Source organism: Salinisphaera sp. S4-8 (genome assembly GCF_040361235.1).
GTDB lineage: Bacteria > Pseudomonadota > Gammaproteobacteria > Nevskiales > Salinisphaeraceae > Salinisphaera.
On the sequence record NZ_APNF01000004.1, the window covers coordinates 115,344 to 171,695 of the forward strand.

A 56,352-nucleotide genomic window follows, 5' to 3' on the forward strand; every position below is an offset into this window, starting at 1 on the left:
GTGTGGGTTTCGCCACGGCCCCCGTGAACGCAGCCAACCCACGTGCCGACAACAGCGACGGTCAGGTCATTCGCTGGGTCGAGCCGTCGCCGGGCGAAACCACGTTCAAATGGGATATCTTCGTGTTCGGTAAGGTGCCGACCAGCGAGGACAAGAACCTGTCGAGTCTGTCGGAGCAGAATTTCTTCTCCAGCTGCGATGGCCTCTGGTACGACGACCGTGGTGACGGGAACGGTATTCTCTGGATCGAAACCGACAGCGGAACCGAGTACACCAATGACCAGGTGCTGGCCGTGGTGCCGCAAGGCCTGGACAAGGGCAACAACGACTCGGTCATCCACGAAGGCAATCAGGCCCAGCTCAAGCGCTTTGCGGTGGGCCCGAACGGCTGTGAAGTCACCGGCATCTTTGCCACGCCCGACAAAACCGCGCTGTTCATCAACATCCAGCATCCGGGCAACTGGCCGGCCGATGACGGCAGCAACACGCCAGATGCCACGGTCGCGCCGAGCGGCACCGTGCGCCCGCGTGCCTCGACGGTGGTGATTCAGAAGGCCGATGGCGGTCAGATCGCGGTCTGACCTGTAATCCGGCACGGGCCGAGAAAGAGCCGCCTTCGGGCGGCTCTTTTTTTGTCTGCTCCACGTGAAACCGTTACGTGGCCTCGGCCAGACAGGCAGAAAACGCATCGGCGAGCGGGTTCTGAATACCGCGACGGCGTAGCAGATGAATCTCCGACGCGCCCGCATTGCCGGCCAACGGCCGAAAGCAGGCGGTATCCCGCGCGGCATGTCTGAGCGGCGCCGGAACCAGGGCAACGCCCATGCCTTTTTCCACCATCGTCACCACGGTCTGCCACAGCCGTGCTTCATGGCGAATCTGCGGGCTGAAGCCCGCCGCCACGCATAGCGCAACGATCCGGTCGTGATAGTGCGGCGAAACTGCGCGTGGGAACAGGATGAACGGTTCTTCGGCCAGGCGGGCCAGCTCGATGGCGCCTGTGCCGGCAAGCCGGTGGCTAATTGGAAGACAGCATAGAAAGGATTCGCGCAGCAGCAGCAGGCTGCGGATCTCGTCGCCGTGACGAATCCCGTGGGAACAGCCCATATCGATGCGCTGGCCCAGCAGGGCGGCGATCTGTTCTTCGCTGTTGAGCTCCTTGAGCACGATATCGATATCGGCATGATCGCGGCCGAAGCGTTCGATCGCCTCGGGCAAGCCGCGAAACAGCATCGAATTGACGAAGCCCACGCGCAGCCGGCCGCTCAGGCGCCGTGCCGAGCGACGTACGAGCTGCTCGGCGTCGGCGGCATGGGCAAGCAGGTTTTCGGCCTCGGTCAACAGCAGCGTGCCGGCATCGGTCAGGGCCACGCGTTTGCTGTTGCGCTCGAGCAGCGTCACGCCCAGCTGTTGCTCGAATTTCTTGATATCGAAACTCAACGCCGGCTGTGAGATATGCAGGCGGCGGGCGGCGCGTCCGAAATGCAGTTCCCGGGCCACGGCCACGAAATAACGCAGTTGTTTGAGGTCCATGATGGCGTTTCCAGCGATAAGCTATGTTTATCGAACAGGAGATCAATTGTATTGGACGTCTATCGAAAGCGCGCCCTAGTCTGCATTCAAGCTCATACGAGAATGCGCCATGTCGACTCCTGCAACCGCGTCGCAAGCGGCGGTTTTGCAAAGCAACATCCCCGATGCGAGGGGGCTGAGCCTGTTCGAGCGCGATCCGGATCTAGCCCGTTTGTTGCGGGTATATCTGGGCGATGCGGACTACGAGAAACTCGAACCGCAGCTCGTCGATCTGGGCGCTCGCGCGGCGGGTGAACTCGACGATCTCGCCATGGCCGCCGACCGCAATCCGCCGGTGCTCGTGCATCGCAACCGGCGCGGCGAAAACGCGCAGTCCATTGAAAAGCACCCGAGCTATACCGCGCTCGAAGGCGTGGCCTATGGCGAGCTGGGGCTGGCCGCGCTCAGTCATACCGATGGCAAGCGCCCGTCGCTGATCAAGTATGCGTTGACCTATCTGTTCGTACAGGCCGAGTTCGGGCTGTGCTGCCCGGTGAGCATGACCGATTCGCTCACCCGCACGCTGCGCAAGTTTGGTGATGCGGCGCTGGTGGATAAGTACCTGCCCTATCTGACCGCCCGCGATATGGACACGCTCTATCAGGGCGCGATGTTCATGACCGAACAGGCCGCAGGTTCGGATATTGCCCGTATTACCACCCGGGCCACCCGCGCAACGGGCGGCGCAGACGGCGAATGGCGTCTACGCGGCGACAAGTGGTTCTGTTCGAACGCCGATGCGGATCTGGCCATGGTGCTCGCCCGGGCCGACGACGGGCCCGGTGGCATGGCCGGTATCGGACTGTTCCTGTTACCGAAAACCCGCGACGACGGCACGCGCAACGGCTATCGCATCGTGCGCCTGAAGGACAAGCTGGGCACGCGCTCGATGGCCAGCGGCGAGATCGTGCTCGAAGACGCCACGGCCTACTTGATTGGCGATATCGGCCGCGGTTTCCAGCAGATCGCGGACATGATGAACATGTCGCGCCTGTCCAACGGCGTACGTGCCGCGGGGCTGATGCGCCGCGCGCTCTCGGAAGCGCTGCACGTCGCCCGCCATCGCGAAGCGTTCGGCAAACGGCTGATCGATATGCCGCTCATGCAGCGCCAGCTGCTCAAGATCATGCTGCCGGCCGAACAGGCGCGCTCCATGTTCATGCATATCAGCCGCTGCCTGGATAAAGCCGATCACGGTGACGAAAACGCAGCCAAGCTGGTGCGCATCCTCACGCCGTTGATCAAGTTTCGCGCCACCCGCGATTCGCGCAAGGCGATCGGCGATGCCATGGAGGTGCGCGGTGGCGTCGGTTATATCGAGGAATGGCCCGAGGCCAAGTTGCTGCGCGATGCGCATCTGGGCTCAATCTGGGAAGGCACGAGCAATATCGTCGCCCTCGATGTGATGCGGGCGATCCGCCGCCAGCACACCCTTGATCCCTTGATCGCCTATCTGCATGCCCGGGTGGCGGACGACGGCATGCCAGCGGCCGCATGGTCGCTGTTCAGCTCGTTCATCGATCGTGTGGCGGCTCTGGCGGCGCGAACCGTCGAACACAACGACGACGACATCGTGCGCCAGGTCGCCAGTGCGCTCTACCACCTCTGCAGTGCGGTGTTCATGGCCTGGGAGGCCGCACAACAAACCCACGACGCGCGCCGGCTTGCGCTGGCGTTTCTGGTGGTGCGCTACAAGTTGCAGCCGGCCGACCCGCTTGCGCCGCAGCCGGCCGGCGACGATGCCGACATACAGCGTGCGCTGCTCGACGAAGCGCCGCTGTCCCTCGAGCAGGCGCTTGCGCTATGCCCGTGAACGACAACGCGCATCCGCGCGCCACGCACGGGCACTGAGCATACCGCCCGGCCGGCGGCGATAAGAACCATCAAGAACAATCAAAAACAGCCCGGAGGAGACAATCGATGAAAACCAAGGCGTTACTGCGTTCGTTGATCGCGGGTGCGGGCCTGGCCGCCTGTACCCTGTTTGGTGTGTCGGGTGCGATGGCCGATGCGGAAGTCAACGGCGCGCCGGCACTACCGTCGACGATGACCTGGTCGTCCTACGATATCGGTTCTGCCGGCTATGCCGAGGCCTCGGCGATTGCGGATGCCTTCGGCAAGGACTACGGCACGCGGATTCGTATTCAGCCGTCCGGTTCGGCGGTAGGCCGGCTCGAACCGTTGTTGCGCGGCCGGGCCCAGGTCGGTTTTCTCGCCACGGAAACGTTTTTCGCCGCCGAGGGCGTCGCCGATTTCGCCGCGCGGCGCTGGGGCCCGCAGGATCTGCGCGTAATCGCCGGCCGCCCGTCCTCGTTCGGCGTGTTCACCGCGCGCGATGCTGGTATCGAAACCCTGCAACAGCTCAAGGGCCAGCGCGTGGCCTATACCGCCGGTAACCCGTCGACCAATCTCAAATGCGATGCGTTTCTGGCCTTTGCCGGGCTGACCCGCGACGATGTCAACGCGATTATGTTCCCGACCTATAGCGCAACGATGAGCGCGCTCGCCCAGGGCAAGGCGGATGCAGCCTGTACCACGCCGACCACGAGCCAGACCTACGAACTGGCCGAATCGCCGCGCGGTATCCGCTGGCTGGAACTGTCACCGGATAACAAGGCCGGCTGGGCACGGCTGCAGAAGGTTGCGCCGTTTTTTCAGCCCTATCAGGAAACCATCGGCGGCGGCATCAGCAAGGATCACCCGGTGGATATTCTGGCCTATCGCTATCCGATGATGGTGGTGCCCGCGGATGCCGACGAGAATTTCGTCTACAACTATCTCAAGGCGCTGGATCAGGCCTTTCCCGAATACCAAAACGCCACCGCGGCGATGAAACGCTGGGCGCTGGATCGCGCCGGCACGCCGCCGATCGATGTGCCGTTTCATTCGGGCGCGATCGCGTATCTCAAGGAAAAAGGCATCTGGACCGACGAGATGCAGCAATGGAACGACCAGCGTCTGACGCGCCTGAATGCGCTGCGCGCGGCCTGGAAAGAAACCGTGGCCGAGTCCCAGGGTGAAAGCGATGCGGCGTTTGAAAAGCGCTGGCAGGCCCGGCGCAAAGAGGGCATCGAGGGCTTGTAGTTTCGGCGCGGGCCGGCCTCAGTACAGATGACAACGCGCGCTATGGCCGGCCCCGAACGCACGGGCTTGCGGCGACTCTCGCTTGCAGCGATCCATGACATGCGCACAACGCGGATGGAATCGACAACCCGCCGGCGGGTTCGCCGGTGACGGCAGATCGCCCGCCAGATGGATGCGTTCGCCGTGATGGCGGTTGTCGACGCGCGGCATGGCCGACAGCAGGGCTTGTGTGTACGGGTGCTTGGGCGCTGAGAGCAACTCGGCGGCCGGGCCGCGCTCGACGATTTCGCCCAGATACATGACCGCGATGTCGTCGGCCAGATAGCTCACCACCGCCATATCGTGGGTGATGAAAAGATAGGCCAGATTGCGCTCGGCCTGCAGGCGTTTGAGCAGGTTGAGCACCTGCGCCTGAACCGATACATCCAGCGCGCTGGTCGGCTCGTCGCAGATCAGCAGGTCCGGTTCGAGCGCCAGCGCCCGGGCGATACAGATACGCTGGCGCTGGCCGCCTGAAAACTCGTGCGGGTAGCGATCCAGGGCTGCGGCCGGCAGACCGACGTCGGCCAGCAGCTCGGTGGCAATACGGCGGCGCTCGGCGCTGTTCTGGCCGATCTTCTGCGCAACGAGCCCTTCGGCGATGATCTCGCCGACCAGCATGCGCGGGTTCATGGCCGAAAACGGATCCTGAAAGATCATCTGCAGGTGCCGGCGCGCAGCGCGCAGCCGCCTGCCGGACAGGGCCGCCAGATCGTCGCCGCCGAAGCGTAGCGTGCCGGCGGTCGGTTCGATCAGCCGGGCGAGTGCACGCCCGAGAGTGGTCTTGCCACAGCCGGATTCCCCGACCAGTGCCAGCGTGCGCCCGCATTTGATATCCAGCGATATGCCGTCGACCGCGCGTACGTGTCCCACGGTGCGTTTGAACACCCCCTTGGTGATCGGAAAATGCACGGCCACATCGCGGGCTTCGAGCAGCGTTTCCGGTTCTGTTTCGCCCTTGGCCTTGTCGGCCGTGGTATCGGCTGCTGCAAGCGCGGCCGGTAAGGGTTCACCGCGATAGTTCGAGTCGTAGAGATGGCAGCGAACCCGCGCGCCGGCATCGGTCTGCCAGGCGGGCGCGCTGGTACGGCAGGCCGCCCAGGCATATTCACAGCGATCGGCAAACCGACAGGCCGGAAGATCGGATGTGAGCGGCGGCACGGTGCCGGGGATGGCGGCGAGCTGGCACCCGCGCTGGGTGGCGCCGGGCAGCGAGGCGAACAGCTTGCGCGTATAAGGATGGCGCGGTGCCTTGAACAGCGTCTCGCGGTCGGCGAGTTCCACGATATGCCCGGCATACATCACTGCCACACGATCGGCCACTTCGTTGACCACGGCCAGATCGTGGGTGATCAGCAACAGCGCCATGCCGCGCTCGCGCTGCAGGCGGGCCAGCAGCGCGAGAATCTGGGCCTGAATGGTCACATCCAGCGCGGTCGTGGGTTCGTCGGCGATCAGCACATCCGGCTCGCCGGCCAGGGCAATGGCGATCACCACGCGCTGCTTGAGCCCGCCCGATAACTGATGCGGATAGGCATCCCAGCGCGCGGTTGGGTCGGGCATGCCGACCTCTTCGAGCAGCGCCAGGCCGCGCTCGCGCCGGGCATTGCCGCGCAGCCCGGCATGGGTCGCCAGTGCTTCGCCGACCTGCTGGCCGACGGTCAGCACGGGATTGAGCGCGCTCATCGGCTCCTGGAACACCATGCCGATACGCGCGCCGCGGCGTTCGCGCATGGCCGCCTCGGACAGGCCGAGCAGATCCTCCCCGCCCAGACGTACCGTGCCGTCCAGCACGCGGGTATTGGTTTGGGGTGTCAGCCCCATCAGCGACAGCGCCGTCATCGATTTGCCGCAGCCGGATTCGCCCAGCAGGGCCAGGGTTTCGCCCGGTGCGATGGCAAAGCTCACGGCATCGACCGCGCGCAGCACGCCAGCGGGCGTATCCAGATGCGTACGCAGCGCCTCGACTTCGAGCAGGGGGGGATTGGATGTCATGCGCTGAGTAAATCACCGGCGGGAGAAAAACGAAACCACCGACGCCTCGAGCGTCGGGCAAAAAAAACGACCGACAGGCAAAACGCCCTGTCGGTCGCGGTTTCTTCGGCTGCGGGGTCGCGAAGCCACCGGGCGGATACTGCGCCGCCCGGCGCCTTCGCCACGCCCTAGAGCTGGCCTTTCTGCACGCGCGAGCCTTCGCGCGCCTTGCCCAGCGAGGGTTCCTGGCCCTGCGGCTCCGGCTCGTTGCGAACCGAGTATTCGCTCTTGCCGTCCAGCGACGGGCCGTGGCCCCAACGGCCTTCCGGCGCCTGCTTGTCGAGCAGCGTATTCAGGTAATAGTAGGAATGTTCCTTCGCCTCGTGATCATCCGGCGTGGTGTTGGGGATCGGCAGCTGGGCTTCCATGCCACCCAGTTCCTCTATCACCGCCAGCCACTGCTGCTGATGATAGGTATCGCGGGCGATCAGGAACGCCAGGAAGTCCTTCATGCCGTGGTCGTCGGTCCAGTTGTACAGGCGCGAGGCCAGTACACGCCCGCCGGCTTCGGCTGCCACGTTGCACATCATGTCTGCACCGATATTGCCGGTGGCATAGACATGGCTCATGTCGAAGGGCACGCCGTTGGCGTTGACCGGCATGGCCGACAATCCCGAGGAGAGCAGATGACGCGGATTCATGCCGCCGAGAATGGCGTTGATGACCGGGTCCTTGGCGGATTCTTCCTGGTAGGACAGCGGCGCGCCTTCGAGATTGAGTGCGACCGCGTGGCCGAGCATCTCGATATGCGATAACTCTTCGGTGGCCGTAGACATGAGCAGGTCGCGAATACGGTCGTCACCGCGGGCGCCCATCGCCTGAAAGAAATACTGCATGGCCACGCGGATCTCGCCCTCGATGCCGCCGATCGCCTGCTGGAGCATCATGGCGAACTGCGGATCGGGGGTATCGACCTTGACCGGGTACTGGAGCTTGGAGGAGTGACGGAACATAAATAGTCCTTGTTAAATAGTAAGAAAGGAACGGAAATCGCGCGGTGCGCGAGCGACAGGCGCGATCAGGCGCGCTCTTTCATCCATTCCTTGTGGCGGGCTTCGTCGGCCATGCCGGCCCGCAGTTTCTCGGCGAGTTCGCCGTCTACGTCATCGCGTTCGGATGCGCTGCGATAGGCCGATTCGGTCTCGACTTCGTTGGTGGCCATGGCCGTGAGAATGGCGGAATCGCCCGCCAGGGCGGCCACCTTGACCTTGCCTTCGGTGAGCAGATGCTTGGGGCCGCTACCGGCGGGCACCTCGGCGCCCAGGCCCGTGATATGCGGCGTCAGATCGGCGATATGCCGTTCGTGGTCCTTGCGGAATGCGCGCAGCATCTCCTGTGCCTTGGTGTCTTCGAGGCGTTCGATCGCGGCGTCGTAGGCGTCGATCGCGTCGTAGTCGAGCCGCACCAGATTCTGGAGCAGGTCGGTGAGTTCGGATTCGTTGCCAACCAGAGTGACCATATATAAAGGCCTGATTTGAAGCTGAGCCCAGACCATGCGCCTTTTGAATCAGGCCGGTATATGCGCATCAATACCCTCAGCAGTTGTACCTATGTACTCTTGTGAGGGGGCGCTGGGCGGTGTTCGAGGCGGCCTTAGTAGTCGCTGCGCATCACCCGTTGAAGGTCGCGCTTGAGACGCCGCCTGTGGCGCCACCCTTTCAATAACGTCGTGTCTACTGACGTTGGGCCCACGTGTTCGCCAGCGGAATCGAGGCTAAAGTCACGCACCGCGCCGATGAGTTTTTCGTCCGGGCCGTAGTTCAGGATCGCGGTAACGGTTAAGCGCTGCAGGTTAATCGTGGACACGGGCGCTTTGCGGCTGGCGGTCAGGCCGGCGTCGAAGGCGCTGGATTCGAGCAAATCGCTGAACCGGCCAAGGCTGATATGGGCATTGCCCTGCACCGGGCCCAGCACGCCTGTGCGGGTATAGCCACCGCCGGCTTCCTCATCGCTGGCCGGCTGGTAGGCGTTGACCGTACCCCGCGCATGGCCGTCGGCGGTCTGCATATCGATGAATACGGAGCGCAGATAGGCCGACTCGAGGCCCATATTGGCCAGATAGCAGCGCGACTGCAGGCCGCGCCCGCCGGCCTGCTTCAAGAACAGTCGCGGCAACTGACTGCGATACAGGCCCTTGGCCATCAGCTGGCCGTAAACGGTCCAGACGATAAGCGTGGCAGCCGTTATGCACAACGTAAGCACCTGGGCGTTGGCGCTGATGAAATCCCACATGTTGGCGGCTCGACGCGATTTTGAACGGCCACCCTACAGGTCATGGGCCCGCCCCGGCGCTGCCCAGACAGTGAAGGCATCTCCCTATAGATGAAAAAGTGATTTGTATTTCAATTAATATTCTTTTTTGTCGGGTATTCGGGCCGGATAGAGTTCGCGTCCTGATCTCATCTTCCGGCGTTTCGGGTGCAAAAACTTATATTGTTCGGTATTGCGGGTTTCGTTGCGCAACTGGTCGACGGCTCGCTTGGCATGGGCTATGGGCTGACCTCGTCTACCATGCTGATCGCGCTCGGCATCAGCCCGGCGGTGGCCTCGGCGTCGATTCATTTCGCCGAGATCGCGACCACGGCCGCCTCCGGGACGGCCCATTATCGGTTCGGCAATGTCGACGTGGCCCTGCTCAAGCGTATGGTCGTACCGGGCGCCCTCGGTGCCTTCGTCGGAGCGCTGTTTCTGGGCTCGATCTCGGGCGATCTGATCAAGCCGTTCGTATCGGCCTTCTTGCTGCTGCTGGGCGTGTACGTCACCGCTTCGGTCCTGCTGGGCCTGCGTAAAACGCGGGAGAAGAAGCTGCTGTCGCACTGGAAAACGGTGCCGCTATCGATCGTGGCGGGATTTTTCGACAGTGTGGGCGGCGGTGGCTGGGGGCCGATCGCCACGCCCACGCTCATGGCCCATGCCGGCATGGAACCGCGGCGCGTGGTGGGCACGGTCGATGCCAGCGAGTTCGCCGTGACGCTCGCCGGCTCGCTGGGGTTTCTGCTCGTGCTCGGCCTGCATGGCATCAACTGGTCGTGGGTGGCGATCTTTGCCGTCAGCGGGCTCATCGCGGCGCCGATCGCCGCCGCACTCGTGCGCTATCTGCCCGCCCAGGTGCTGGCCGCGATCGTGGGCGGCGCGATCATTCTGACCAACGCCCGTACCGTGCTGGCCTCGCTCGGCGTCGATACGGCGGTGGTGAACTCGCTGCTGCTGGGTGGGCTCGTGCTGTGGGCCGCGCTCGTGGCCTATGTCGTACGCCAGCATCGCCGCAGCGCGACGCTTGCCGAGGCAACCGCCTGAGCGCCGGCCGCAGTCAATAGGTGGTAGCTATCGGGCGCCGCCGGCTGGCTCAGCCGGTGCCCGGCGTTTGACAGCCCGCCCGCCTTCGGCGCCGCGCAGGCGCGGGTCGAAGGCATCGCGTACGACGTCCGCGAACAGATTGGCGGCCAGTACCAGCACCAGCATGAATACGAAGGCCCCGCCCAGGCGCCACCACACGATCGGGTCGCGCGCCATTTCCAGGCGCGCGGCGTTGATCATGTTGCCCCAGCTGTTCATGGTCGGGTCCACACCCACGCCGATATAGCTGAGCACGGCTTCGGCTAGCACGAGCGCCGAGAAATCCAGCACCACCTGGATCAGCACGATATGCATGACGTTGGGCAGCATGTGCTTGCCTAGAATGCGCATGGGGGAGGTGCCCAGCCCACGTGCGGCGCTCACGTAATCCAGTTCCGAGAGCTTGCGAACCTCGGCACGCAGCAGCCGGCACAGTCCCGTCCAGCTGGTGATGCCCAGAATCAGGCACAGGAACAATAGCCGCAGGTCGGCGCGTGCCGTGGTCGAGCCGAAGGCCTCGGCATGGTTCTCCATATAGACCTGCATCATCAGTACCGCGGCGGCGATGAGCAGTACGCCCGGTATCGATGACAGGGTGGTGTAGAGATACTGGATGACGTCGTCCACCCAGCCACGGAAATAGCCGGCGAGCGTGCCCAGCAGCAGGGCAAAGGGCAGCATTACCAGCGTGGTGAGCGTGCCGATCGCAAGACCCGTGCGAATACTCTTGATTGCCTGATAGAGCACGTCCTGGCCCACCTTGTCGGTGCCCAGCACGTGGTATTCGCCCGCCAGGCAAGCGGTCACGCCCACGAGTACGGCAAGCACCGCCATGGCGATCAATGCCGCCCGCCAGGCCAGCGGCGTGTTATCGGTCGCGATGTCGCGCGCCACCGTGGCCGGCGAGAGGCGTTGATGGGCGGCGATCAGTCCGATCAACGGCACGCACAGCGCCAGCCATACGGCCAGGCCCCAGCCCGCACCCCGGGCCGCGCGGCGGGCGATATCCTCACCGCGGGTCAGGCCGCTGTCGTTGAGCGATGTGCCCGCATGGGCCAGATGCGGATAGACCTGGGCCTTGCTGCCATCGGCGGCGGTCACCACCTGCTGCACGTAGGAGTGCAGGGCGAACGGCGCCGAATAGGTGTATTCGGTGTGTTCGATCAACGGCGCGGCGATCGTATCCAGCACGCTCACGACCTCGCCCGAAACGCGGGTTTCGCCGGCCTCGTTGGTCATCGTCGGCCGGTAGTGGATGCTGTCGAGCACGCCGATGGCCGTGTAGGCCAGCAGTATTACCAGCGTGACCATCCCAACCGGCCGGGCAAACACCCGCAGCCACGGCACCCGCAACGGCTTGCTGCGCGCAGCGCACACCACGAACACCGCGATCGCAATCAGCAGCAGGTAGATCAGCGCGTCGGTGTAGAGCAGGACGTACAAGTTCTTCAGCTATGCCGGTAAGGAAATGTCGTCGGTGAGGCGATCAGGCCGCGTCGAACTCGATTGGCTCGACTGTATCCAGATCGATCGTACGCCGGGCCTGCCAAAGTTCGTATTGATCCTGCATCGCCATCCAGCTTTCGGGCGAACGACCTAGTGCTTTCGACAGCCGCAGCGCCATTTCGGAACTGATGCCGCTCGTGCCCTTGAGTACGCGATTGAGTGTGGACGGCGATACGCCGAGCTTGCCGGCCAGCGTCCGCCCGGTGATGCCGAATGGCTGCATGTAGACATCACGGATGAACTCACCGGGATGCGGGGGATTGTGCATGGTCATCAGTGATAATCCTCGTAATTCAGCACGTACGCGTGGCCCTCTCGAAATTCGAAGGTGAGGCGCCAATTGCCGCTCACCCATATCGACCATCGATCAACGCTGTCTCCACTGAGCGAATGCAGCTTGAAGCCGGGTATATCCATGTCGTTGACCGTTTGCGCGGTATCGAGCGCGGCGAGCTGCATCCGTAACCGCTTTGCATGATCGGGCTGTATGCCCGCCTTTGAACCGGTTTCGTAATATCGCTTGAGGCCTTTATGCCGGAACGATTTGATCACGGGCTGATATTAGCGCGTTGCGCAACACGCAACAAGAATCGAAATTTCCCCACAATCCGGCACTCATAACCGTATCCGCGGATCAAACAGCGTATAGCTGATATCGGTGAGCAGCAGGCCGACGATATAGAGCACGGAGCCGAGGAAGACCATCGCCCGCACGATAGCGAAGTCCTGGTTGTTGATGGCTTCGATGGTATAGCTGCCCAGTCCCGGGATGCCGAAAAAGGACTCCATGATCAGGCTGCCCATGAACAGTAGCGGCAGCAGCACGACCACGCCGGTGAGAATCGGGATCATGCCGTTCTTGAGCACATGCACGAACAGAATGCGCAGGTCCGACAAACCCTTGGCGCGGGCGGTACGGACATAATCCTTGCCGTATTCCTCCATGAAGATGGTGCGATACCAGCGGGTGCCCGAGCCGATGCCGCCCACCACGCCGATGATCACCGGCAGCACCAGGAACTTGCCCATGTCCCAGCCCGCGTCAAAACCGGAAATGGGCACCAGATTCATGAGCTTGCCGGCCACGTACTGGCCCGCGATGATGTAGAACAGCGGCGAGATCGACATCAGCACCACGCACAGCACCACGCCGCCCCAGTCGATGGCGGTCGAGCGAAAGAACACCAGCAGCAGCCCGAAGGTGATGTTCACCAGCATGCCCACGATGAGCGTGGGTACGGCCAGCGCCAGGCTCGGACCCATGCGTTCGAGAATGTCTGAGGAAATCGAGCGACCGGAATCAGAATGCCCGAAGTCGAAGGCGATTACTTTTACTGATTTCTGAAAGAACAGCGTCTCGGTCAGGCTGTCGAGACCGTCGGCTTGCTCGTTATAGATATAGGGCAAGTCGTAGCCGTGGGTGGCTTTCCATGTCTGGATCGCCTCAGGCGTAACCCGCTTGAAGCCGAGCTGCATGCGGGCGATATCGTCCGGTGTGTTGACCACGAAGAACAATAAGAACGTGATCAGGTTCACGCCGATGAGCACCGGGATCGCGTAGAGCGCACGGCGAATGATGTAGGCCAGCATCAGCGCATGCTCCGTCGAACAGTGCCGTTTTCGCGCCGGCGATAAATCCAGACGCCGGGTAGCAGCAGTGCGACCAACAGCGCGATGCCTGCAGCGATGGGCCAAAGCACTGGGTCGTTCCATTCACGGCGCTTTTCGCCACGCAGCGCGCCGTCCAGGCGCAGGTATTTCAACGAGCTCTGGATCATGCCGTTGGGCTTGGTGTTGTGCAGCCACTGGTGGTAGAGCGCGTACTGTCGCGGGAAATACCCCCATTGCCAGGGGGCGTCGCGGCGCAGGATCGTGAGCATGCGCTCGATGATCGCCTGGCGCTCAGGGCTGTTCTCCATCACCCGCATCTGGCGAAACAGCCGGTCGTATTCGTCGTTTGAATAGTTGGCATAGTTCGAGCCGGCGTGCTCGGCGGTGCCGTTGGGCCCGTAGAGCTGCGACAGGAAATTCTCCGGGTCCGGATAGTCGGCCATCCAGCCGCTGCCGAAATAGATCTGGACATTGCCTTCGGCGATTTTCTTTTGAAAACGCGGCCAGGTCGTGGCACGCACGACCAGCTGAATACCGAGCTTGTCGAACTGCTGGCGCATCCAGTCCATTTGCGTCTTGAACTCGGGGCCGGTGGCCGGCGTATCGATATTCACCAGCAGCGATTGGCCGGTGTTCGGATCGATACCGTTCGGATAGCCGGCCTCGGCGAGCAGCTTACGCGCAGCGTCGATCGGCTTGCGAACCGCTTCGCCGTCAACCCAGTCGTAAACCACCGGGTTCATCCCGGCCTTGCCGTCCTCATATCCGAACAGCCCGGGCGGAATCGGGCCCTGGGCGACAATGCCGCGGCCGTTGAGAAACAACGGGATATAGCTTTCCATATCGATAGCGATCGAGATCGCCTGGCGCAGCTTGCGCCCGGATTCATCCAGACCGCCGACCACGTCGTCGTTGAGGTTGAAGCCCAGATAGAAGATGCCGGGCAGAACCGTGGTGGCCAGATCCATACCGTGCGCGGCCATGGTCTGGGTCAGGCTTGGATTGCCCTCGGCATCAATATTGATCGCCTGGCCGAAGGCATCGTCGCTGATGCCGGAGACGTCGTAATAGCCCTGCAGGAACTTGTTCCAGTAGGGGATGGATTCCTGTTCGCGGGAATAGACCGCGCGTTTGATGAACGGCAACGGCTTGCCAGCATCGGCCAGCAGGCCGGCAGCGCGGTCGCCGGCCTCGCCTTCGCTGGGATAGCGCTGGCCGTGAAAATTCGGATTGGCCGCGAGCACCATGCGCTGGTTCGGATTATTTTCGGTAAGCATGTAGGCACCGGTGCCCACCGGAAACGTATCCAGCGTGATGTTGCGGGATTTGAGCGCCGGCTGATCGTAAAAGCGCGTCACTTCCGGTGGCACCGGCGCGAAGAAGGCCAGTGCCAGCCAGTAGCGCAGCTGCGGATAGACGCCTTCAACGCGGATTTCGTAGCGGTGATCGTCGATCACGCGGGCGCCCTCGAAATCAAAGGCGGTGAGGTCGAGCGACTGGCCGGGCGCCAGTTCGCTGCGTGCGGCCTCCAGGCGTTCGCGCAGTTCGCCCAGGCCCACGATATGCGCGCTCATGAGCCCGAAGATCGGCGAATTCACCTCGGGGCTGGCGAGACGCTTGATTTCATGGACATAGTCGCCGGCACGTAGTTCGCGCGTACCCTGATGTTCGAAATCGGCCGGACGGGTAATGCCCACCATGTCGGACAGGGTCAGATTGTCGTAGCGTGGATTGCCGTCTGCGTTTTTCGCAAACGCCGGATGCGGCTGGTAGCGAATGCCGGGCCGGATATCGACGGTATACACACTCGTGGCCACGTCTTCTGCCGGCGTGTCGTCGGGCAGCTTATTGCCGTCGGCGTCGAGATACTGTGGTTCGGGGACCTCGGTCGCGGTCGCCGGAATGAGTGTATAGGGCCGTTTCAGATAGTGATATTGCAACGGCGGCTCGTAGATCGCGCCGGTAAAACTGGCCTCGTCGGTGGCATAGGAGCGCGCCGGATCCAGATGACGCGGCGGCTCGCGAAACGAGCTGTAGTAGATATCGCTGTCGCTATCGGCGTCCGGATAGGGATTGTTCCACGGCCCGTTGCAAGCGCTGGTTGCCAGCACCAACAGCGCGCATGCGGCCAGCCGCAGGCCGTTCAGGCGATGCATTCGATCAGGGTTCGCGGTAGGCGCATCCTGCCAATGTAGACGATCGGGAAAGCCGCCCCAAGTCGTTTCGTCGGCGTGCGCGCCACCTTCGTCGTATGGAGCGCGTGCGGTGCGCGCTGGCACATTGGATGGAATAACAAAACGTCGATCGAGGAGTGTTGCATGTCCTACCAGGCCGAGTTCGAACAGGCCCTGCGCGATCCGGAAGGGTTCTGGGGCGAGGCGGCCGGCGCGATTCGCTGGACGCGCGCGCCGGAGCAGATTCTGGACGATAGCCGCGCGCCGTTCTATCGCTGGTACCCGGACGGCGAACTCAATACGGCGGACAATTGCCTCGACCGGCATGTGGAGGCCGGGCGTGGCGACGTGACCGCGCTGATCCACGACAGCCCGGTCACGAATTCGCAGCAGCGCTACAGCTATGTCCAGCTGCGCGACGCGGTCGCTAAGTTCGCCGGCGTGATTCGCAACCAGGGCGTGGAAAAAGGCGATCGCGTGATCATCTATATGCCGATGATCCCCGAAGCGGTCATCGCCATGCTCGCCTGTGCGCGTATCGGCGCGGTGCATTCGGTGGTGTTCGGCGGCTTTGCCGGCGCCGAGTTAGCCAAACGGATCGACGACGCCACGCCCAAGCTCGTGCTGTCGGCCTCCTGCGGCATCGAGCCCACGCGTATCGTCGAATACAAACCGCTGCTCGACCGCGGTCTGGAACTGGCCGAGCACCGTGTCGAGCGTTGCGTGATCTTTCAGCGCGAAACGCAGCGCTGTGCGCTCACGCCCGGCCGCGATATCGACTGGACCGACGCCCTGGCCGACGCCGAGCCGGTGGACTGTGTGCCGGTGGCTGCCACCGATCCGTTGTATATCCTGTATACCTCCGGTACCACGGGCAAGCCAAAGGGTGTGGTGCGTGACAACGGCGGTCATGCCGTGGCCATGCACTATTCCATGCGTGCGGTTTACGGGCTGAGCCAGGACGATGTGTTCTGGACCGCCTCGGATGTCGGCTGGGTCGTGGGCCATTCCTATATCGTCTATGCACCGCTGCTGCTGGGCTGCACTTCGGTGATGTACGAAGGCAAGCCGGTGGGCACCCCCGATGCCGGGGCGTTCTTCCGGGTGATCGCCGAACATGAGGTCGACGTGTTCTTCACCGCGCCGACGGCGTTTCGGGCGATCAAGAAAGTCGACCCGAACGGCGAGCTGGCCGCGCAGTACGACGTGTCCAGCCTGCGCGCGCTGTTTCTGGCCGGCGAACATACCGACCCGGATACGGCTGCCTGGGCCGGCGACAAACTGGATGTACCCGTGATCGATCACTGGTGGCAGACCGAAACCGCCTGGCCGATGAGCGCCAACCCGCTGGGTCTCGAACGCCTTGACGTGCCGCCCGGCTCGGCAGGCCGGCCCGTGCCCGGCTACGACATCCACGTGCTCGCGCCCGACGGCGAAGAAGTACCCAACGGCGAAATGGGCGATATCTGCGTGAAGTTGCCGCTGCCACCGGGCTGTTTCCCCACGCTGTGGCAGAACGACGAACGCTACAAATCGTCGTATCTCGAGACGTTCGACGGCTACTACCGTTCCGGCGATGCGGGCTATTTCGATGCCGATGGCAATCTGTGGGTAATGAGCCGGGTGGACGACATCATCAACGTCGCCGGGCATCGCCTGTCCACCGGCGTGATCGAGGAAGTCATCGCTGCCCATGCAGATGTGGCCGAAGCCGCCGTCGTGGGCGCGGCCGATGCCGACAAGGGCCAGCTGCCGGTCGCCATGGTCGTACTAAAATCCAGCGCCACCCGTGCGGGTGACGAGATCGTGGCCGAACTGGTCGCGATCGTGCGCGATCAGATCGGCCCCGTGGCGGCCTTTCGGCATGTGGCGATCGTCGATCGCCTGCCCAAGACCCGGTCCGGCAAGGTTGTAAGGGCCACGCTGCGAGAGATCGCCGACGGCAAGGACTGGACCACGCCGGCCACCATCGACGACCCGGCGATTCTCACCGAAATCGAGGCCCAGCTCGGCCAGATCGGCTACGCCCGCCGCCGCAGCGGCTGACCGCGTGCTTCGCAGGTGCCGGGCGCGGCCAACTGCGCTACGGTAGCGCCTCATACGGCATGCGATGCGGGAGGGGCGCGCGATGCGGGTTACGGCGACTGTCGTTTTTGCCACGATGTGGCTGCTCACAGCGTGGACGATCGCGAGCGCCCAGGCGCAGGACAGCGACTATGCCGCCGGCGCCGCCGCTTTCGCGCGCGGCGATTACGCTAAGGCGCATGCGATCTGGCAGCCGCTGGCCGCAGCCGGCGATGTCGCCGCGCAATATGGCGAGGGCTTGTTGGCCGCCAACGGCTGGGGCACGCCGCGCGATATGCTGCGAGCCCAGCATTTCTATACCCGCGCCGCGGAGCGCGGCCACCCCGGCGCCCAGTACAATCTCGCGGTCATGAGAGATACGGGCAACGGCGTGCCGCGTGATGCTGCCCAGGCCGCCTTCTGGTACACGGAGAGCGCCCGCCAGGGGCTGGCCGTGGCCGCCTATAATCTGGCCTTGATGACCCTGGCAGGCGACGGCCTGCGCCGCGATCCGGCGCGCGCCGTCGCCTGGCTCGAGCGCGCCCGGGCCAGCGATCGCGCAGCGTTGATCGCGGCCCTGCCGGTGGCTTCGGTTGGTGTGGGCTCGGCGCATATCCGGCGTACGCCGGGCCGCGACGGCGAAATCGTGGCCAGCGCCGAGCGCGGCGAGCAGCTGCGGGTGCTTACACAGCGCGGGGGCTGGGCCGAAGTCTGGCAGCTGGGCCACGAGGGCGCGCCCGATACCGTCGGCTGGATTGCGCAGCGGTTGCTGGTCGATCCGCCCGATCCGAGCGCCCGGCCACTGCGTCTGGATCGCTACGAATTCGGACCATTGACCGATCTGGATGCACGCCGCGTGCGCCGTGCCGGTGAGGTGCAAACATCTACGGTGGCTCGGCGTGGCGCCAACAGCGCGTCGGGCTCGCCGGACCGTTTATTACGCAATACGGGCTGGCTGGCCGGTCTGGATAGTATCGATTTCGGCACGCCGCCCGCAGCCGATTCGGCACGGGTGGCGGCCGCGTTGCTCAATGTACGCCGTGCGCCCGCACTCGATGCGCCAGTCGTCGCCCAGTTGCCGCGCGATACGCGGGTTAAAATCATCGAGCGGGCGGCGGGTTGGCGTCGTATCGCGCTGGCCGACGGTGACAACGGTTGGGTGGCGGCATTCCTGTTGGAGGAAACGCCGATGGGCGTCGATATCGATGGGAGCGCGCGCACGGCCCGTATCGGCGCATCGAATGCGAACCTACGTGCACAGCCGTCGAATCATGCGCCGGTGCTCGGCCAGCTGCATCGCGGCGAATCGATACAGATCGTCGACGAGCGTGGCGGCTGGCGGGAAGTTCGCTTTTCGGGCACGCCGGGCCGTGGCTGGGTGGCCGCGTTTCTGATTGCCGGCGAAATTACCCCGCCGGAAAAATCAGCACAGCGGGCCGCGGTGAGAGTGGGCGAAAGCGGCGGTTAACGGCATAGGATGTATGGAAGCTTTGATTGAAAAACGCAGCGCATGGCACCGCCCATGGCTACCGGTGTTCGTGGCACTCGCGATGATGCTGAGTCTGCCGGCCTTCGGCGATGACTTCTCGGACGCCATCACGGCTTACCAGAGAGGTAACTACGACGTTGCCCACGATCTCTGGGCGCCCCTGGCCGAAGACGGCGATGCCCGCGCCCAGTTCAATCTGGCCCTGCTTTATGCCAATGGTCTGGGCCGTGCCCGTGATCGCGAAACGGCCCGCCGCTGGTTTCAGGCGGCCGCCGAGCAGGGCAATGTTCAGGCCCAGTACAACCTGGCGCGCATGCTGCAGGCCGGGGACGGCGTGCCCCGCGATATTGCCGCGGCCCGGCGCTGGTACGAAAAAGCCGCGCGCCAGGATTTCGCCCCGGCCCAGAACAATCTCGCCCTGATGTATCTGGAAGGTCAGGGTATGCCCCGCGATCGGGCGAGCGCGGTGCGCTGGTTGAGCCGTGCGGCCGACGCCAGCCCCGAGGCACGTAACAACCTCAACGGGCTGGCCGTGCGTCTGCCGGAGGTTCGGGTGATGGCGAGTCTGGTCAATCTGCGTGCCGGGCCCTCCATGCAGTCGCAGATTCTCGATCAGGTCAGCCGTCAGGACAGCGGTGTGCTGCTCGACCAGCGTGCTGGCTGGTCGCGGGTCTGGTTCGTCGACTACGACAGCATCGGCTGGATCGCCGACCGGCTGATTACCATCAACCGCAAGGACGCGGCCGATGAGGGCGACGAACGCGTCGCCGCCGACGAGGGGCCGACGGAATCGGCGCCCGAGACGAACGGCGGCGATGATGTCGGCGCGACCACCGAGGCCGCGCAATCGCCGCGTAATCCAAAGCGTATTGCCGATACCGAGGGCGACACCAATACGGACGGACAGACCGAGGCGCAGCCGGCGACACCGGCCGGGCCCTGGTATACGGTCGCCAGCGGCTCGGCCGAACTGCGGGATGAACCGCGCACCGATGCGTCGGTGCGCGACCGGTTGGCCTATGGCACGTCGGTGAAGCTGCTTGAGCAACGCCCGGGCTGGCGACGGGTCGAGCGCGCCGATGGCGACGCGGCCGGCTGGGTCGGCGCGTTCGTGCTCACGCCGGACGACGCCGCCAATGCGCGTCACGCCGTCGAAACCGAGGCTCGTGCGCAAGCCGAAGCCCAGGCGCGGGCCGAAGCCAATAAGCAGGCCGAGGCCTCGGCCCCGCGCAGCAGGCCGGACGTTGTGGGGACCGGCGGCGGCTGAATGCCCTCGTGCCTATGCCCTCACGAGTGCGTTATACCGTTTGAATACTGCAGTATCAGAGGAGAATCGATGAGCGAAGGACCGGAGTTGGAGGATTCACCGTTGAGCGGCCCGCTGACTAGCGGGGGGCGACAAGTTGAAATTCAAATTTATCGGTTGAAAGGCGACCAAGCGTGGACGCTTGAAGTCGTCGATGAGTACAACAACTCGACGGTCTGGGACCAAACATTCGCGTCAGATTCGGCCGCGCTCGCAGACGCGAAAAAGGCAATACTGGAGAACAGCATCGGCGCGTTTATTGGCCCGGAAGACGGAAAGCCAAGCAGTGACTGGCGTTAAATCGACGACGTATAACAGTTCGCTGTAGCCGACCGCCCAAAGCGCGGCCGCGCTTTGGGTTTCCTCCGCAGCCTGCAGCTGAGCTTCGGCGATGGGCGCTATCAGGCCGATGAATCCTCGGGTATCGGCATGCGCATGATGTAGTCGTCCATCACGAAGCCGTGGCCGATGGATTTCACATCCTCGCGCTCGATATCGAAACCGGCATGTTGATACATGGCCACCGAGGCCGCGTTGTGCCGGTTCACGCGTAGATAGAGCATCGTGGCGTCGAGCTCGGCCGCGGTATGGGCTGCCCAGTCGATCAGGCGCCGGCCGATCCCCTGGCCGCGATAGGCCGCCAGAATATAGAGCTTGTCGAGCCAGGCGCACCGGCGCGTCTGCGCATCGGGGGACACGCCGGCAAAACCAACCGCTGTGTCGTCGATCCAGGCGAGCACGAAACGCGTGCCGGCGTTCTGCTGACGCTCAAGGGTGGCCATGTCGTACTGGGTGGCGAGCATGTACTCGATCTGGGCGCGGCTGATGATGCCGGGGTAGTGCTCATACCAGATACGATTCGCCAGTTCGGCCACGCGGTGGTGATCGATTGCACGGGTGGCTGGCTGTAACAGGCACTGGGTCATGGTGCGTCGCCGTCTTGGCTCGAGGCCAAGCGCTCGCGGATCGCGCCCGCGTAATGGGGATCGGCCAGCAGGGCACGCCCGCGTCGGCTTTCGCGCAACCGGGTTTCCAGCCAGCGCAGTCGCCGGTTCAGTCGTTGCGACTGGCCGCTGTCGGCATCGGCAGTGCGCAGCAGATCGTGGATATCACGAATCTCGCGTTTTGCTTCGATCTCCGGCGGGACGAAGCCGGCGTTCTTGAGCAGCCGGTAGCCGGCACGCAGTTCGGGCGGCACATCGCGGGCCGTATCGCGCGGCAATGGTTTGCCGGCGCCTGCAAGGCGGTCGAACTCGCCGCGTTCGGCGGCGGCTTTGATATGGGCGTCGGCAAGACGATCGAGCAAACTCATGGCGATTCTTTCATGTCTGTAAAAGTTCGGCAGTGAGGCGTGAAAACCGACGTGCCCGTGAACTGGTCCACGTTCAAAGGCGGCAAGTGGTCCGCGAATGAACGCCAATACACGCGAATGAAAGACCGTTTGCGTAACAGGCGCCGCGTCACGCCAGCCGGTTTCTTTGCGCTTGATTATGGGCAAAGTTCAGCATACGGCTTGAGGTGCTGATCCGTCACCCTTGCGCCGATCTTTCGTTTCGCCGTATTCGCGTGTCTTCGTGTCCATTTGCGCAGAACCTGTCTGCTTGAGACAAGCCCACTAGTTGGCACACACAAGCAAGAAGCCATTTATCCGCAGATTGCGCAGATTACGCCGATTTGTTGATTCGGCCGTGGTGGGCGATCGACCGCATGGGTGTTTTGACTGGGGTGGCACTAGCGGTAAGCAAAGGTCCGCAGATCGACGCAGATCGACACAGATCACCGAGATCGGAGATAGGGCATCGCCGTCGTTCGCTGTCGTCTGCGGATTGCCTTTCGCATGCAGCGCGAACAGCAGAGCCACGGCCTTCGAGCGATTTGTCTTTCGCCTTATTCGCGTTCATTTGCGGACAACCTGCCTGCTCGAGCCAAGCCCACTGTGTGGCATACATAAGCAAGAAGCCATTTATCCGCAGATTGCGCAGATTACGCCGATTTGTTGATTCGGCCGGGGTGGGCGATCGACCGCATGGGTGTTTTGAATTGGGTGGCAAGAGCGGCAAGCAAAGGTCCGCAGATCGACGCAGGTCACACAGATCAAACACAGGGCATCGCGGTCATTCGCTGTCGTTTCGCGCAGCTGCCGCGCTTGTTCATCTGCGCAACCTGCGGTTCCTTTTGAACAACGAAGCCATTGCTCAGCTGATTACGGAGTCGCGATCGTCTGGCACAGTTGCCGAGCGTCGGCGCCCCGCGTGTACGGGCCGGCTTTCGTCAGTTTCGTAAAATGCGGGTTTTCGTGGTGGCGTGCGTGCCACCGACGAACAACAGGACGTGACGGCAAGGATATTTTGATGACGGAATTTCTCGCGCCGGCGCTGGACGGCGCCGACTTCAGCGATCGCGTCGAGGCCAATGGTCTGGAGCTGGCCTACGAGCAGTTCGGCCGCGACGAGGATCCTGTGCTGCTACTCATCATGGGTCTGGGCACACAGCTGACCGGCTGGCCGGATGCCTTCTGTCGTGCATTGGCCGATACCGGTTTGCGCGTGATTCGTTTCGACAACCGCGATATCGGTCTGTCCAGCCAGCTTGGCAGCCGCGGCCCGCGTTATGACGGCGCGCGCAGCGCTTTCATCAAGTCGCTGCTGGGGCGGCGTATTCGCACCGCCTACACGCTCGACGACATGGCCGCCGATACGGTGGCGCTGATGGACGCGTTAGGTATCGAGCAGGCACATCTGGTGGGCGCGTCGATGGGCGGCATGATCGCGCAGCTGGTGGCCGGTCACTATCCGCAACGGGTGCTGACCCTGACCTCGATCATGTCGACATCGGGCGCGCGCCGGCTGCCGCGCGGGCGCTTGAAAGTGCTCTTGCGCCTGGCCAAGGCGCCGAAGAACAAAGACCCGGACACCGTCGCCCGGCACATGGCCAAAACGATGCGCATGATCGGCAGCCCCGACTACGGCCGTACCCTGGAAGACTGGACCAGCGAAATCCGGCGCAACGTCAAGCGCAGTTATCGGCCGGCGGGCACGCGGCGACAGATGCTGGCGGTCATGGCCGCGCCCTCGCGCGTGGAGATGCTCGGCCAGATCACCCAGCCCGCGCTGGTCATCCACGGCAAGGCCGACCCGTTATTGCCGGTCAAGAACGGCCGCGATACGGCACGGCATCTGCCCAATGTGCGCTACGAAGAAGTCGAGGGCATGGGCCACGATCTGCCGCCGCGGCTGCTGCCGTTGTTCGTGGAATGGATCGCCGAGCTGGTGCACGGCGATAGCGACGCGGGCACGGTCGATTCGTTGCACGCGGACTAGCCGAAATCGAAGCCGTGCTGGTCGCCGGCGGCGGGCGGCGGCCGAAACTGGCTGCTGTCCAGGGCGATCCGCCGCCGCGCGCCGATGCCGGCGCGTCGACAGGCCAGTTCGAAGCGCCGGGCGATGAGCTGGGCATAGACGCCGGTGCCGCGCATACGCGTGCCCCAGTTCGAATCGTAATCGCGCCCGCCGTGCATTTGCTGAATCAGGCTCATGACATGCGCGGCGCGTTGCGGGTAATGCGTATCCAGCCACTCACGAAACAGATCGGCAATGCCGTGTGGCAGCCGTAACAGCACATAGCCGGCGGTTTGCGCGCCGGCGGCCGCGCCCTGTTCGATCAGCGCTTCGAGTTCGTGATCGGTAATCGCCGGAATCACCGGCGCGACCAGCATGCCCACCGGCACGCCTGCCTCGCTGAGCGCGCGTATCGCGCGCAGGCGTTGCTGCGGCCCCGCCGCGCGCGGTTCCAGACTGCGTTTGATGGCGGGGGCCAGACTGGTCAGGCTCATCATCACACTCACCAGATTGCGCTCGGCGAGCGCCGCGAGCAGGTCCAGATCGCGCTCGATCAGACGGCCCTTGGTGATGATCGATAACGGCTGCTTGTAGCGCAGTGCCACGTCCAGCAGTGCGCGGGTCACCCCCAGCTGTTTTTCGTCCGGCTGGTAGGGGTCGGTATTGGCGCCGAGGGTGATCGGTTCGCAGTGATAGTTCGGGTCGCGCAGCTCGGCCTCGAAGCGCTCGGCCGCGTCGGCCTTGTAGTAGATCTCGGTTTCGAAATCCAAGCCCGCCGAATGGTCGAGGTATTCGTGCGTGGGCCGCGCAAAGCAATAGATACAGCCATGGCTGCAGCCCTTGTAGGGGTTGATGGAGGCATCAAACGGCACGTCCGGCGAGCTGTTGCGGCTGATCACCCGCCGCGCCGGGTCGGTGTGCAGGCGCGTGGCCGGGCGTTCGATGTCTTCGAAATCCAGGGTTTGCCAGCCGTCGTCGAAATCCACGGCATGCGCGCTGGCAAAGCGTGACACGGGGTTGGTCAACGCACCCCGGCTTTTGTGATGGATGGGACGATGCGGCATGTATAAACTGTATGCATGAACAGTTTATTCGGCAAGGGGCGTTTTGGTGATGTATGCCACGGTGTCGTCTATGTTTGAGCAAGCGGTTTGTGTGCCAATGAACGCGAAGACATGCGAATAAGCTGAAAGACAGATCGCGCGCCCGGGTGGGCTGCGCAACTTTGGACATAATCAAAAGCGGCGTTGGCGCGGCGTATCGCTAGGGCGCGATCACTTCGCCGGCCCAGTCGAACAGCTGGCCGCTGTCCTCGGGGGTAAGACGCGCAAGCACCGCCAGTAGATGCTGTGCGGCCCCCGTCGCTGTCTGCAACTGTTTTTCGGGCACGTTGCGTTGAAAGGGCGCGGACAGGCCGGTATCCACCGTGCCGGGATGCAGACCCACGCAGATTAACTGTTTGGAGCGCCGGCCAAGCTCGATGGCCGCAGTGCGGGTGAACTGGTTCTGGGCGGCCTTGCTCGCGCGATAGGCATACCAGCCGCCGCGCCGGTTATCCGATATCGAGCCGACCCGGGCGGACAGGCTGGCGATGACCGCGCGATCACCATGCGTGAGCAGGTCGTGAAAATGCTTGATCATGAGCAACGGTCCGGCGGCGTTGACCGTAAACGCGCGCATGAGATGGGCCGGGTCGATATCGGCGAGACGTTTTTCCGGCCACAGGCCGTGGTCGTCGTGCAGCAGCCCGGCACAGATCATCAGCAGATCGAGCCGATCGCTTATCTGGCCAACCTGCTCGCGCGCGGCTGCGATGTTGTCTTCATCGCCTATATCGAGCGCAACGATCTGCACACGGTCCTCGCCTTCACGTTCGGCCAGCGCATGCAGCCGATCGGCGTTGGCTGGCGTACGCACGGTGGCGATCACCTGGGCGTGTTCATCGTCTTCGAGCAGCCGTTCGACCAGCGCCAGGCCGAGACCGCGTCCGCCGCCCTGGATCAGATAGTGCTTTCGTTGCATTTTCCCTCCATTTTCTTTTGTATCGGCCGCTAACCTGTATAGGGTGCGGTTTACGCCCCAGGCATCGAAACAGTTGATGCGCGCAGGGCTTGTTGCGGTCTTCGCCGGAATCGGGCGGCCAGGCGCTTGCGTTTTTTGTCCGTATTTATGCGGATGGGCCCATTCGTTTGGTTTGGATCAATGCCGGGCTGTGTACGCTGTGACAGCGGGCTTCGTTAACGTGGCGGTGTAAGCGCGCCGCGGGGAAAGGATGAAATCGTCGACGACGGATATGGATAGTCCGAATGCCGGGGCCGGTCAGGGATCGGACACCGCGGACGGCGCCCCGACGCGGCGGATTCAGCGCCAGATCGACCGCGGTTTCGTACGCCTGTACTTTGCGCGGCCGCTAGAACACGATTTTCACGATTACCTTCGGCATTCCAGCCGGCTGAGCCGTGCCAGTCTGATTTTTCTATCCCTGATCGGCGTATTTAGCTGTGCGCTGATTGATGTGCCCTGGCTCGGTCTGCCCTACGAGCTGGTCGGCGTGACTCGGTTCATCCAGTTCAGCGTCATGATTCCGATGACGCTGGTGTGTCTGTACCTGTGTCTGCGCCGGCCGACCTCTACGGTAATGGAACTGGGCATGGCCCTGCTATTCGTGGTGATTTCCGCGAGTTTTCTGGGCTTGCGCGTCGTCTATGCCCGGGCCGGATTCGAGCTGCCGCTGGAGCTGATTGGCGTCGCGGCGGTGGCCATGCTGTGTCTGTCGCGAATCCGCTTCTGGTTACAGCTGGCGTTGCTGGCGTTCGTCATGACCAAGGTGTTCATGGTCGAGGCGTGGTTCGTGCCCATCGACGGCGCCTACGATATCTACACGACGGCCCTGCTGGTGGTCGTGGCAGTGATTGCGGGTTATTCCTCGGAATACACGATCCGCGCGACCTGGCTCAATGCCAGCTTGCTGCGCTATACGTCCCGCCTGGATCGGCTGACCGGCCTGCTCAATCGCCATGCGCTGGAAACCGCGCTCAGCCATGCTCACGACTACGCGCGGCGCGAGCATAAATCCTATGCCGTGGCGATGATCGATATCGATGCCTTTGGCGCCTACAACAACTATTACGGTCACCAGCACGGAGATGTGGCGCTCCAGCAGGTGGCCGATGCCCTGGCCAACCATGCCCGTCGTCCGCTGGATTTCTGTGGCCGTTACGGCGGCGAGGAGTTTCTGCTTTTATGGATGGACTGCGGCTGTGAACAGGCCCGGACCCTGGCCGAATCGGTGCGCGAAGTCGTCGAGCATGCGCAGATTCCCCACGCCCATTCGCCGGTGGCCGAGTGGGTTACGGTCAGCGTTGGCCTGTGTCATGTCGACGCCGAATTCGCCGAAGCGCCGACCGATGCCGTGCTGCGCGAGGCCGATCGCATGCTGTACGAAGCCAAGGCCAACGGCCGCAACCAGGTGGGCTATACGCGCTTTACGGATGACGCGCTGCCGGTCTAGTGAGCCGGTCTAGTGAATAAGCCAGCTCAGCACGATTACCCCGAACACGGTCCATAGCACCGTGGCGACCACGGCACGGCGCATGAGCGCGCGTACGGCGGCATAGAGCATGGCCAGTCCGATGACCAGGATCAGCAGGCTGAAGATCGAGGCATTGATGCCCAGCGCGCCGGTCAGCCCGCGTACGAAGCTGTCGATCGCGCCGTAGAGGTTGTCGAACAGCCAGGCCAGCGCATCGACGATGAAACGAATGGCGGCGCCGAGCTTTTCGCCGATCCAGTGAAAGATATTGTCGCTATCCATGCGCATGGCGCCGGTTGATTCAAAAGCGGTTGCAGTCGGCCAGTGTACCGGTAATACGCATCAATCACGCAGCATGGGGCCAGCGTGCACGCCGGCACACGCCGGCGTGCACCTGTAGGGGCCGGGCGGCCGCGCGGTCAGTCGTCGGTTTTCTTCTGGACTTCCTGGCCGGCTTTTTCGATATCTTCGCCCGCACCGTGCAGCGTATTGGTACAGGCCGCGAGCAAACCCATCGAGAACACGGTCAGGGCCAGCAGGCCAGCGAGTGTGGATCGAGTCATACGGTACTCCGGGTTGATAGGTCGACGCGACGATGCGCCTGTATCGCCGTACGTCGACTGAACAGCGAATATAGGCGATTGGCGGCGGTAAGAACCAGGCCCTAACGCGGCGGCAACACACGATCGTGCAGAACACGCCGCAGCACGAAGCTCGAATGCACGCCGGATACACCCTCGATCCGGGTGATGTGTTCCAGCAACAGGCGCTGGTAGTCGTCCATATCGGTCACCGCGATGCGTAGCTGGTAGTCGGCTTCCTGGCCGGTGATCAACAGGCATTCCTGCACCTGCGGCAGAGCCGCGACCCGGGCCTCGAAATGTTCGAAGCGTTCCGGTGTGTGCTTGTCCATGGAAATCAGCAGCAGCGCGGTCAGCCCGTAGCCAAGCGCGCGGTCGTTCACACGGGCGTGATAGCCGGTAATGATGCCGGCCTGTTCGAGCGCGCGTACCCGACGCAGACAAGGCGAGGGCGACAGATTCACCGCCTCGGCCAGGTCCTGATTGCTCATCCGGCCATCGGCCTGGAGTAATTCGACGATCTGGCGATCGAAGCGATCCAGTTCCACGTATTCACTGCGATTTTTCACGATGCGCAACTCAATGACCGTTTGAGAAAGATTGATAGCAGAAAATTGCGTATCGCGCGAGGATTCACCGTTTTTGGCAATCGTGTGTCGTAGCGTAGGCGTTAAACTAACAACCCGGCAGTTGCGCGAGCGCGGCTGCCCAGACCATGCGATCAGCCGAGGACAGATCATGAGCCGTTTCGACCACCGCAAATATCGCGCAGCGCCCCGCGTGTCGGCCTTCAACCGCACCTGGCCGGATCGCGATCTCGAAAAAGCCCCCATCTGGGTGAGCGAAGACCTGCGTGATGGCAATCAGGCGCTGCTCGAGCCGATGACGGTCGAACAAAAGCAAAGGCTGTGGAAGCTGCTGGTGGATGTCGGCATCAAGGAGATCATGGTCGGCTTTCCGTCGGCCAGTCAGCCCGACTACGACTTCGTGCGCTGGTTGATCGACGAAGATCAGATTCCCGACGACGTGACCATCGCCGCGCTCACGCAGTCGCGCGATCATCTGATCGACCGCACCTTCGAAGCGCTGGAAGGCGTGGACAAGGCGATCATCCATCTCTACAACTCCACCTCCACAGTGCAGCGCGAGCGCGTGTTCGAGATGGACGAGGACGGCATTATCGATATCGCCGTCAAGGGCACCCAGCGGGTCAAGGAAAACGCCCAGAAACGCCCCGGCGTGCACTGGCGCCTGGAATACTCGCCGGAAAGCTTTTCCTCCACCGAGGTCGAGTTCTCGGTACGCATTTGTGAAGCGGTCATGGACATCTGGCAGCCTACGCCCGACGACAAGATCATCTTCAACCTGCCCAATACGGTGGAGCTGGCCGGTCCGCATCATCATGCCGACCAGATCGAGTATTTCTGCCAGAACATCAAGAACCGCGACAGCGTGATCGTGTCCGTGCATACGCATAACGATCGCGGCGGCGCGGTGGCCGCGGCAGAACTGGCCATGCTGGCCGGCGCCGAACGCGTGGAAGGTACGCTGCTGGGCAACGGCGAGCGTACCGGCAATATGGATATCGTGATTCTGGCCATGAACCTCTATGGCCAGGGCATTGACCCCGAGCTGGACCTGAGCGATCCCGACGAGATCATCCGCGTGGTGCACGAATGCACGGGCATTCCCTTGCACCCGCGCCACCCCTGGGTGGGCGAGCTGGTCTATACCGCCTTCTCCGGCAGTCATCAAGACGCCATCCGCAAATCGCTGCGCAAGCAGGGCGAGGACGAACACTGGCAAGTGGCCTATCTGCCGATCGATCCGCGCGATATCGGCCGCGATTATCAGGCCGTGATCCGGGTCAACAGCCAGTCCGGCAAGGGCGGCATGGCGTTTTTGCTGGAGCGCGATTTCGGCGTCAACCTGCCGCGCTGGATGATGCTCTCGCTCGCCCCGCATGTGCAGGCCGAAAGCGAGCGCGTCTCCGGTGAGCTGTCCAGCGGGCGCATTCGCGAACTGCTGTTCGAGCATTTCTCTCGCCAGGCCCCGTTGGCGCTGGTGGACTACGGCCTGCGTCGTGGCGAGGATGGCCAGACCCTGAACGTCACGCTCTCCGACGGGCGCCAGCGTATCGAGCTACAGGGCCACGGTAACGGCCCGCTGTCGGCCTTCATCGATGCCTGGCATCGCCATACCGGCGAAGAGATCGCGGTGGCGGATTATTCCGAGCATGCGCTGTCGGCCGGCAGCGATGCCGATGCCATCGCCTTCGTACAGCTGCGCAAGGATACGCTGCGGATTCCCGCGGTCGCCGAAGACAGCGATACGGTGAGTGCCGCGCTCAAGGCGATTATTGCCGCGCTCAACCTCTCGCGTGAGGAAGACCAGACCGGTCAGCGTGGCGGGTTGACGGCGCTAGCCAGCTAGGGCCAGCCAGGGCCGCGTCTTAAGAGGGCGCGCTTGAAAGCCGCCACGGGCCGATCGCCTGTGGCGGCTTTTTTGTGTCTATAGATAACGCATCCATGGTTGTGGCGAACGCCGTTTGAGCCGGCCGAACCAGGCACAGGCCAGCCCCAGCGGCGGCGCGAGCAGCAGGGCGATCAGCCACACATGGCCCATGTTCGCCACGCTGAACAAACTGCCCTGGTTGGCACCAAAGTAGGCCAGCGCGCCCAGGTTGAGCAGGTGCAACACGTACAGATGCAGCAGGTAGAAAAACAGCGGCGCGCCGCCAAAGACGGCCAGCATGCGAGCCGCGCCGGCGGGCACGCGCTCCAGCACGGCCAGTAACAGCGTGCCGATGCCGAGGGTGAACAGAACGAAATCCGCGGAGGGCGGGTATTTGGTCAGGTTAAAGAACGACATCGCCGTGCGCAGCCCGGTATCGCCGGCCTGCCAGGGTACGGGTTCGCCGTAGCCGTTAAGAACGCGTAGCACGACGAACGCCGCCAGTAGTCCGAGACCCGTGGCCCAGAGCAGGCGCGCCCGGGTGATCGGGTCGCGGTCCTTGGCGAACCACGGGCCCACGCTATAGCCCAGCGCGATCACGCCGATCCAGGGCAGCAGCGGATAGGAGGTCTGGGCCGCGATGCCCAGCGGCAGATCGATCAGGCCGCGATCGTGCAGGATCGTCCAGACCACATAGCCGAATTCGTCGGGGGCGAAGGCGATCGGGTCGAGCAGGTTATGGCCCAGTACGATGACGGCGCCCACGGCCGCGAGCACGCCGCGAGGCAGGTGCACCAGCGCGGCCAGCGCGATCATGCTCAGGCCGATCGCCCAGATCACCTGCAGATAGAGTTTTTCCGGGGGCAGGGCGAACGTCCAGGCGAAGTTCACCAGGGTGAGTTCCAGCACCACCAGGAACAGGCCGCGCTTGAACAAGAACGCACTCACCGCCGCGCGGCTGCGTTGGGCGCCGTAAAGCCAGGCCGACAGGCCGGTCAGCGCCACGAACACCGGCGCGCACAGATGCGCCGCCAGGCGCGAGAAATAAAGCGCCGGCGTGACCTCGTCGACGTTCACCGGGTCCGACACCTGCGCATGCAAAAAGAAGAACTCGCGGGCGTGGTCGACCAGCATCAGCAGCATCACCAGCCCGCGCAGGGCGTCGATGGACTGAATACGCGAACGCACGGCCGTGCGGGCCGGGGTATCGAACGGCGCGGTGGCCGTCGCGCCAACCGATTGATTCATGAGCGCTTCTCGAAAAAATCGCTATGTTATATCATCTTTGGTCGGCGCGGGTAGCTCGTTGTCGGCGGCAACTACAAGGTGCGCTCAGCGCTCGAGATTGGTGGCGGTCACCGGCGCCGCGTCGTTGCCCCAGCTGCCGCGGATATAGGTCATGACCGCGGCCAGATCGCGCCCGTCCAGATCGTAGAACGGCGGCATGCCATGCGGGCGCGGATTGCCTTGGGTGGCGGCGGCGAACCCGCCCTGGCGGATCATGTTGGCAGCGTTGATCGGGTTGTCCATCGTCACCACCCGATTGCCGGCCAGGGCTGGCGCGCCGTGGCGGCCTTCGCCGTTGTCGCCGTGACAGCCTGCACAGCGATCGGTATAGATGGCCTTGCCCTCGGCCATGGCCTCGCGTCGTCCGTTATCGCTCAGACGAATCAGACGCAGCGGCGACTCCACCGAGACCGGCGGAATCGACTTCAGATAGGTCGCCATCGCGCGTGCGTCGTCGTCGTGCATGTATTGCAGGCTTTCGAAGACCACATCGGCCATGGGCCCCATCATCGCGGCATGTTCGCGTTTGCCGCTTTGCAGGAAGGCCGCGGCTGCGGCCAGATCGAGCTGTTGCAGCCCCGCCTGTTCCGGGTCGGCCAGGGGCGGCGCATACCAGCCGTGGATCATGGCGCCGGGCGCGTCGGGGTCGTCGTCGGTCGCGCCCAGGGTCGCCCGCGCGCGATGGCAGGCATCGCAATGGCCCAGCCCGGCCACGAGTTCGCGACCGCGGTTCCAGTCATCGCTTTGCGCCGGGTCGGCTTCGATTTCGCCGGCATCGAAATACAGCATCTGCCAGACATTGAGCAGGCTGCGATAGCGATAGGGAAAGCCCAGCTCGTGATCGGCGTGGCGCTGCTCGACTGCCGGCACGCTCTGCAGATAGGCATAGATCGCGTCGATATCCGCGCGCGGCACGTGCGTGTAGTTCGGATACGGGCAGGCCGGGTACATCGGCGAGCCGTCGGCACGTTCGCCGTTATGCAGGGCGTTGTAGAAGTCGTCCGCGCTCCAGTCGCCGATACCGGTGGTTGTATCGGGGGTGATATTGGGCGTGACGAAGGTGCCGTAATCGCTGGCCAGGGCCAGGCCGCCGGCGAAGTTCTCGCCGCCCGGCGCGGTATGACAGCCGGCGCAGTTACCCAGCCTGGCCAGATATTCGCCGCGTTCGAGCGTGGCCTTATCGGCCGCGTTCGCCGTGCCGGCCACGAGTGCGAAGGCCAGGCCGGTCAGCATCAGAATACGCTTGCTCAACACGATCAGGACTCCGGCGCAGGGACACTGCCGCATTCCAGCGGCGGATCGACCACGGCGGTTTCCAGCGCGCGCGTATCCGCCGGGATCGGCTGCGCGGCCAGCCAGGCCGCCACTGCTTCCACATCGCGGCCGTCGAGACGTTGGGTGATCCTGGCCATGCAATCGGGCGCGGCCGCGTGGCGCGTGCCCACCTGCCAGGCACCGAGCTGGGCCATGATGTATTGACGGGGCAAGCCGATCAGCGCGGGGGTGTTCGGCTCGACGCCGGTGAGGCGCTGGCCGTGGCAGGCGGCACAGGCCGGCACGCCGGCCTGTTCGTCGCCTTCGTGTACCAGCTGCTCGCCGCGGCGTGCCAGCGCATCGCTCGGCGCCGCAGCCGGGGCGGGATAGGGCACATGCTGATCGGCGAAATAATGCGCGATCTCGTAGAGATATTCGTGCGACAGATGCGCCACCATGTGGTTCATGCTGCGGTTGCGGCGGCGGTAGTCCTGATAATTGACCAGCTGGTTGTAGAGATAGCCAGCCGGCTTGCCGTGGATACGCGGCACATAGCCGTCTTCGAGTTCGAGGCCTTTGGGGCCGTGGCAGGCGGTACAGGCCTCGACACGGTCGGCCATCGCATCGTCCGAGGCCGTGTCGTCGTGCGCGAACGCGCCGGGGCTGGCGGCTAAGGCCGAAACCAGCAAAGCGCCAATAAAAAACAGCCGAATAACGGACACCGTGGCCATATCCTCGCGTCGATAGGCGGCCCGCGGGCCGCGTTTGCGCGCCATTATCGGTGTAGCGGCGCCCATGACCAAGCCACAGTGGGTCATCAAAACCCATAACAGTTGGGCCGCCGACGTTTTGTTATGCAAAAAGCATCAAAACTGTGGCTGGTGGCGCGGCGCTTGCGCTGGACAATGAAAGTCAGGTTCCTGCGTGAGTCGAAATACGTCATGAAATCGACCGATCGTTGTTCATCGGCGGATGAATGCCCGGCTGGCCAGCACGCACCGCGCTGGTGGCAGGTGGTGTTCAGCGTGGCCGCCGCATTCTTCGGCGTGCAGAGCTCGCGTGTGCGCCGACGCGATTTCAATCACGGCCGGCCCATGCATTTCATTGTGTGCGCGCTGCTGATGACCGGCGCTGCGGTGCTGCTGTTCTATGCCGCGGTGCGCCTGAGTCTGGCCTATCTGGGCTAGCGGCCCTAGGCCCAGCGGGCGATGACTTCGCCCAGCCGGGCGATGCCTTCGGCCAGTTCGTCAGGGTTCGGGTGGCCATAGTTCAGGCGGATATGCTGGTCGAAGGCCGGCCCGGTGGAAAACAGCACGCCGGGCGCGATCGCTACCCCCGCGGTCAGCGCGCGGCGGTGGAGTTCGGTGGCCTCGATGCCGGCCGGCAGGCGTAACCACAGCACATAGCCGCCGTCCGGGCGGGTGAATTCGATGTCGGCCGGCAGATGCGCCTGCAGCTGTTCGATGAGTCGATCCCGGCGACGGCACAGCTCGGCACGCAGCATCGTCAGATGAGGGTCGTAGTGTGTACCCTGCAAATAATGGGCCAGCCCGATCTGGGCCGGCAACGAGGCGGCCAGCGTACTTTCGAGCTTGTAGCGCAGAACCGTCGTCGCATGGCGGCCGGGCATCGCCCAGCCAATGCGATACCCCGGGGCGAGGCTTTTGGAGAACGTGCCGCAGTGCAGGACATTGCCGGTGGTATCGAAAGCGCGCGCCGGCGGCGGGCGTTGACCGTCGTAATACAGCTCCGCATAAGCATCGTCCTCGATCAGCGGGATGTCGTATTCGGCCAGCAGTTCCACCAGCGCTTTTTTACGTGCCGCCGGCATCAGCGCGCCGGTCGGGTTTTGAAACGTGGGCATCAGCCAGCAGGCGGCCGGGCGCTGGTGCTGGATACAGGCACGCAGCTGTTCGAGATCGAGCCCGGTGGCGCTGTCGATCGGCAGTTCGACGGCGCGCCGGCCCAGGCGTTCGATCGATTGCAGTGCGCCGTAGAAGGTGGGCGACTCGATGAGCACGGTATCGCCGGGGCGGGTGACCGCCTGCAGGCACAGATTGAGCGCCTCCAGCGCGCCGTGGGTGATCACGATCTGCTCAGGATCGACCGCCTGGCCATCCAGGTGATAGCGAATCGCGATCTGGCGCCGGAGTTCGGCGTTGCCCGGTGAGAGATCCTCGACGCTTTGGTGCGCGTCCAGATCGCGCAGGCCACGATAGACCGCACGCCGCAGCCGCGCGAGTGGAAACAGCCGCGGGTCCGGAAAGGCCGATCCCAGCGGGATCAACGCGCGCGAACGGCTGGCATGGAGCACGTCATGGATCAGCCGGCTGCGATCGACGGCCACGGCCTCGGCGGGTGGCGCCACCGGTGTTGGCATCGGGCGTTGCGGATAGCGTGGGCCATGGTCGCTGACGTAATAGCCCGACCGCGGCCGGGCATCGATCAGGCCACGGGCCTCGAGCAGTCGGTAGGCCTGTAACACGGTCGATACGCTGAGCTGGCGCCGGCGGCTGACTTCGCGTACCGAGGGCAGGCGCTCGCCGGCCGGTAGTGCACCGTTGGCGATCAGCGATTCGATTTCGTCGGCGTAGTCGATATAGAGCGTCATGGCTGTTGTCTGCGCTCGTTGGCGAACTCACGTGCCAGGCCAGCGATTTCGCAGTATAACCATCGCTGTAGCGCGTATCGCAGCTACGCACGGTTACGGATAGCGCCGCCGCGGGCTGCGCGCTACCGTGGCGCGCTGTTGAAGTTCGCACGCGGTGCGCCGATAGGAGATCGTATGGCCCAGACGGATCAGGACAACCAGGCGTCATCCGACAACGACGTGATGCGTCTGTTCGAGCGACCGATTCAGGTGCGTTCGTTCATCATGACCGCGATTCTGGTCCTGCTGACCCTGTATACGCTCTATTTCGCGCGTTTCATCTTCATTCCGGTCGCCCTCGCGCTCATCTTCAACCTGTTGCTCGGGCCGCTGGTCACGCGCATGCAGCGTTGGTACATCCCGCGCTGGATCAGCGCCATGCTGCTGATCGGCAGTTTCGCTGCCATCGTCATCTACGGCTGCTACACGCTCATGGGGCCCGCGCAGTACTGGATCAAGCACGCGCCGGAAGCGTTCACCTCCTTCGACGAGAAGACAACGCAGCTCCAGCAGCAGATCCAGGAGATGAACGAAAGCACGGAGAAGATCAAGGAAGCGGCCACCAAGATGATCGGCAAGGCCGCGAACCAGGGTCAGACCATCAGCATTAACGAACAGAGCCTGCGCGACCAGATCGTGACCAATCTGCAATGGTCCGGCGGGATTCTGTTCATGACCCTGATCATGCTCTATTTCATGCTGTGCGGGCGTGGCTTCGTGTTCCGAAAATTGCTCATCATGACGCGAACGGGGCGAAGTCGGCGCAATGCGGTACGCATCGTGCGGCATCTGCAAAGTGATATAAGCCGTTATCTGCTCACCGTCACCGTCATCAACACCCTGCTTGGCATCAGTGCGGGGCTGGTGTTATGGCTGCTCGGCCTGTCCGATCCGGTGCTCTGGGGCGTGCTCGTGGGCGTGCTCAATTTCGCCCCCTATGCGGGCGCGGCGATCTCGCTGGCGGCGATTACGCTGGCCTCCTTTGCCACCTTCGACACCCTGGGGCACGTACTGGCCGCACCCGCCGCCGTGTTCGCGCTCAACGTGCTCGAGGGTAATTTCGTGACCCCGGCCGTGCATGGCCAGCGTTTCGAAATGAGCCCGTTGATGGTGTTCTTCGCGCTGTTCTTCTGGGGCTGGCTGTGGGGCGTGGCCGGCATGCTCATGGCGGTACCGTTGCTCGTGGTCTGCAAGGTCACCTTCGATCATATCGAAGAGCTGCGTCCGCTCGGCCGCCTGCTCGGGCGTTAAGCGTTTTCGACCTGATCGACCAGACGGGCGAGTAGTGCACGGCTTTGCTGCAGCTCGTCGAGCTTGCGGTCGAGCGCGGTCAGTTCGTTCGCCAATGTGGCGCGCACGCGATCGCAGGGGTCGAAACGCGGCCCGTCGTCGACCAGACACGGCAATAACACGGCCACGCTGTCGAGCTTGAGGCCGGCCTCGTTGAGTTGTCGCACGAGCATCGCCTGGCGCAGATCGGCTTCGCTGTATTGCCGGTAGCCGGCGCGACTGCGACGCGGCGAGAGTACGCCCCGGCTTTCGTAGTAACGCAGCATGCGCTCGCTGATACCGCTGCGTTTTGCGAGCTCGCCGATATGCATGGTTCCGCAGGTGTTGACCTTGACAGTACTGTCAGGGCGCAGGATCGGTTCGTCAATCACCCGATGGATCGTCACCATGTCGTCTTCGATCAAATGCCTGGGCCTGCTGTTGCTGGCGGCCTGTGCGTGCTTTGCGCAGGCTGCGCCGGCCGAGAGCAGCCGACCGGCGCAGCCGCTGGTTTTCATCATCCACGGCTATGCGGCCACACCGGCCGACCACTGGTTTGGCTGGCTCGAAACCGCCTTGACCGAGCGCGGGATCGAAGCTCGGCGTATTGCCTTGCCCGACTCCGCGGCCCCCGATCCCCGGGCCTGGGCCGAACGGCTCGATCCGCTGACCCGCGATGTGCAACGCCCGGTCTATTTCGTGGCCCATAGCCTGGGTGGGATCGCACTGCTTGCGGCGTTGCAGCGACGTATCGATGCCGACCCGGCGAGCGCGCACTGGGCGGGCCTGGTGCTGGTATCGGCATTCGCCGAGCCATTGCCCGCGTTGCCGCAGCTCGACGCCTTCGTCGAGGCGCCGGTCGATTTCGACGCGATACACGCGGCTGTCGATCAGCAGCGGGTGATATCCGCCCGCGACGATCCGATCGTGGCGTTTACGCACAGCATGGCGCTGGCCGAGCGGTTGCAGGCCCCGTTTTTGCTGGAACCGACGGGTGGCCATTTTCTCGGCCGCGACGGCTATACGCGGCTGCCCGTGGTGCTGGCCGCCCTGCGCGATATGATCGACGCGGATGATGATCGGTTGTCGTGCAACGCCAGGAAATAGCCGGGCAGCATCGCAGCCCGCTTAGAGCACCTTGCCGGGGTTGAGCAGTCCGGCCGGATCGAGGGCATGTTTCATGCGCTGCATGAGCGCGATCTCGGCCGGGCTGCGCGAATAATCCAGGAACGGTTTCTTGAGCAGGCCGATGCCGTGTTCGGCCGATATCGAGCCGCCGTACTCGCGGACCAGCCCGTAGATCACCCGTTCGACGGCTTCCAGCGGTTGCGGCTGTTCGTCGATACTCACCGACAGATGCACATTGCTGTCGGCGATATGGCCCCAGCTGAGAATGCGTGCTGCAGGCCATTGCATGGTCAGCGCGGCGTAGGCGCGTTCGAGGAATACGCCGATATCGCCGATCGGCACGCTGATATCGAAATCGATACGCGGCGAGAACACGCGGCTGAATTCGCCGGCCAGGCCGCGTAGTCGCCAGAGTCGTTCGCTGTCGTTCAGCGACTGGGCCAGCACCGCGTCCGTGATGAGCCCTTCGGACAACGCGCTGGCTATCGTTTCTTCAAAGCGGGTCTGATCGGCCTCGGCATCGGTGCCGAGGGTGTCGAGCAGAACATAGGCGCTATGGTTATCGTCCAGCGGCGGGCGCATGTCGTGGGCTTCGAGCGCGAGCCGATAGAAATCCGGCCACATCACCTCGAATGCCGATAGCGTGGGCCCCAGCCGTGCTTTTGCATGGGCCAGAAATGCGAGCAGCGCGTCGTAGTCCGATACCGCGCACAAGGCGGTGGATTCGCTCGTGGTGGCCGGAAACAGGCGCAGGACCGCGCGCGTGATGATGCCGAGCGTGCCCTCGCTGCCGATGAACAGATGCTTGATGTCGTAGCCGGCATTGTTCTTCTGCATCTTGTTGAGCGAAGTCACCACGCTGCCATCGGCCAGCACCACTTCCAGGCCCAGCACCAGATCGCGGGCCATGCCGTAGCGCAATACGCGGTTGCCGCCGGCATTGGTGGCGATATTGCCGCCGATCTGACAGGAGCCGCGTGCGCCCAGATCCAGCGGGAAGAAAAGGCCGGCCTCGCTCGCGGCCTGCTGTACGCGCTCCAGCGCGACGCCGGCCTGGACGGTCATGGTGGCGGCTGCCTTATCGATTTCCTCGATGGCGCGCATGCGTTCGAGGCTGACGATCACACAGCCGTGGCTGGGTGTTGCGGCCCCGGTCAGGCCGGTCAGCCCGCCCTGGGTCACCACCGGGCAGGCATGGTGCGTGCAGATTGCGAGCGCACGGGATACGTCGTCGGCATCCTGGGCATAGACCAGCGCGGCGGGCTGTTCGTCACTGGCAAGGGCCACGCCCCAGTCGCTGCGATGACCAACAGGGATGTGCTCGGGTGCGATCACGCGCCCCGGTGCGAAAGCGGATTGCAGGTCGGCGAGAACGGACATGGGGCGAATTCCTTATGCTCGTGCGGTCATCGGTCGGGCACCGTGCGGTACGCGTCCAGCCAGCGAATGGGCGGTGCGTGCCGGTCGGCTAGCTCAAAAAACGCACATACAGGTAGCACAGCGACAACACCGCCAGCGTGACGATCGCAAGGCCACTCCAGGCGTTGAGTAATGCCGAGGGCCGATCCGATGGCGCGACCGATACGCCGTTGATGGTGAAGTGATTGAGCGCGGCCAGCAGCGGGCTGATAACGGCGGACGTGATCATCGCGAAGTTGATGAACAGCCAGAAATTGCTCATCAGAAAATACAGAATCAGCACCGCCAATACCGACAGGCCGGCCATGGCCAGATACAGCGCGCCCTGGTGCTGGCCGGCGCGATTCTGCGCGGGCTGCGGGGCGTCGTCGTCGCGGCCCAGGCTTTCGAACACGGCCACCACCACGCGCGGAAAACCGTCGAGTACGGTCAGCAGCGTGGTCAGTAGCACCGTGAATATGGAAATGCCGACCACGAAGCCGCTCCAGGGCCCCAGTGTGGCCACATACAGATCGACCACCTGGCTGGCAAAGCCGACCGAACCGGTGGCCAGATTGATGTTCTGGCTGTGCAGCACGCCGGCGCCCATGATCACGAAACAGGCGGCAATCAGCGCCGAACCAATATAGCCAATATCGAAATCGGCTTTTTCCTGCCGGCTGTCGGCGCGCATGCCGTTGGCATCGTTGCGCGCGAGCGACCACAGCGAGTTGACGATCGAAAGCGACAGCCCGGACGGCATGAAGCCGAGCACGGCCACAAGCGTCACGAAGGTGGTGTGGCTAAGCAAGGGCGAAACGGCCGTACTGGGGTAGAAGCTCCAGTCCACGTTCGGCAGCGCCAGCGCGGTCGCAATGAGCGTGGTTACGCTGAGAATGGCGATGAACAGCTTGTTGACGGCATCGACAATGGCATAGCCGCCCGCATAGATGATGACGCAACAGGCCACGATCAGCACCATGGCAAGCGTTGGCCCGCTCAGGCCGATCCCGAGCAGGTTGCCACCCACGCCCGCGGTGGTGATGGCAATCGCGGCCACGATGATCGCGAACACCGGTATCTGGACCAGCCCGAACAGGGCCACCACCGATTTACCAAAGGTCTGGCGATAGCCTTCCACCAGCGAATTGCCGGTCTTGCTCGCATAGAGCGGACCGAAATAGAAGCAGGGATACTTGATCAGGATCGCCAGCAGGATAAACGCGAGCAGGCCGGTGCCGTAATCCGCGCCTGCACGCGTGGCCTGTACGACATGTGAGGTGCCGATGGCCGCGCCCGCGAACAGAAAACCCGGCCCCATCGCCGCCAGATAACGCGATCGGCGGGGGTTCGCCGCGCGGGCGGCGTTCGATGACGTCGATGGCTGGCTGTGTTGTTCACTCATTTTCTATCTCCTCGAACGCACCGCTTCGCACAGGCATGGGCCGATTGGGCGGTTTTATTTTATTGTATTGTAAAGTTTTTATTGATCTTCGATGGGGTGACACAGCCCGCAGAAACGGGCCGGCCCCGGTAGGGCAGCGGCGCGACGCCTTTCGTGCTAGTCGCGTTTGCTCGTGGGCTCGGCTAGAAAATCGATGGTCGCGCGCTTGAAGGCCCGCGCGGTGACGGCGTTCAGATGATTTCGCCCGGGCAGCCACGCGAGCTCGGCATGGCGTGCATGTTCGGCCAATTGCGGCATGGTCGCCGCGAGTTCGTCCTTGTCGCCGGCCATCAGCAATACCGGGGTGTCGCATAGCTGGCCGGGCCTGAAGGGCGCGTCGACCAGTGCACGCACCACGCTTAGCAACGCTTGCGCATCGTTGCCGGGGATGCGCTGCGCCATCGCCAGTAGCTGTTCGTCGCGCGGCTGGCGCATGGGCTGTGCATCGTTCAGATACGCTGCGGCCGCGTCGATATCCATGCCCTGAAACGGGTCATCCAGCGCGGGCGCGCCGAGCACCATCGCATGCACATGCTGCGGGTAGGCATCGGCGAAATCCCAGGCCAGGCGAGAACCGAGTGAATAGCCCACGATATCCGCGCCATGGGCGGCGCTATCCGGCATCGTGTCGAGCCGATACGCAAGTGCCGCACAAATCGCATCCGGCGTATAACGTGCCGGGTCGGTGATATCGCGTGCCCTGCCGTGGCCGGGCAGGTCGAACGTGAGCACGTGGCGGCCCGCTTGCGCCAGGGCATCGAGCCAGCCGGTCTGCTGCCAGCTGAGTTCGGCGTTGGATGCAAAGCCGTGGATGAGTACGACCGGCCGCTCGCTGACGGGTTCGGGCGCGGGATACCAGTCGGTGTCAAAGCTGTCGTTCATGCCCAAACGCTCCATGACAGGGTGGGTTGCACGGCCGCGCGGCTTAGTCTTCGTCGGGTGCGTTCAGGCGCACCCGCCGACGCTTGGGCTTTTGTTTGGGCACGCTGCCCACGATGCCGGCAGTGTCGTCGTCGACCTCGAACACCACCAGCGTGTCGCCGACTTCGATCACATCGCCCGCCTCGCCGACCGTACGCAGGATGCGACCGGCCTGCGGCGAGGGCAGCTCCAGCGACGACTTGGTGGTGTCCAGTTCGACCAGCGGCTGGTTGCGTTCGACCTGATCGCCGACCGCGACCAGCCATTCCAGCACGGTGGCCTCGATCAGGCCTTCGCCCAGATCGGGCAGAGAGAATGCGATTTCAGCCATGGCGTGTCTCCTTTGTCGTACGTCGGCAGTCAGCGATTGCGTGTCGCAGGCGCGGCTCAACCCAACAGGCGCTGTACGCCGAAAAGAATGCGGTCCACATTGGGCAGGTATTCGTCTTCGAGCTCGCCGGCCGGGTAGGGCACATCGAAGCCGGTCACCCGTTCCACCGGTGCGCGCAGCTGGCCAAAGCAGTGTTCGTTGATCAGTGCGCTGATTTCGGCGCCCAGCCCGCCAGCGCAGGGGGATTCGTGCACGATCAATGCGCGTCGGGTCTTGCCCACCGAGGCGATCAGGCGGTCGGTATCAATCGGCTTGAGCCAGCGCAGATCCAGTACTTCCAGTTCCACGCCGTCTTCGGCGGCCATCTCGGCGACCTCCAGACAGCGCGCGACCATCGCGCCCCAGGCGATCAGGGTGGCGTGTTTGCCGTGTCGGGCGATGCGCGCGCCTTCGCAGTCGTCGCCCACTTCGCGCTGGACTGTTTCACGCTGCCAATAGCGCGCCTTGGGCTCCATGAAGATCACCGGGTCGGGTAACGCCGCGGCATGGCGAAACTGCTGATAGGCCTGCTGCGGCGTGGCGGGCGCGACCACTTTCAAGCCCGGCACCTGGGCAAACAGGGCTTCCAGCGATTCGCCGTGCATTTCCGGCGCGCGAATACCGCCGAAGCTGGGAATACGCAGGGTTACCGGCATGGGCAGATGCCCGCGGCTGCGGTAGTTCATACGCGCCAGCTGCGCGATGATCTGGTTCATCGCCGGATAGGAAAATCCGTCGAACTGGATCTCGGGCAGCGGATGCCAGCCGTTCATGGCCAGGCCCACGGCCATGCCGACGATGGCCGATTCCGCCAGTGGCGTGTCGAAACAGCGTTCGGCGCCAAAGCGTTGCCGCAGGCCGTCGGTGACCCGAAACACCCCGCCCAGACGACCGACATCCTCACCGAAGATCAATGCCCGCGGGTCCGCGTCGAGGATATCCGCGAGTGCCGCATTCAACGCCTGCTGCATCGACATCACGCTTGGTGCGGGCGTTTTTGTGCGCTGATTGGCGGCGCGCTCGTTGCGGCGGCGCGCGCCCGGGACAGGCGATCGCGTAGCGCGCGAATCGGGGTGACGAAGCTCATGCATCATATTCAGTCTCGCTCTGCCAATGGGCCTGTTGGGCGCGTAGCACCGCCGTGGGCTGTTGAAAGACGTAATCGAACATCTCCCGGCCCGGGCGGGTGGTCATGGTCGCAAGCTGTTCGAAAACCTCGTCCTGTTCCTGCTCGGCGTTGGTCTGTACGTCGGCGAAGAACGCCTCGGCGATATCGCCGCGTGCTTCAAGCGCACGTCTGAGCATCTCGATCGGGTCGTCGCCGGCGTCCGCGCGCTCTTGTTCGAGGCTGCGATAGCGGCCCGGGTCGTCGCTGGTGGAATGGGGGCCACGCCGGTAGGTCAGTGCTTCCACGAGTACCGGGCCACGCCCGGCGCGTGCATGCGCAACCGCCCGCGAACAGGCGTCGATGACGGCCGTTACGTCGTTGCCGTCGATACGCAACGCGGGTATGCCATAGCCGTGTGCCCGCGCCGCGATATCGTTGCCGGCGACCTGTTCGTGTGTCGGTAGCGAAATGGCCCAGCAGTTGTTCTGGACGAAAAACACCACCGGCACCTGCATGACGCCGGCAAAATTCATGGCCTCGTGCACATCGCCCTGGGAACTGGCGCCGTCACCGAAGTAGGTCATCGCCACGGGGAGATCGGTCGTATCGGCTGCGTCGAGCTTGGCACCGAGTGCCCAGCCGACCGCGTGCAGTACCGAGCCGGCGACCACGGCCTGAATCGGCGCCAGCCGGCTGGTGACCGGGTCGTAAAGACCGCCGTGCCAGAGCGCTTTGTGGGTGGCGAGATACTCGGCCATGTTCACCCCCAGCGCCCGGGCTACGCCGATCTCGCGGTAGGTGGGAAACGCGAAATCGCGCGTTCGATCAAGCACATAAGCGCTGCCCACCTGGGCAGCCTCCTGACCGAGGGCGGGCGCATAGGTCGGAAAAATACCCTGGCGTTGCCAGGCGACCGCGGCCTTGTCGAGTTGCCGCACGCTCACCAGTAACTGGTAAAGCGTTTTCAGATCGGCATCGGTCAGCGTCATCGACGGCGACGCCGCCAGCGCGGGCGCGCTTGACGGGGCCGGCACGCGGCTTGGCCTGGGCTCGGGCTGCTTCATGGGCATGTATCTCCTTCGCACGTTCACACGACAACTCAACCGCCCATCGGGGCGTTGCGCAGGGCAGCCGGTTGTCGTGAATCGGACTGTTTTAGTTTTATTGCTTGCTTCAATACTATGCGTGGATGCGTGCGAACGTGGCGCAGAGTGCGGCTTAAATCGTCCGTTTACGCATTGTTAATGCATAAAAATCAAAACAGGTGCGCCGATCATGCATTTGGATAAATTCGATCGAAAGATCCTGGACCAGCTTCAGCGCGAAGGACGGCTTACCAGCAACGAACTGGCCGCGCTTGTATCGCTGTCGCCGTCGCAGTGTTCGCGCCGTCGGGCACGACTCGAGAAGGAGGGTTTTATTCAGGGCTATCGCGCCGAGCTGAGCTTCGAAAAACTCGGCTATGGGATGCTGGTGATGATCTGGGTCACCCTGGCCAGCCATAACCGCGATAACGCGGCCCACTTCGCCGAATTTCTGGGCGGCCTGCCGGAAGTGCTGGAGGCCCATGCGCTGACTGGCGACATGGACTATTTCCTCAAGGTGGCCACGACCGATTTGCAGGCGCTATCGCGACTGGTCAACGACCAGTTACTCGCGCACGAAACGGTCAGCCACGTGAAGACGGCGATCGTGTTGCAAACCCTGAAGGAATATCAGGGCCTGCCGTTGGGCTAGGGGGCCTTGTCGCCCGTGCGACGGGTTATCGCGAACGGGTTTGCCGAAATTCCCTAGGGTCGCAGGAACACGAAATAGGCGAGAAAGATCGCCGCCAGGGCGAGCATCAGCGGGTGGATTTCGCGGCGGCGCCCGGCGGCGGTCATGGTGACGGGGTAGACGATGAAGCCCAGCGCAATGCCGGTAGCGATGGAGTAGGTCAGCGGCATCAGCAGCACGGTCAGAAACGCCGGTACCGCGGTTTCGAAGCGATCCCAGGCGATATGGCGCAGCGAGGCGGCCATGAGCACGCCCACCACGATCAGCGCGGGCGCAGTCACCGCCTGGGTGACCACCGCCAACAGCGGCGAGAAGAACAGCGCCAGCAGAAACAGCACGCCGACCACCACGGCGGTGAAGCCGCTGCGTCCGCCGGCCGCCACGCCCGAGGCGGATTCAATATAGGCCGTGGTCGAGGAGGTGCCGATCAGCCCACTCGCGGTGGTGGCCAGCGCATCGGCAAACAGGGCACGCCCGGCCCGCGGAAGCTTGTTGTCGCGGATCAGCCCGGCCTGGCGGGCCACACCCATGAGTGTGCCGGCCGAGTCGAAGAAATCCACGAACAGCATGGTGCCGATGACCACCGCCATTTGCGGTGTGAACAGGTCGGGCAGGCGCGAAATCGCGGCACCGGCCACGGGGCTGATATCCGGTACCGGGCTGACGATCTGTTCCGGCAGGTCGATCAGGCCGGTGAGCATGCCCACCACGGCGGTGATGGCCATGCCCAGAAAAATGGCGCTGGTCAGGCGCAGCGTCATCAGGATGACGGTCACGATCAGCCCGAAGATGGCCAGCAGGGTCTGCGGATCGCTCAGCGGCGCCAGGCCCACGAGCAGCGCGTCGTCATTGACGATGATGCCGGCGTTGGTCAGGCCGATGAAGGCAATGAACAGCCCGATGCCGGCCGCCACGGCATGTTTGAGTTCGTTGGGAATCGCGTTGATCACGCGTTCGCGCAGGCGCGAAATGGTCAGCGCCATGAAGATCAGGCCCGAGACGAACGTACCGGCCAGCGCGGTCTGCCATTCGATACCCATGCCGAGCACCACCGAGAACGCGAAGAACGCGTTAAGGCCCATGCCGGGCGCCTGTGCGATCGGATAACGCGCCAGCAAACCCATCACCAGCGAACCAAACGCCGCGGCGACGGCGGTGGCGGTAAACACCGCGTCGCGCGGCATGCCCAGGCCGGCGGCATCCGGTACCGAGGCCAGCGACAGCACGGCCGGGTTCACGAACAGAATGTAGGCCATCGACAGGAACGTGGTCAGGCCGGCCACGCTTTCCGTCCGCCAATTCGTGCCGAGAGTGTCGAAATCGAAATAGCGGGCGATGGCGTTCACGGCAGATCCTACGCTCAGGCGGTAATAGGGCGCGCATGATACAAAAAACGTGCCGAGGGAGTGCCGTCGGCGCGCAATGTTCGAGGGTCAGGCGCTAGTTTTTGGCTTCTGTACGCGGCCGACGGCGTTCCATCTGGCGGGCCAGACGGCTGCTGCGGGCCACATCCGACAGGGTCAGTACGCCCTCGACTTCACGCGGATGGCTCATCTTGCCGTCGGGTGTCACGAGGGCCACTTCGCACTTTGCGGCACGCAGCCGGCCGACGATATCGAAGACCATGTCGTCGGCCGCGGCGACGATATAGTCGGTTTCCATATGCTCGTCGGCCCAGCTGTGTATCTTGGCCCGGCGGGTGAGCCGGTAATGACGACGCGTCGAGAATATGGCCTGAATTTTCTGTTCGTGATCGAGCACGAGCACATTCGGGGCCTGACGTCCGAAGCGCTTGAATCGACGGCGAATCTCGGCCAGCCCGCGGTTGTTGCCCACCCGGATCACGCGCGGGTCGTAGAACTCCGACGCCTTTTGCAGCATGAACAGGTTGGTTTCAAGCGACGCCGGCACCGGATGATTACGGCGCGTGAGCTTGAAGGTATAGATCGTGTCCGCCATCAGGAACTGGCGCACGTAATACGCGATCGACACCACGATAATCATGGGAATGATGACGTGATAGTCGCGCGTCATTTCGAAGATGATCACGATCGCAGTCAGTGCGGCCCCCGTGGAACTGGCCACGACTGCGGCCATGCCCAGGACCGCCATCGTGGCCACATCCAGCTGGAACCAGGGGGTGAAATGCTGCATGGCCACGGCGAACGCGCCACCGAGCGTCGCACCCAGATACAGCGCCGGCGAAAACACGCCGCCGGAGGCACCCGAACCCAGGGTGAGCGAGGTTGCCAGCAGTTTGCCGGCGAACAACAGCAGCAACAGCCAGGGCGAGGTGAGTGCATTCTCCAGGATGTCCTGGATCGTGGCGTAGCCCACGCCCTGAACGTAGTACTGGCCGGTCAGCGCCATGAAGGCATACATCATCACGCCCACCAGCCCCATGCCGATCAGGTGACGTGAATAATCGTTGCCCGGCATTCGTTCGAACAAGGCCTCGAACACATAGATGCTGCGCGTGAATATCAGCGCGGCCAGGCCCATCAGAATGCCGAAGACGACGTATACGCCCAGCAGTTCCGGCGAATTCAGATCGAGCGCGTTATTGGCCAGCGCCGGGATATCGAAGGACGGCGTATTGCCGAACAGCGCGCGGCCCACGAACGAGGCCGCACCGGTCGCCAGTGCCACCGGGATGAGCGTACGCCCCGAGGTTTCCGGCAGGATGATTTCGATGGCGAACAATAGCCCGCCGAGTGGTGCGTTGAAGGTGGCAGCAATACCCGCCGCGGCACCGGCGGCGATTAGCGTATTGCGTTGCCATTCCCGCAGCAGGGTTGCCTGGCCAATGCTCGAACCCAGCGCCGAGCCGATCTGGATGATCGGGCCTTCGCGCCCGACCGCACCGCCGGTCGCGATCGAAATCGAAGAGGCGAGAGCCTTGACCCCGGCCACGCTCGGGCGAATCCGCCCGCCCTTGTAATAGATCGCGTCGATGACTTCCGGCACGCCATGACCCTTGGCCTCGGGGGCGAAATTCTGCACGAGAAAGGTGACGGCCACCGAGCCCAGCATCGGCACGATGATGATCCAGGCGCCAAAGGGGCTCGCGTCGGTGTGCTGGTTGGCGTCGTAGACCAGCGACAACTCGCCGAAGAAGGCAAGGTTGTGAAACAGCGCGATGAGATCGCGAAAGATCGAAGCGCCATAGCCCGCAGCCACACCCACGCACACGGCCAGCAGGCTGAGCACGAGGCTGGAACGTTCGATAGTGCGCGACCGGGCCAATGCGATCTCTTGTTGACTGGGCGTAGGGTCCGGCCGCCGTTGCGACGGGACGTCGCGCTTTGAACCAGGCTTGCGAAAGATGCCGGGTTCAAGCTCGCGTGCCGACGCCGGCCGCCGGAGAATGGCTGGATTATACAGCAACCACGGCTTCAGCCGAAGCGCTGTGCGCCTCTCGAAGTACATTCAGGCTGCTAAGCTGAGATCGTCATGAAGATTACTGCGCCATTGCAAAGCCTGCGCCACCGTCTCACCGAACCGGTCGTGGATTGGCTGGCGGCCGAATCACGGCCACTGGGCATGCCGCGCAACGACTTCGGTCGTCTCTGTGAGCATCTTCAGCGTGCCGATATCGTGCTCGTCGAAGGTCGAAGCCGTGTATCGGGCGTGATTCAGAGCGTGACCCTGAGCGCCTGGACACACGCGGCGTTGCATTTGGGGACGGTTGCCGAACTGGCCTTGCTCGGCGTCGATGTCTCACCGCTACGTGCGCAAGGCATCGCCGATACGACGCCTATGTTGCTCGAAGCCGAGATCGGGCACGGCGTGCATTTGTCGCCCATCACTCGTTACCGCTACGAGCATCTACGTCTGTGCCGTGCGCGTGAACTTTCGCAGAGCGACAGCCTGGCGGTGATCGAGTTCTGTATCGAACGCGTTGGCACCCCCTACGACCTGCGTCATATCAGCGATCTGCTGCGGTTCTTCTTTCCCTACGGCCTGTTGCCCCGACGTTGGCGCTCCTCGTTGTTCGAAGTCGGCCATGGCGAGATGGCGCGCACGATTTGCTCCACGCTGATCGCCCGTGCCTTTGCCAGCGTGCGCTATCCCATCCTGCCCACGCTCCATCGCGGCGATGGCGGGGGCATGGTGTTTCATCGCCGCAATGCGCGCTTGATTACGCCGCGCGATTTCGACCACTCGCCGTATTTTGAAATCGTCAAATACCCGTTCTTTGGCGACGACGTGGCGCGCTATCGCGAGTTGAACTGGGCCGAGGAGATCGAGCCTTAGCCGCGATCACCCCGGCGCCATTTTATTTGGCGAACATATGCGTCGCGTGGGTGATGGCGCCGCCGGCACGAATGGCGGCCGCGACGACCGCGGTTTCGCTGAGTTCTTCGTTGCTGGCGCCGGCATCACGCGCGGCCTGAGTGTGCAGCTCGAGGCAATAAGGGCACTGGGTGGTCATGGCGACCGCGAGCGCGATCAGCTGCTTGGTCTTGGCGTCGATTGCGCCCTCGGCAAAAGCCGCCTTGTCGAACGCCCAGAATGCGTCCATGCCCTGTGGCGCGCCGGCATCGAGCTGGCCCAGGCGTTCGAGATTTTTGCTGTCGTACATTGTCTCCTCCAACGTTAGTTATTGTTCGTATTGAACTTTTATATTCGGCCGTGGCCGAAGATTTGACATTGCGCGCAGCGATCGACGCTGTCAACGCAACAAACGTCGACCGGCAACGAAACCTCGGCGCGCCCGGGGTGTCGGTTAGGACGCATCATCTCGAACGGATAACGCCATGCGATACGGCAAGGCTTCACACCCAAGACTCTCAAGACTCTGGATCACCGGACTGCTCGCCCTGGCCGTGGCCTGCAACGCCGGCTCGCTGCTCGCAAGCGACAAAGAACAGCCCTCGCCAGATCAGGCCACCGCCAGCCCGGCGGCGCCTGCGAACTTCGCTCACTATCGCGATACGCGCGCGGGCTTCGAGTTCGACTATCCGCGCCAACTCGAACTCGACGCCGCCGATAGGCCGCACGAGCGCGATAGCGATGCGCGAGTTCTGAGCAGTGACGCGCTTACGCTACGGGTTTCGACCACCGCGCGGGGCGGACGCTCGCTGCGCGCGCTCGCAGTCGACACAATCGGCGACCCGAGTGCGGCCAGCGAAACCCGCAACACGGCGGGCAGCGTGGTGCTGGTACAGGACGACGAAAGTGCATCGCGGGCGGTCAAGGCGATCGCGTTGGCACAGGATCGCGCCGCGATCATGATCGTCGAAGGCGCATCGGCGCCCCAGCGCGACGCGATTCTATCGAGCTTCGTGCCGGTTTCCGCTGCTGTTTCTGACCCGGCTGAAACCGACGCCGAGGCGCGTTATCGCAACCCGCAGCTCGGTTTTTCCATCGAACGGCCGAAAGGTGCGCGCGTATCGCGCGACGGCGACGACACCGTATCGTTCAAGGTGCTTGGCCCGGCCAATGCAGCCGCCAGCGAGATCAGCGACGGGTTCGTGCTGACCGTCACCCGCGATCGCAAGCCGGGTATCGACACGTTGGCCGAATATGCCGAAGCCGTGCGTGACGACGGCGCGCCGAGTGCGAATTCGGTGAAGATGGGCGACTACACCGCGCTGCAATACACCACGCAGACCGAAATGGGCGATACCGTCAGCCATTGGCTCTACCGGATCGGCGAGCGGCGCCAATACCAGGTCACCGCCACGGTCAGCGGTGAGCACGAACGTTATCGCGAGCAGATTCAGACGATGCTCAAGAGCCTGCTTTTCGACTAGAGTCGGCCGCGTGCTGCGGTGTCGGCCGGGTGACCAGAAAAGTGGCGACACAGGCCAGCCCAACGGTCACGCCGATCGCCAACGGGCGATAATCGATATGCCACCAGACGATGGCGATGCTGGTTGCGATCATCGCCACGGCGGTGATCTTGGCGCGTCGTGATAGCGCGCGCTCGCGCTCCCAGTTGTTGATCGCCGGACCGGCATAGCGATTGGCGCGTATCCATGCGGCAAAGCGCGGTGAGCCGCGCGAGGCCAGGGCTACCGCTGCCAGCATGAACGGCGTGGTGGGCAACAGCGGCAGGAATACCCCCAGTACGCCGAGCGCGAACAACAGCGCGGCCGCTGCCACCAGCAGATACTGTTTGATGGTCATGCGTTCGCGCATCGTGACCACGACAGCGTTGGGTTAAAGTGGCGGCTGGGGCGAGGCATGGCGCGATGCTACGCCGCGTGCGTCGGCGCTGTCATGCAGACAGCGCCCGGCCCGGGTCGCGTTTTCGAGTCGGGCAGCGCCCGAGGTCAGGGAGACAATGGTGCACCGTCATAACGCAAAGCAGCTTTCGCCGAACGAACAGCCGCCAGCGGATGGACGCGGTCGGCGCGCGGCAACGCCGGTCAATATCCCATTCAAGGGCTGGCGCGACGTCGCGCTGCGCGTCTATCACGCGTTCAACGACAACAATCTTTCGATCATCGCAGCCGGCGTGTCGTTCTACGGGCTGCTGGCGATCTTTCCCGGTATTGCGGCGTTCGTCGCGATCTACGGGCTGTTTCTCGACCCCGCCGGCGTGGTCGATCAGGTGCAACAGCTGCGCGGCGTCGTTCCGCCGGACGTCATCACCACCATCACCGGCCAGATGAGTCAGATTGCCGCCAAGCCGCAGGCCTCGCTCGGTCTGGCCGCGCTGTTCACGCTGGCCTTGGCGCTGTGGAGCGCGCGCAAAGGCACGACCGCGCTGATGATTGCCCTCAACGTGGTGTATGCCGAGCGTGAAACCCGCAACTTCTTCGTCAAGATCGCGGTGTCGCTGGCGCTGACCCTGGCGATCGTACTCGGGCTCAGTATGGTGGCCATTCTGGCGGCCGGCGTGCCGTTGCTGTTTGCCGCGCTGGGTTTTGCCGACTGGATGGTTGCCGTTGGCCGGGGCATCGGCCTGGGCGGCGCGGCGCTGTTCCTGATGTTGGGTATCGCCGGGCTGTATCGCTATGCGCCAAGCCGGCGCGCGCCGAAATGGCGCTGGGTGATAGTGGGTGCCGCGATCGTGACCGTGTTCTGGATCATCGGCTCGCTCGCGTTCTCTGTCTACCTGGCCTTTTCCGATAATTATTCGGCGACCTATGGTTCGCTGGGTGCCGTGGTCGTGGTGCTGACCTGGCTCTATATCACCGTGCTCATCATGCTCGTAGGCGGCGAACTCAACGCTCAGCTCGAGTTTCAGACCGCGCACGACACCACCACCTCCGGCGGCAAACCGATGGGCGAGCGCGGTGCGTTCGTGGCTGACAACATCGCCGAGCGCGCCGACGATATCGATTTCGACAACAAAAAGCCGGGGCCCGGTTGATGCCACGCTGCGAAGATCTGTTCATTACCAGTTCCGAAGCGCCGAACGAGCGTATTCACGTCCGCGAAAAGACGGCGGATAACCCCGCAGCTGATACCCCGGCAAAAGCTGTGCTGTTCGTACATGGCGCGACTTACCCCGGCGTGATGTTCGATGTGCCGACCAGCAGCTGGCTCGACCATGCGGTCGGTGACGGTTATGCGGCTTATGCGCTGGATGTGCGCGGCTACGGCGCCTCCACGCGCAGCCCGGTGCTGGACGAACCTGCGCAGGACAATCCGCCGTTTGCGCGTGCCGAAAGTGCGGTCGCGGATATTGCCGATACGATTGCTTTCATTCGAGAGCGCACCGGCGTCGAAAAAATCGATCTGGTGGGTTGGTCCTGGGGCACGATGACCACGGGCATGTATGCCGCCAGCCAGCCCGGCACGATCAATCGGCTGGTGCTGTTCGCGCCGGTGTATAGCTGCGAACGGCGTGATCGTATCGCGGCACTCGAAGATCGTGACAACCCGCACCGTTTACGCCCGCTGGGCGCCTATCGCACCGAAACCGCCGCGCAGGCGCGCGAGCGTTGGGGCGCGGAAATCACCGCGGCCGATCCCGACAGCTGGCGCGATCCGGCGATGGTGGAGCGCTGGTACGACGCCATGCTGCGCGATGAACCGGCCGATTTCGTGCGCGCCCCTAACGGCGTGATCGTGGATCTCTGGGAAGCCTTCAACGGTCGCGCCCGCTATGAAGCCGGCGATATCGATGTGCCCACGCTGGTGATCCGCGCCACCGAAGACGCCACCGCCATTCGCGAGGATGGGCTCGGGCTTTACGACCGGCTGGGCAGCGCCTACAAGCAGTACGACGAGATCGGCCGCGGTACCCATTTCGTGCTGCTCGAACGGCGTGCGCCACAGCTGTTCGACCGCGTGAGCCGTTTTCTGGCCAGCCCGCTGGCGCACTAGGCGCCAGAACGCGAGGCGACAGGACGCGTTTCTAGATCAGTATGGTGCTCAGCAGGAAGTAGAACGCCGCCGTAAACAGCGCGGCACCGGGCAGGGTGAGCAGCCAGCCCAGAAACACGCCGCCGAGCACCGATAGATCCAGCGCGCGCAGCCCGCGCGCGAGCCCCACGCCAAGCACGCCGCCGACCAGCGTCTGGGTGGTGGAGACGGGCAGGCCGAAGAAGGTGGCGAGCACCACCGTCGAGGCCGCGGCCAGTTCGGCCGAGAAGCCGCGCGTCGGGGTGAGCTCGGTGATGCGCGCGCCGATCGTGCGCATCACGCGATGGCCATAGGTGGCGAGGCCCACCACGATACCAATACCGCCCAGCACCAGAACCCACCCGGCCAGCTCGGAGCTCTGACCGACGTTGTCGGGATTGTTGATCACGTTGAGAATTGCCGCGACCGGCCCGACTGCGTTGGCCACATCATTGGAGCCGTGCGCGAACGCCATCGTGGCTGCGGTGAAAACCTGGGCGACTGCAAACACGCGCTCCACGTTGCGATAACGATCCGTCGCACGCGCTTCCGGCGACAGATCGATACGCCGTAACAGTACCGCGCTGATCGCGGCTGCTACGAGGCCGAGTGCGACCGCGCCGGCGACCGCCATCGTCGTACTCAAATCGATACCGATATGCGATAGGCCTTTGACCAAAGTGACCAGACAGATCACGAAGGCAGCCAGAAATACATAGGCCGGCAGATAACGGCGCGCGCCCACCGCCGGGTCGGCATGGTTGAATACCAGCCGGCGAATCGACTCGAACAACAGAAACGCCAGCACACCGGCCAACAGCGGCGATACCACCCAGCTGGCCGCGATCTTGCCGATTTCCGCCCATTTGACCGGTTCGGCGCCGAAAGCGATCAGCGCAAACCCGAGAATGCCCCCGACGATCGACTGCCCCGTGGAGACCGGTAGCCCGCGCATGGAAGTGACCAGCAAAAACGTGCCCGCCCCCAGCAGCGCCGCGAGCATGCCAATCACCAGCAGGTCCGGGTTGTCGGCGAATATTTCGGGGTTGATCAGCCCGCCGCTGATGGTCTCCGTGACTTCGCCGCCGGCCAGCCATGCGCCCAGAAACTCGAATATGCCGGCGATGACCACGGCCTGGCCCACCGTGACGGCACCCGAGCCCACCGAGGTGCCCATCGCGTTGGCGACATCGTTGGCGCCGATACCCCAGGCCATGAAGAAACCGAACACACAGGCGAGAATGAGCAGCAATTCCGCATGCTGAGTAATGAGCGACATGGACGTCCTTGTCTGCGGCGCAGGAGAGAAGGAAGGGTTGGGCGCGCTAGCGTGCCATTAAAATCTGCAGACGCGAGCCAACGCGTTCGGCGCGATCCGAAAGCGTGCCGATCCAGTCGATCACGCGATAGATGAACATCACTTCCAGCGGCGGCAGCTCGCTTTCCAGCTCGAGCAGGCGGTGGCGAATGGCGATCTGTTCGTTATCCGCGCGTTTCTCCAGCCGGCCCAGTTCGGTGACCATATCTTCGATCATCTCGCTCACGTCGCGGCCGAAGCCGGAATCCAGCAGTTCGTCGAGTTCCTCGAGCACCTTGCGCGCCTGGTGTACGGCCTCGATCGACGTCTGCATGTAATCGCTGATCGGGCGTTGCACCGAGGGCGGGAATTCCATGCGCCGTCCCGTCATCAGGCCGGATATGTCCTTGACCTTGTTGATGATCTTGTCCTGCGCTTCGATCAACACGAGCAGATCCGAGCGCGAGATCGGTAGAAACAGCGACGTCGGCAGGTTCAGCCGAATCTTGTCCTTGAGATCGTCGGCCTCGTGTTCGCAGGCAGAAATGCGCTCGTGCAGCGCTTCGGCCTGGGTCCAGTCGCCGGCCGCGGTCGCATCGAAATACTCGCGCAGCAGATCCGCACTCTTGTCGACTTCGCGAATGTGTTCGCGCAGCGCCTTGAACGGCGAATGGCCGAATAGACGTGACAACGGGCTGTTCTTGGACGGGTCCATGCGAGCTTCCCCGGTTTGCAGACGTGCCTACTATATAAGCCGACGTATGACAGTGTCGTTACCGGGCTCGATATCGATGGGCCGCAGCGTGGAACCTTCGCCGCGCAATCTGTCTGATATGGCCCGTTCTGCCCACTCCACCCCAAAGATTTTTGATGCTCAACCCCATTTCGTCCGGGGCCGGCCGCGGCGCGCTACTGCGCTGGCTCGGCTGGCTCGTGATTGCCTATACCCTCGTGCTGTCGCTGGTCGCCCTGCGCTATCTCGATGTAGGCGATCTGTCGACCGGCCTGGTGGCGCGCAGCTTCGGCATCGCGATGTTCTTTGCGCATTTTCTGTCGGTCGCGCTGATCGGGTTGTTACCCATCATGCTGCTCGCTCTGATCGTGCCGTACCGACACGTCATTGTGCCGCTCGCATGGGCGATCGGCGTGGTGCTGACGTGCCTGCTGCTGGTCGATACGCTGGTGTTCCAGCAGTACCGTTTTCATTTGAACGGCGCACTGGTTTCGCTTTTCTTCTCGGGCGCGTCGGAAGAAACCTTCGAATTCTCGCTGGCGATGAAAATCCAGGTCGCCTTGATCGGGCTCGGTGTGGCGCTTGCGCTATGGGCCGTGGGCTGGGCGGTATGGCGGCTGGTCGCGGCGACACGCCAGCGGCGCTTCGGCTATGGCATGGCCGGCGCCTGTGTCGCGCTGCTTCTGGCTACCAACCTGTTTCATGCCTATGCCGACGCAATGGGCGACGGCAGCGTCACCCGCCAGACCCGGCTGTTGCCGGGCTACGAACCGCTCACCGCCAAGGATTTCCTCGAAGAACGCGGCTTCGATGTGGCCGAGGCCAGCTGGGGCGGCGATACCGCTCTCGATGGTTCTATCGACTACCCGCGCGTGCCGCTGCAAACCCAAACGCCGGCCGAACCCAAGAACATCGTTTTCATCGTCATCGATTCCTGGCGTTTCGACGCCATGAACGAAGACGTCTCGCCGCATATGGCGCGTTTCGCACAGAACAACCAGCGCTTCATGAACCACTACAGCGGCGGCAACGCCACGCGTATCGGCATGTTCTCGTTGTTCTACGGCATCCCCGGCACCTATTGGCACAGCATGCTGCAAACCAATACGCGGCCCGTGTTGGTCAGCCGGTTGCTCGATCTGGGTTACGACTTCGGCATCTATCGCAGCGCGCCGCTATCCTCGCCCGAGTTTCATCGCACCATCTTTTCCGGCATGAAAGAGCTGCGTATGGAATCCGAAGGCAACGATTCGCCGGCGCGCGATATCGACGCTAACCGCGACTTCATCGACT

54 protein-coding genes (2 of these 54 running past the window's edge) are annotated in these 56,352 nt (G+C 63.5%); 20 read left to right on the top strand and 34 right to left on the bottom strand.

All coding sequences use genetic code 11. The features are described from left to right. Nucleotides 1-581, top strand: partial view of a PhoX family protein gene (locus S4A8_RS07400; protein WP_353219661.1) — the 3' end only. Its footprint begins 1,648 nt before the window's first position; 581 of the gene's 2,229 nt are visible here — the last part of the coding sequence; its start codon lies beyond the left edge, outside the window; its stop codon occupies nt 579-581. A gap of 73 nt (nt 582-654) precedes the next feature. Here S4A8_RS07400 and S4A8_RS07405 read toward each other — a convergent pair whose 3' ends face one another. Next, on the bottom strand, nt 655-1,533 hold the full coding sequence (locus tag S4A8_RS07405; RefSeq protein ID WP_353219662.1) for a LysR family transcriptional regulator: 879 nt from the start codon (nt 1,531-1,533) through the stop codon (nt 655-657). A gap of 109 nt (nt 1,534-1,642) precedes the next feature. On the opposite strand from S4A8_RS07405, the gene S4A8_RS07410 reads away from it, so the two are divergent. After that, entirely contained in the window at nt 1,643-3,385 is a 1,743-nt protein-coding gene (locus S4A8_RS07410) for an acyl-CoA dehydrogenase family protein (RefSeq protein ID WP_353219663.1), read from the top strand. Between the two features lie 107 nt (nt 3,386-3,492). Further along, the gene (locus tag S4A8_RS07415) at nt 3,493-4,656 is read left to right on the top strand and encodes a TAXI family TRAP transporter solute-binding subunit (RefSeq protein ID WP_353219664.1); all 1,164 of its coding nucleotides are present in this window, start codon (nt 3,493-3,495) and stop codon (nt 4,654-4,656) included. A gap of 18 nt (nt 4,657-4,674) precedes the next feature. On the opposite strand, the gene S4A8_RS07420 is transcribed toward S4A8_RS07415, so the two are convergent. From S4A8_RS07420 to S4A8_RS07435, 4 genes are all read right to left on the bottom strand, one after another. Continuing rightward, complete coding sequence (locus S4A8_RS07420; RefSeq protein WP_353219665.1) at nt 4,675-6,690, bottom strand: ABC transporter ATP-binding protein; 2,016 nt, start codon at nt 6,688-6,690, stop codon at nt 4,675-4,677. Nucleotides 6,691-6,857: 167 nt separating this feature from the next. Further along, the gene (locus tag S4A8_RS07425; protein WP_353219666.1) at nt 6,858-7,682 is read right to left on the bottom strand and encodes a manganese catalase family protein; all 825 of its coding nucleotides are present in this window, start codon (nt 7,680-7,682) and stop codon (nt 6,858-6,860) included. A 65-nt stretch (nt 7,683-7,747) separates the two neighbouring features. Beyond that, nucleotides 7,748-8,188, bottom strand: coding sequence for a DUF2383 domain-containing protein (locus tag S4A8_RS07430; protein WP_006914207.1), 441 nt, complete (start codon nt 8,186-8,188; stop codon nt 7,748-7,750). Between the two features lie 134 nt (nt 8,189-8,322). Then, nucleotides 8,323-8,961 (bottom strand): hypothetical protein, encoded by a 639-nt coding sequence (locus tag S4A8_RS07435; protein WP_353219667.1) that lies wholly within the window; start codon nt 8,959-8,961, stop codon nt 8,323-8,325. Between the two features lie 186 nt (nt 8,962-9,147). Here S4A8_RS07435 and S4A8_RS07440 point away from each other — a divergent pair, with 186 nt between their 5' ends. Further along, nucleotides 9,148-10,026: a sulfite exporter TauE/SafE family protein gene (locus tag S4A8_RS07440; RefSeq protein ID WP_353219668.1), complete on the top strand. Its 879-nt coding sequence runs from the start codon at nt 9,148-9,150 to the stop codon at nt 10,024-10,026. A gap of 27 nt (nt 10,027-10,053) precedes the next feature. Here S4A8_RS07440 and S4A8_RS07445 read toward each other — a convergent pair whose 3' ends face one another. The 5 genes from S4A8_RS07445 to S4A8_RS07465 form a co-directional block, all read right to left on the bottom strand. Beyond that, nucleotides 10,054-11,508, bottom strand: coding sequence for an ABC transporter permease (locus tag S4A8_RS07445; RefSeq protein ID WP_502950712.1), 1,455 nt, complete (start codon nt 11,506-11,508; stop codon nt 10,054-10,056). A gap of 43 nt (nt 11,509-11,551) precedes the next feature. Next, nucleotides 11,552-11,845 (bottom strand): HigA family addiction module antitoxin, encoded by a 294-nt coding sequence (locus S4A8_RS07450; protein ID WP_502950713.1) that lies wholly within the window; start codon nt 11,843-11,845, stop codon nt 11,552-11,554. Then, on the bottom strand, nt 11,845-12,123 hold the full coding sequence (locus tag S4A8_RS07455; RefSeq protein WP_353219670.1) for a type II toxin-antitoxin system RelE/ParE family toxin: 279 nt from the start codon (nt 12,121-12,123) through the stop codon (nt 11,845-11,847). The genes S4A8_RS07450 and S4A8_RS07455 overlap by 1 nt, the downstream gene beginning before the upstream one ends. Nucleotides 12,124-12,186: 63 nt before the next feature. Further along, nucleotides 12,187-13,161: an ABC transporter permease gene (locus S4A8_RS07460; protein ID WP_353219671.1), complete on the bottom strand. Its 975-nt coding sequence runs from the start codon at nt 13,159-13,161 to the stop codon at nt 12,187-12,189. Then, on the bottom strand, nt 13,161-15,338 hold the full coding sequence (locus S4A8_RS07465) for an ABC transporter substrate-binding protein (protein WP_353219672.1): 2,178 nt from the start codon (nt 15,336-15,338) through the stop codon (nt 13,161-13,163). The genes S4A8_RS07460 and S4A8_RS07465 overlap by 1 nt, the downstream gene beginning before the upstream one ends. Nucleotides 15,339-15,500: 162 nt before the next feature. Here S4A8_RS07465 and S4A8_RS07470 point away from each other — a divergent pair, with 162 nt between their 5' ends. The 4 genes from S4A8_RS07470 to S4A8_RS07485 all read left to right on the top strand — a co-directional run bounded on the left by S4A8_RS07470 (nt 15,501) and on the right by S4A8_RS07485 (nt 20,515). After that, on the top strand, nt 15,501-17,402 hold the full coding sequence (locus tag S4A8_RS07470) for an AMP-binding protein (RefSeq protein WP_353219673.1): 1,902 nt from the start codon (nt 15,501-15,503) through the stop codon (nt 17,400-17,402). A 115-nt stretch (nt 17,403-17,517) separates the two neighbouring features. Further along, a complete protein-coding gene (locus S4A8_RS07475; RefSeq protein WP_353219674.1) occupies nt 17,518-18,888 on the top strand; it encodes an SH3 domain-containing protein in 1,371 nt (456 codons plus the stop codon). 13 nt (nt 18,889-18,901) lie between these two features. Next, nucleotides 18,902-20,176 (top strand): SH3 domain-containing protein, encoded by a 1,275-nt coding sequence (locus S4A8_RS07480; protein WP_353219675.1) that lies wholly within the window; start codon nt 18,902-18,904, stop codon nt 20,174-20,176. Between the two features lie 69 nt (nt 20,177-20,245). Then, on the top strand, nt 20,246-20,515 hold the full coding sequence (locus tag S4A8_RS07485; protein ID WP_353219676.1) for a hypothetical protein: 270 nt from the start codon (nt 20,246-20,248) through the stop codon (nt 20,513-20,515). A 101-nt stretch (nt 20,516-20,616) separates the two neighbouring features. Here the strand turns inward: S4A8_RS07485 and S4A8_RS07490 are convergent, their stop codons facing one another. Then, nucleotides 20,617-21,141 carry a GNAT family N-acetyltransferase gene (locus S4A8_RS07490; RefSeq protein WP_353219677.1) on the bottom strand — a complete coding sequence of 175 codons (525 nt, stop codon included), beginning with the start codon at nt 21,139-21,141 and terminating at the stop codon, nt 20,617-20,619. After that, nucleotides 21,138-21,527, bottom strand: coding sequence for a DnaJ family domain-containing protein (locus S4A8_RS07495; protein ID WP_353180954.1), 390 nt, complete (start codon nt 21,525-21,527; stop codon nt 21,138-21,140). Before S4A8_RS07495 ends, S4A8_RS07490 begins: the two co-directional genes overlap by 4 nt. 1,039 nt (nt 21,528-22,566) lie before the next feature. Here S4A8_RS07495 and S4A8_RS07500 point away from each other — a divergent pair. Beyond that, nucleotides 22,567-23,535 carry an alpha/beta fold hydrolase gene (locus S4A8_RS07500; RefSeq protein ID WP_353219678.1) on the top strand — a complete coding sequence of 323 codons (969 nt, stop codon included), beginning with the start codon at nt 22,567-22,569 and terminating at the stop codon, nt 23,533-23,535. Here the strand turns inward: S4A8_RS07500 and S4A8_RS07505 are convergent. Beyond that, nucleotides 23,532-24,617 (bottom strand): PA0069 family radical SAM protein, encoded by a 1,086-nt coding sequence (locus tag S4A8_RS07505; RefSeq protein WP_353219679.1) that lies wholly within the window; start codon nt 24,615-24,617, stop codon nt 23,532-23,534. The two genes, S4A8_RS07500 and S4A8_RS07505, sit on opposite strands and share 4 nt — an antisense overlap. A gap of 199 nt (nt 24,618-24,816) precedes the next feature. Next, complete coding sequence (locus tag S4A8_RS07510; RefSeq protein ID WP_353219680.1) at nt 24,817-25,575, bottom strand: SDR family NAD(P)-dependent oxidoreductase; 759 nt, start codon at nt 25,573-25,575, stop codon at nt 24,817-24,819. A gap of 250 nt (nt 25,576-25,825) precedes the next feature. On the opposite strand from S4A8_RS07510, the gene S4A8_RS07515 reads away from it, so the two are divergent. Further along, complete coding sequence (locus S4A8_RS07515) at nt 25,826-27,064, top strand: GGDEF domain-containing protein (protein WP_353219681.1); 1,239 nt, start codon at nt 25,826-25,828, stop codon at nt 27,062-27,064. Between the two features lie 9 nt (nt 27,065-27,073). On the opposite strand, the gene S4A8_RS07520 is transcribed toward S4A8_RS07515, so the two are convergent. The 3 genes from S4A8_RS07520 to S4A8_RS07530 form a co-directional block, all read right to left on the bottom strand. After that, a complete protein-coding gene (locus tag S4A8_RS07520; protein ID WP_353175672.1) occupies nt 27,074-27,367 on the bottom strand; it encodes a hypothetical protein in 294 nt (97 codons plus the stop codon). 137 nt (nt 27,368-27,504) lie between these two features. Next, nucleotides 27,505-27,648 (bottom strand): entericidin A/B family lipoprotein, encoded by a 144-nt coding sequence (locus tag S4A8_RS07525; protein ID WP_353175670.1) that lies wholly within the window; start codon nt 27,646-27,648, stop codon nt 27,505-27,507. 101 nt (nt 27,649-27,749) lie between these two features. Continuing rightward, nucleotides 27,750-28,214: an Lrp/AsnC family transcriptional regulator gene (locus tag S4A8_RS07530; RefSeq protein WP_353219840.1), complete on the bottom strand. Its 465-nt coding sequence runs from the start codon at nt 28,212-28,214 to the stop codon at nt 27,750-27,752. Between the two features lie 190 nt (nt 28,215-28,404). On the opposite strand from S4A8_RS07530, the gene S4A8_RS07535 reads away from it, so the two are divergent. After that, the gene (locus S4A8_RS07535; RefSeq protein ID WP_353219682.1) at nt 28,405-30,099 is read left to right on the top strand and encodes a 2-isopropylmalate synthase; all 1,695 of its coding nucleotides are present in this window, start codon (nt 28,405-28,407) and stop codon (nt 30,097-30,099) included. Nucleotides 30,100-30,177: 78 nt separating this feature from the next. Here S4A8_RS07535 and S4A8_RS07540 read toward each other — a convergent pair whose 3' ends face one another. The 3 genes from S4A8_RS07540 to S4A8_RS07550 all read right to left on the bottom strand — a co-directional run bounded on the left by S4A8_RS07540 (nt 30,178) and on the right by S4A8_RS07550 (nt 33,437). After that, nucleotides 30,178-31,368 carry an acetyltransferase domain-containing protein gene (locus S4A8_RS07540; RefSeq protein WP_353219683.1) on the bottom strand — a complete coding sequence of 397 codons (1,191 nt, stop codon included), beginning with the start codon at nt 31,366-31,368 and terminating at the stop codon, nt 30,178-30,180. An 84-nt stretch (nt 31,369-31,452) separates the two neighbouring features. Next, entirely contained in the window at nt 31,453-32,661 is a 1,209-nt protein-coding gene (locus tag S4A8_RS07545; RefSeq protein WP_353219684.1) for a c-type cytochrome, read from the bottom strand. Between the two features lie 2 nt (nt 32,662-32,663). Beyond that, the gene (locus S4A8_RS07550) at nt 32,664-33,437 is read right to left on the bottom strand and encodes a c-type cytochrome (RefSeq protein ID WP_353219685.1); all 774 of its coding nucleotides are present in this window, start codon (nt 33,435-33,437) and stop codon (nt 32,664-32,666) included. Between the two features lie 165 nt (nt 33,438-33,602). Between S4A8_RS07550 and S4A8_RS07555 the strand changes: the two genes are divergently transcribed. Continuing rightward, nucleotides 33,603-33,848, top strand: coding sequence for a DUF2970 domain-containing protein (locus S4A8_RS07555; RefSeq protein WP_353219686.1), 246 nt, complete (start codon nt 33,603-33,605; stop codon nt 33,846-33,848). 5 nt (nt 33,849-33,853) lie between these two features. Here the strand turns inward: S4A8_RS07555 and S4A8_RS07560 are convergent, their stop codons facing one another. Next, the gene (locus S4A8_RS07560; RefSeq protein WP_353219687.1) at nt 33,854-35,272 is read right to left on the bottom strand and encodes an aminotransferase-like domain-containing protein; all 1,419 of its coding nucleotides are present in this window, start codon (nt 35,270-35,272) and stop codon (nt 33,854-33,856) included. A 174-nt stretch (nt 35,273-35,446) separates the two neighbouring features. Here S4A8_RS07560 and S4A8_RS07565 point away from each other — a divergent pair, with 174 nt between their 5' ends. Next, on the top strand, nt 35,447-36,562 hold the full coding sequence (locus tag S4A8_RS07565; protein ID WP_353219688.1) for an AI-2E family transporter: 1,116 nt from the start codon (nt 35,447-35,449) through the stop codon (nt 36,560-36,562). Here S4A8_RS07565 and S4A8_RS07570 read toward each other — a convergent pair. Then, complete coding sequence (locus S4A8_RS07570; RefSeq protein ID WP_353219689.1) at nt 36,559-36,990, bottom strand: MerR family transcriptional regulator; 432 nt, start codon at nt 36,988-36,990, stop codon at nt 36,559-36,561. The genes S4A8_RS07565 and S4A8_RS07570 overlap by 4 nt on opposite strands. On the opposite strand from S4A8_RS07570, the gene S4A8_RS07575 reads away from it, so the two are divergent. Next, entirely contained in the window at nt 36,989-37,687 is a 699-nt protein-coding gene (locus S4A8_RS07575) for an RBBP9/YdeN family alpha/beta hydrolase (protein WP_353219690.1), read from the top strand. The two genes, S4A8_RS07570 and S4A8_RS07575, sit on opposite strands and share 2 nt — an antisense overlap. 21 nt (nt 37,688-37,708) lie before the next feature. Here the strand turns inward: S4A8_RS07575 and S4A8_RS07580 are convergent, their stop codons facing one another. The 6 genes from S4A8_RS07580 to S4A8_RS07605 all read right to left on the bottom strand — a co-directional run bounded on the left by S4A8_RS07580 (nt 37,709) and on the right by S4A8_RS07605 (nt 44,013). Further along, a complete protein-coding gene (locus S4A8_RS07580) occupies nt 37,709-39,088 on the bottom strand; it encodes an FAD-binding oxidoreductase (protein WP_353219691.1) in 1,380 nt (459 codons plus the stop codon). 88 nt (nt 39,089-39,176) lie between these two features. Then, entirely contained in the window at nt 39,177-40,511 is a 1,335-nt protein-coding gene (locus tag S4A8_RS07585) for an NRAMP family divalent metal transporter (RefSeq protein ID WP_353219692.1), read from the bottom strand. A 156-nt stretch (nt 40,512-40,667) separates the two neighbouring features. Further along, entirely contained in the window at nt 40,668-41,432 is a 765-nt protein-coding gene (locus tag S4A8_RS07590; RefSeq protein ID WP_353219693.1) for an alpha/beta fold hydrolase, read from the bottom strand. Between the two features lie 43 nt (nt 41,433-41,475). Then, nucleotides 41,476-41,802: a biotin/lipoyl-containing protein gene (locus S4A8_RS07595; protein ID WP_353219694.1), complete on the bottom strand. Its 327-nt coding sequence runs from the start codon at nt 41,800-41,802 to the stop codon at nt 41,476-41,478. A 56-nt stretch (nt 41,803-41,858) separates the two neighbouring features. Further along, on the bottom strand, nt 41,859-42,812 hold the full coding sequence (locus tag S4A8_RS07600; RefSeq protein ID WP_502950714.1) for an alpha-ketoacid dehydrogenase subunit beta: 954 nt from the start codon (nt 42,810-42,812) through the stop codon (nt 41,859-41,861). A gap of 112 nt (nt 42,813-42,924) precedes the next feature. After that, nucleotides 42,925-44,013 carry a thiamine pyrophosphate-dependent enzyme gene (locus tag S4A8_RS07605; RefSeq protein WP_502950715.1) on the bottom strand — a complete coding sequence of 363 codons (1,089 nt, stop codon included), beginning with the start codon at nt 44,011-44,013 and terminating at the stop codon, nt 42,925-42,927. Nucleotides 44,014-44,224: 211 nt separating this feature from the next. On the opposite strand from S4A8_RS07605, the gene S4A8_RS07610 reads away from it, so the two are divergent. After that, nucleotides 44,225-44,686: an Lrp/AsnC family transcriptional regulator gene (locus S4A8_RS07610; protein ID WP_502950716.1), complete on the top strand. Its 462-nt coding sequence runs from the start codon at nt 44,225-44,227 to the stop codon at nt 44,684-44,686. A 53-nt stretch (nt 44,687-44,739) separates the two neighbouring features. Here the strand turns inward: S4A8_RS07610 and S4A8_RS07615 are convergent, their stop codons facing one another. Both S4A8_RS07615 and S4A8_RS07620 read right to left on the bottom strand, forming a co-directional pair. Further along, nucleotides 44,740-46,062, bottom strand: coding sequence for an NCS2 family permease (locus tag S4A8_RS07615; RefSeq protein WP_353219842.1), 1,323 nt, complete (start codon nt 46,060-46,062; stop codon nt 44,740-44,742). Between the two features lie 103 nt (nt 46,063-46,165). After that, entirely contained in the window at nt 46,166-47,971 is a 1,806-nt protein-coding gene (locus S4A8_RS07620) for a chloride channel protein (RefSeq protein ID WP_353219696.1), read from the bottom strand. A 207-nt stretch (nt 47,972-48,178) separates the two neighbouring features. Here S4A8_RS07620 and S4A8_RS07625 point away from each other — a divergent pair, with 207 nt between their 5' ends. Next, nucleotides 48,179-48,982, top strand: coding sequence for a YiiX/YebB-like N1pC/P60 family cysteine hydrolase (locus tag S4A8_RS07625; RefSeq protein WP_353219697.1), 804 nt, complete (start codon nt 48,179-48,181; stop codon nt 48,980-48,982). Between the two features lie 22 nt (nt 48,983-49,004). On the opposite strand, the gene S4A8_RS07630 is transcribed toward S4A8_RS07625, so the two are convergent. After that, the gene (locus S4A8_RS07630; RefSeq protein ID WP_006914174.1) at nt 49,005-49,310 is read right to left on the bottom strand and encodes a carboxymuconolactone decarboxylase family protein; all 306 of its coding nucleotides are present in this window, start codon (nt 49,308-49,310) and stop codon (nt 49,005-49,007) included. Nucleotides 49,311-49,485: 175 nt separating this feature from the next. Here S4A8_RS07630 and S4A8_RS07635 point away from each other — a divergent pair, with 175 nt between their 5' ends. Further along, nucleotides 49,486-50,484, top strand: a complete 999-nt coding sequence (locus tag S4A8_RS07635) for a hypothetical protein (protein WP_353219698.1) — start codon at nt 49,486-49,488, stop codon at nt 50,482-50,484. Here S4A8_RS07635 and S4A8_RS07640 read toward each other — a convergent pair. Continuing rightward, nucleotides 50,462-50,872 (bottom strand): YbaN family protein, encoded by a 411-nt coding sequence (locus S4A8_RS07640; protein WP_353219843.1) that lies wholly within the window; start codon nt 50,870-50,872, stop codon nt 50,462-50,464. The genes S4A8_RS07635 and S4A8_RS07640 overlap by 23 nt on opposite strands. A 145-nt stretch (nt 50,873-51,017) precedes the next feature. On the opposite strand from S4A8_RS07640, the gene S4A8_RS07645 reads away from it, so the two are divergent. After that, nucleotides 51,018-52,052 carry a YihY/virulence factor BrkB family protein gene (locus S4A8_RS07645; RefSeq protein ID WP_353219699.1) on the top strand — a complete coding sequence of 345 codons (1,035 nt, stop codon included), beginning with the start codon at nt 51,018-51,020 and terminating at the stop codon, nt 52,050-52,052. Further along, a complete protein-coding gene (locus S4A8_RS07650; protein WP_353219700.1) occupies nt 52,052-53,011 on the top strand; it encodes an alpha/beta hydrolase in 960 nt (319 codons plus the stop codon). The genes S4A8_RS07645 and S4A8_RS07650 overlap by 1 nt, the downstream gene beginning before the upstream one ends. 31 nt (nt 53,012-53,042) lie before the next feature. Here the strand turns inward: S4A8_RS07650 and S4A8_RS07655 are convergent, their stop codons facing one another. Both S4A8_RS07655 and S4A8_RS07660 read right to left on the bottom strand, forming a co-directional pair. Next, on the bottom strand, nt 53,043-54,308 hold the full coding sequence (locus S4A8_RS07655; protein WP_353160970.1) for an inorganic phosphate transporter: 1,266 nt from the start codon (nt 54,306-54,308) through the stop codon (nt 53,043-53,045). Between the two features lie 46 nt (nt 54,309-54,354). After that, nucleotides 54,355-55,041, bottom strand: a complete 687-nt coding sequence (locus S4A8_RS07660) for a TIGR00153 family protein (RefSeq protein WP_353175621.1) — start codon at nt 55,039-55,041, stop codon at nt 54,355-54,357. A 155-nt stretch (nt 55,042-55,196) separates the two neighbouring features. Here S4A8_RS07660 and S4A8_RS07665 point away from each other — a divergent pair, with 155 nt between their 5' ends. Further along, on the top strand, nt 55,197-56,352 hold the 5' portion of the coding sequence (locus tag S4A8_RS07665) for a DUF3413 domain-containing protein (protein WP_353219701.1). It continues 710 nt past the right edge of the window; only the first 1,156 of its 1,866 coding nucleotides appear in the window; its start codon is at nt 55,197-55,199; the stop codon falls past the right edge of the window.

Excerpts from the sequence above, each read along its gene's own strand:
- S4A8_RS07405 (WP_353219662.1), bottom strand. The coding sequence starts at position 1,533 with ATGGACCTCAAACAACTGCGTTATTTCGTGGCCGTGGCCCGGGAACTG.
- S4A8_RS07410 (WP_353219663.1), top strand. The coding sequence starts at position 1,643 with ATGTCGACTCCTGCAACCGCGTCGCAAGCGGCGGTTTTGCAAAGCAAC.
- S4A8_RS07415 (WP_353219664.1), top strand. The coding sequence starts at position 3,493 with ATGAAAACCAAGGCGTTACTGCGTTCGTTGATCGCGGGTGCGGGCCTG.
- S4A8_RS07420 (WP_353219665.1), bottom strand. The coding sequence starts at position 6,690 with ATGACATCCAATCCCCCCCTGCTCGAAGTCGAGGCGCTGCGTACGCAT.
- S4A8_RS07425 (WP_353219666.1), bottom strand. The coding sequence starts at position 7,682 with ATGTTCCGTCACTCCTCCAAGCTCCAGTACCCGGTCAAGGTCGATACC.
- S4A8_RS07430 (WP_006914207.1), bottom strand. The coding sequence starts at position 8,188 with ATGGTCACTCTGGTTGGCAACGAATCCGAACTCACCGACCTGCTCCAG.
- S4A8_RS07435 (WP_353219667.1), bottom strand. The coding sequence starts at position 8,961 with ATGTGGGATTTCATCAGCGCCAACGCCCAGGTGCTTACGTTGTGCATA.
- S4A8_RS07450 (WP_502950713.1), bottom strand. The coding sequence starts at position 11,845 with ATGACCATGCACAATCCCCCGCATCCCGGTGAGTTCATCCGTGATGTC.
- S4A8_RS07460 (WP_353219671.1), bottom strand. The coding sequence starts at position 13,161 with ATGCTGGCCTACATCATTCGCCGTGCGCTCTACGCGATCCCGGTGCTC.
- S4A8_RS07465 (WP_353219672.1), bottom strand. The coding sequence starts at position 15,338 with ATGCATCGCCTGAACGGCCTGCGGCTGGCCGCATGCGCGCTGTTGGTG.
- S4A8_RS07470 (WP_353219673.1), top strand. The coding sequence starts at position 15,501 with ATGTCCTACCAGGCCGAGTTCGAACAGGCCCTGCGCGATCCGGAAGGG.
- S4A8_RS07475 (WP_353219674.1), top strand. The coding sequence starts at position 17,518 with ATGTGGCTGCTCACAGCGTGGACGATCGCGAGCGCCCAGGCGCAGGAC.
- S4A8_RS07480 (WP_353219675.1), top strand. The coding sequence starts at position 18,902 with ATGGAAGCTTTGATTGAAAAACGCAGCGCATGGCACCGCCCATGGCTA.
- S4A8_RS07485 (WP_353219676.1), top strand. The coding sequence starts at position 20,246 with ATGAGCGAAGGACCGGAGTTGGAGGATTCACCGTTGAGCGGCCCGCTG.
- S4A8_RS07490 (WP_353219677.1), bottom strand. The coding sequence starts at position 21,141 with ATGACCCAGTGCCTGTTACAGCCAGCCACCCGTGCAATCGATCACCAC.
- S4A8_RS07495 (WP_353180954.1), bottom strand. The coding sequence starts at position 21,527 with ATGAGTTTGCTCGATCGTCTTGCCGACGCCCATATCAAAGCCGCCGCC.
- S4A8_RS07500 (WP_353219678.1), top strand. The coding sequence starts at position 22,567 with ATGACGGAATTTCTCGCGCCGGCGCTGGACGGCGCCGACTTCAGCGAT.
- S4A8_RS07505 (WP_353219679.1), bottom strand. The coding sequence starts at position 24,617 with ATGCCGCATCGTCCCATCCATCACAAAAGCCGGGGTGCGTTGACCAAC.
- S4A8_RS07510 (WP_353219680.1), bottom strand. The coding sequence starts at position 25,575 with ATGCAACGAAAGCACTATCTGATCCAGGGCGGCGGACGCGGTCTCGGC.
- S4A8_RS07515 (WP_353219681.1), top strand. The coding sequence starts at position 25,826 with ATGAAATCGTCGACGACGGATATGGATAGTCCGAATGCCGGGGCCGGT.
- S4A8_RS07520 (WP_353175672.1), bottom strand. The coding sequence starts at position 27,367 with ATGGATAGCGACAATATCTTTCACTGGATCGGCGAAAAGCTCGGCGCC.
- S4A8_RS07525 (WP_353175670.1), bottom strand. The coding sequence starts at position 27,648 with ATGACTCGATCCACACTCGCTGGCCTGCTGGCCCTGACCGTGTTCTCG.
- S4A8_RS07535 (WP_353219682.1), top strand. The coding sequence starts at position 28,405 with ATGAGCCGTTTCGACCACCGCAAATATCGCGCAGCGCCCCGCGTGTCG.
- S4A8_RS07540 (WP_353219683.1), bottom strand. The coding sequence starts at position 31,368 with ATGAATCAATCGGTTGGCGCGACGGCCACCGCGCCGTTCGATACCCCG.
- S4A8_RS07550 (WP_353219685.1), bottom strand. The coding sequence starts at position 33,437 with ATGGCGCGCAAACGCGGCCCGCGGGCCGCCTATCGACGCGAGGATATG.
- S4A8_RS07555 (WP_353219686.1), top strand. The coding sequence starts at position 33,603 with ATGAAATCGACCGATCGTTGTTCATCGGCGGATGAATGCCCGGCTGGC.
- S4A8_RS07560 (WP_353219687.1), bottom strand. The coding sequence starts at position 35,272 with ATGACGCTCTATATCGACTACGCCGACGAAATCGAATCGCTGATCGCC.
- S4A8_RS07565 (WP_353219688.1), top strand. The coding sequence starts at position 35,447 with ATGGCCCAGACGGATCAGGACAACCAGGCGTCATCCGACAACGACGTG.
- S4A8_RS07575 (WP_353219690.1), top strand. The coding sequence starts at position 36,989 with ATGTCGTCTTCGATCAAATGCCTGGGCCTGCTGTTGCTGGCGGCCTGT.
- S4A8_RS07570 (WP_353219689.1), bottom strand. The coding sequence starts at position 36,990 with ATGGTGACGATCCATCGGGTGATTGACGAACCGATCCTGCGCCCTGAC.
- S4A8_RS07580 (WP_353219691.1), bottom strand. The coding sequence starts at position 39,088 with ATGTCCGTTCTCGCCGACCTGCAATCCGCTTTCGCACCGGGGCGCGTG.
- S4A8_RS07585 (WP_353219692.1), bottom strand. The coding sequence starts at position 40,511 with ATGAGTGAACAACACAGCCAGCCATCGACGTCATCGAACGCCGCCCGC.
- S4A8_RS07590 (WP_353219693.1), bottom strand. The coding sequence starts at position 41,432 with ATGAACGACAGCTTTGACACCGACTGGTATCCCGCGCCCGAACCCGTC.
- S4A8_RS07595 (WP_353219694.1), bottom strand. The coding sequence starts at position 41,802 with ATGGCTGAAATCGCATTCTCTCTGCCCGATCTGGGCGAAGGCCTGATC.
- S4A8_RS07600 (WP_502950714.1), bottom strand. The coding sequence starts at position 42,812 with ATGCAGCAGGCGTTGAATGCGGCACTCGCGGATATCCTCGACGCGGAC.
- S4A8_RS07605 (WP_502950715.1), bottom strand. The coding sequence starts at position 44,013 with ATGAAGCAGCCCGAGCCCAGGCCAAGCCGCGTGCCGGCCCCGTCAAGC.
- S4A8_RS07610 (WP_502950716.1), top strand. The coding sequence starts at position 44,225 with ATGCATTTGGATAAATTCGATCGAAAGATCCTGGACCAGCTTCAGCGC.
- S4A8_RS07625 (WP_353219697.1), top strand. The coding sequence starts at position 48,179 with ATGAAGATTACTGCGCCATTGCAAAGCCTGCGCCACCGTCTCACCGAA.
- S4A8_RS07630 (WP_006914174.1), bottom strand. The coding sequence starts at position 49,310 with ATGTACGACAGCAAAAATCTCGAACGCCTGGGCCAGCTCGATGCCGGC.
- S4A8_RS07635 (WP_353219698.1), top strand. The coding sequence starts at position 49,486 with ATGCGATACGGCAAGGCTTCACACCCAAGACTCTCAAGACTCTGGATC.
- S4A8_RS07640 (WP_353219843.1), bottom strand. The coding sequence starts at position 50,872 with ATGCGCGAACGCATGACCATCAAACAGTATCTGCTGGTGGCAGCGGCC.
- S4A8_RS07645 (WP_353219699.1), top strand. The coding sequence starts at position 51,018 with ATGGTGCACCGTCATAACGCAAAGCAGCTTTCGCCGAACGAACAGCCG.
- S4A8_RS07650 (WP_353219700.1), top strand. The coding sequence starts at position 52,052 with ATGCCACGCTGCGAAGATCTGTTCATTACCAGTTCCGAAGCGCCGAAC.
- S4A8_RS07655 (WP_353160970.1), bottom strand. The coding sequence starts at position 54,308 with ATGTCGCTCATTACTCAGCATGCGGAATTGCTGCTCATTCTCGCCTGT.
- S4A8_RS07660 (WP_353175621.1), bottom strand. The coding sequence starts at position 55,041 with ATGGACCCGTCCAAGAACAGCCCGTTGTCACGTCTATTCGGCCATTCG.